Below are 57,671 nucleotides of genomic sequence, written 5' to 3' on the forward strand. Positions count from 1 at the left end.
AGCCTGCTCGGGGCCGTCGCCGAGACCCACCTGATCGGCTACGGCACCGGGGCTCAGCGCAGCGCCGAGATCCTCGCCGAGGTGGCCCAGGCGCTGCGCACCCGGCTGCCCGGGCCGGACGTCACCGCCGAGCAGCTGCGCAACCGCAGCTGGTGGCGGGGCCCGGAACTCTACGTGCTGGTCGACGACTACGACCTGGTGGCCACCGGGAGCGGGAACCCGTTGTCGGTGCTCCAGGAGTTCCTGCCCCAGGCCCGGGACATCGGGCTGCACGTGGTGCTGGCCCGGCGTTCGGGTGGTGCCGGCCGGGCGATGTACGAACCGGTGACCACGGCCCTGCGGGAGATCGGCTCGGCCGGGGTCCTGCTCTCCGGCCAGCGGGACGAGGGGGCGCTGCTGGGCGGCACCCTGCGCCCGGCGCCGCAACCGCCCGGCCGAGGTTGGCTGGTCGATCGGGAAAGGGGGGCGCAGCTGGTGCAACTCGCCTGGCTGCCGCCGCCGGAATGACGGGCTGCGAACGTTGCACGGCATTCGCGTGATGAAAACCCTATGGGTGTCAAGAGAGCACCTCGGTAGAGTCGGACGAGCTCGACAGGGCCTGAGCGATCAGGCGTGCAATTGGGGAGGAATCGCCATGGCCGAGAGAGTTGAGGTCGACCTGACTTCGCTGTCCACCTTCGCCGAGTCGGTGGGCGGACTGGCCGACGAACATCAGGAGACGCCGGCGACCCAGGCGGCGAACCTGGGTACCCGGAACACGGTGATGGCCGGTTCGACAGTGGGGTTCTCGGAGGCGAGCAGCTTCACTGCCCAGCATGCGAAGGTCGCGGCGTCGGCCGCGACCTTCCTCCAGGAGATGGTGGCCGGGCTGGCCACGCTCAGCCAGGGGGCCTCGGTGGTGGCCTACAACTACGCCAGCACCGACGAGAAGAACGCGATCGCCCAGCGGCAGCTCGAGGTGCTGGACTCCGAGGGGCGACCGAGCTACGAAGCGCTGGCCGTGCCGGTGCACGGGAAGGCCGAGATCCCGGCGTCCGGGGTGAACAAGGTCTTCGCGCCGCCGGCCGAGACCGAGGAGGCTGCCCCGAAGAGCAGCGGGGACTCGATGACCGAGGCGAGCGAGCAGAACGAGCAGCGGCGTCCGCCCACCGCCGAGGAACGGCTGATCGAGAAGGACCGCCAGATGTCCGGCGGCTACACGACGTGGCACTCGCAGATCGGTTCCGAGAACATGACCATGGTGGGTGGCAGGGACTCGACCGGCAAGGAGATCGACGTCACGATCTCGGGTGACGACAAGCGCGGCCTCTACAAGTTCGAGGCGCCGTACACCCACGTCGAAGGTTCCTGAGGGGGAACCGGCCATGGCCTCGCAGGACTCCGAGTTCAAGCCGGACGGGCAGTCCGGGTACTACAGCGACGAGGCCGGGTCCCCGGACGTGCTCGGCCAGTGCACGAACTGGTCCGGCTACACGATCGAGATGATGATGCAGACCGTGCTGCGCCTGCACGACGGCACCTATCGCGACGCGGCCAACGACTGGAGCAAGATCGCGGACGACCTGACCAACCTGCAGCAGCGGCTCCGGGCTGCCGGTGACACCATGCGGGACGGCTGGGACCCGACGGTCAACAAGGCCGCGGCCAACTTTCTCGAACAGGTCGAGGCCGGCACCTGGTCACACGGTGACTGGAGCGCCCAGGCCCGGACCAACAGCACCCACCTGAACGACATGGCCGAGCAGGTGGTCAGCACCAAACAGGCGATGATCGACAACTACGACCAGTTCCTGGTCGTCTACGAAGATGCCCAGCTGCAGATGACCAAAGCGTCGCAGATGCACAGCGGCGACGGCTTTTTCGCCGAAGCGGGCAGATTCTTCACCGACTACGACGCGAGGATGGCCAAGGCCAAGCAGGAAGCCGACGGGATCCGCGAGCTGTACACCCAGAAGGCCGCGGCCCTGATGACCACCCTGGGCGGCAGCTTCCTGGTCAACGGCTTCAACCTGGGGGAGGGGCGGGTCTACCAGGGCCCGACCACGGTCTCCGGCCGGTCCGGTCCGGTCGCGCCGGCCCCCTCGGGCGCCGGGCTGGCGAATCTGCCGGCCGGTGCGGCGCCTCGCAATACCGGAGGGGTCGGCAATGGGGTTCCGCGCTCAGTGCCCACCGGCACGCCGCGCAACCCCCTCCCGACCGATCCGCGCGGTCGGCCGATCCCCAAGGCCACAGACAAGACTCCTGCCACCAAGAACCTTGGTGCGCCGGTCGACCCGACCAAGTCGCTCACCACGCCGCCGGCGGCCAATCCGGCCGCAGGCCCCGCAGTCGGCCCGACGGGTACACCCCGGAACGTGGGAGATCTCCTTTCGAACGGCCCGGGTGCCAATGGCGTCAACGCTCTGGCGGCAGACCCTTCCGGCGCACCGATTCCGCTGGCCGGTACCCCGCGGCAACTGCCGAACGCGGTTCCGGCGGCTGCTGTTCCGGCGCGAACACCGGCGTCTTCGCTCGGAACTCCAGCTGCTTTCAACCCCGCCGGTCCGGGAGCTGGAACCGGCCTGATCCGGCCGGGCGGAACCCCGGCAGTGCCTCCGGGTGGGCTCGGCAGCGGCACCCCGGCCCGGAATTCTCCCCGCAACTCGTTGCTGGGCAGGATGAATCCCAACGGTCCCGGTGCCGGGGCGCCGCCCGGAGGCAGCCCTCGGGGTGTCGGTCCAGGGATGCCGGGCAACCGTGGCCTTGGCGCCGGTGGTCCGCGTGGTCCGGGCGGTCGTGGCGGCAGCCCCGGTATGCCGGGCGCTCCGGGCAATCGGGCTGGGGCACCGGGCAGCCGTGGCAATGCTCTGGGCGCGCCAGGCAGTCGGGGCGGCGGTCCGGGCGGTCCTGGAGGTCCGGGCAGTCGTGGCACCGGCCCGGGTGGACGTGGTGGCGTGGGTACACCGGGCAACCGGGGTGGCGGTCCCGGTTCCGGCGGCCGGGGGATCAGCACGAAGGGTCGCGGAAACGGTTTTGGCCGAGGCGGTTCGGGTCCTGGTGGTGGCGGCGCTCCGAGAACCAATCGGCGCACCACGAACGACGAGGACGAGCAGTACGAGACGAAGAACTACCGGGGCGAGAGCGAGGAGTACCTCGGCGACCTGCCCCAGGCTCCGCAGAAGCTGAGCGGGCATCTCTCTTCGTCCCCGACCTCGGCGCAAGGGCTGGCCGGGGCACTGGCAGGGCGGTTCCGGCGTAAGCAGCGGGCCCCGGAAACCGATCTTTCCGGCCGCCGGGCCCGGATCGAGGCCGCAGCCGAGGCCGAGGCCGAACTGCTGTTCGTCCCGACCGAACGCCGTCCGGACCTGACCGGCCGCAACTCCGTTCCCGAGGGCGGATACTCGGCCCTGGGGATCGACGAGCTGTTGCGTGGCGGGCAGTCCGCCGCCGAGATCAGTGCTCCCGAGCAGCAACGGCGGGTCACCGACGAGCAACACCCGCAGGGCGAGTACTGGCAGGTCGAGGTGCCGGACAAGATCGTCGCCGAGCCGGAGCCCGAGTCCACCGACCGGCGAGGACGGGTGCTGGGCCCGGCCTCCTGAGGAACCGCCCATCCGGACCCGAAGCAGAACGGAAGCAAGCACTCACATGGCACGGACGATCCAGGTAGCCCCCGGGCAGCGGGGCGCCTACACCACGATCGGTGACGCACTGGCCGACGCCTCCGACGACACCGTCGTCGAGGTGGCCGAAGGCACCTATCGGGAGGCGCTCTACCTCAGCGGCAAGAGCGTGGTCATCCGCCCGCTGCCCGGGACCGGCCCGGTCGTGATCGACTCGGCCGGGGTGCCGCACCCGGCCCTCAGCTGCCGGGACGGGGGCGTGCAGCTCGAGGGGCTGACCCTGCGTTCCGAGGAGGCGGCCGCCCTGTTGGCCGAGCGTTCCGAGATCCGGGTCGAGCGCTGCACCCTGAGCTCCACCAACGCGGCCGGGATCAGCGTCAACGGTGGCCGGCTCGAGGCCCGCAAGTGCACCGTCGAGAACTCGCTCTACGGGCTGCTGATCGAGGACGCGGACGGTTCGGTCACCGACTGCACGATCTCCGACATCGCCGAGGACGGGGTGCTCGCCCGGATCGGCACGGCCGCGGTGTTCCGGGCCACCACGGTCAGCCGTTGCGGCAACCGCGGCTTCTACGTGTACCAGTTCGCCCGGCCGGTGATCGAGGGCTGCGAGGTGTCCGGCACCGGGGGTGCCGGGATCGCGGTGGCCTATCGCAGCGAGCCCACCCTGCGTCGCTGCAAACTGCACGACCTCACCGGCCCCGGAATCACTTTCGCCCGCGGCACGGCCGGTCTCGTCGAGGAGTGCGAGATCCGCAACACCGGCACTCCGGGCCTGGAGATCGAGGAGGGCGCCGAGCCGGTGGTCCGGGAACGGGCCGAGGGCCTGGCCGGGGCCGGTGACGTGCTGGACGACCTGAGCCGGGACGACGAGGGCATCGAGAAGCTGCTCGCCGAACTCGACGCGATGGTCGGCCTGACCGAGGTGAAGGCCGAGGTCCGCGGTCTGATCGACGAGCTCCAGGTGAACGAGTGGCGGCGCAGCGCAGGACTTTCCGTCGCCACCGGGAGCAACAACTTGATCTTCACCGGCGCCCCGGGTACCGGTAAGACCACCGTGGCACGGATTTACGGCAAGCTGCTCGGTGCGCTCGGCGTGCTGCCCGGGGGCGGCTTCCGGGAGGTCAGCCGGCGCGACCTGGTGGGCCAGTACCTCGGGCACACCGCGGAGAAGACCGCCTCGGTGTTCGACGAGGCCAAGGGCGGCGTGCTGTTCATCGACGAGGCGTACACCCTGTCCCGCTCGGCCGGCAGCAACGACTTCGGCCAGGAGTCGATCGACACGCTGGTCAAGCTGATGGAGGACCACCGCCACGAGAGCGCGGTGATCGTCGCCGGGTACACCAAGGAGATGAGCGAGTTCCTGGACGCCAACCCCGGTCTGGCGTCCCGGTTCTCGAAGTCGGTCGAGTTCGTCAACTACGCGCCGGACGACCTGCTGCTGATCATGGAACGGATGACTGCGGCCGGGGACTACCGGCTGGCCCCCGGCATCGCCCCGCCACTGCACCGCTACTTCGCCGCCCTGTCTGCCGACCCGAACTTCGGTAACGCCCGCGAGGCCCGGAAGTTGTTCGAGGGCATGCGCAAGACCCAGGCCCAGCGGCTGCGCCGGCTGCCCGGCCGGCCCACCCTGGACGACCTGCGCACCCTGAACGAGCAGGACCTGTACGACGTGATCGGCCCGGTAACCGAATGAACGGCCCCGCCCAGCACCCGGCCCAGGCCCGCCCGGCTCCGGCCGCCCCGGCCACCGGGGTCGAGGTCAGCGGCGCCCCGGAACCGGCCGTGGTGGCCCGCGGTGCCACCGACGCGCAGAGCCGGGCCTCGGCCGAGCGGGTCGGCCGGGCCGTGGCCGAGCAACTCATCGCGACCAGCCGCCGGGGCACGAGTTCGGCCACCGTGCCCGACCAGCCACCGTCCGATCCGGAGGATTCCAGCTCGCTGCCGGAGCGCTCGCGAACAGCCGGCGCGTCGTGGAAGGCCCCGCACCTGCGGGTCGGCTGGCACACCACCACGCCGACGCTGCTGGCCGGCCTGACTCGTCCCACCGTGCCCACCGGCGTGCTGCTGGGACACGGGAGCGAGGGCAGTGAGGTCCGGGCCGCGCTGTTCCGCCGCACTCCGGTGCGGATGGTGCTGGTCGGCGATTCCAGTTTGGCCCGCCTTCTGCTGCTGCGCGGTGCGGTGTCCGGGGCCCGGCCGGTGGTGCTCGCCACCGATCCCGAGGGCTGGGAGAACTTCCACCTGCAGCTCACCGACCTGGGCGTCGAGATGGCGGTCTTCCCTGCCGACGCGGCCTTCTGGCTGGGCGGTTCCAGTGCTGAGCCGCTCTTCGTGCTCCGGACGGTCGCCGACTCGCCGGCGACCGATGCGCTCCCGACTCCGCTCGGCACCACCAGCCCGATCACGACCGGTCCGATCTCCACCGGCCCGGTTGCGGTGGAGCAAGCCCGACCTGAAGATTCGGCCGCTGAAGCCAACTGGTCGGGCGGCTGGTGGCGCTGCGACGCGGTGCTGGCGTCCGAGGTCGGCCCGGACGCGCTGACCGCCCTGCGCCGAGGTGACCTGGTTCTCGCCTCCCGGCTGGACCAGGCCTCGGCCGAGCGGTTGTGCAGTTCCCGGACGGTCAGCGGCCTGAACCTCGAGGCTCTGGTCACGCTGGGCGAGAACGAAGTGATGGCGATCGCCGACGGCCGGGCCCGCAAGCTGCAGCTGCACCTGTCCGCCCGCGAATCGTCCCTGCTCAGCCAGGCCGACGCCGAGTTGGACCCGAGAGACTCGACCGTTCCGGAGGATCTGCGGGACTCGACGAACCTGCGAGACCTGGCCGACCTGGCTGGTCAGGGTCACCAGGCCAGACCAGACAGTCAGGCGGGTCAGGCGGGTCAGGCGGCGCCGCGCGGCAAGGTAATGGGAGACGTCCGGGCCGACTGGGGAGCGCAAGCCGGCGAGGTGCCCTCAGGCATTTGGGACAACCAGGAGACGCCGGACGTCCGGGTCAGCCACCCGGGTCAGACACTCCGAACCAACCAGACACTCCGAATCGACCAGAGGCACCCGAGCGAGCCAACACCCCCGGCCGGGTTGGCTACTGGAGGTCTGCCGGTCGGCCGAGGCGACGAGGATCGACGGGTAGACGCGAGTCTCCAGGCAGAGCCGGTTCACCAGGCTGAACCGGTGGGCTCGGCCGAGCCGCCGCCGGCCGGGCCGACCGATCAGGAAAGGCCGGTCGGCCGAGGCGAAGAGAGCGTTCGGGGGGACCGGGCGCTCCGGTCCGAACTGACGCCCCCGGCTGGGTTGGCCACTGGGGGTCTGCCGGTCGGCCGAGGCGATCAGACCGTGCGGGTGAACCGGAGACTTCAGACCGAACAACCGGCTCCCCGAGTCGAGCCGGTGCGTTCGGACGCGTCGACGCCGCCGGCTGGATCTGCCGCTCGGGCCCTGCCGGTCGGTCGTGGTGACGAGGTCGGTCGTGGTGACGAGACTGTCCGGGTGGACCGCGGGCTCCGGTCCGAACCGGTTGGCTCGGCCGAACCGACGCCCCCGTCCGGGCCGACGACCGGGGAGCTGCCGGTTGCCCGAGGTGACGAGACCGTCTGGGGGGACCGGGCGTTTCGGTCCGAACGGACGCCGCCGGTTGAGTCGGCCACCGGAGGTCTGCCGGTCGGCCGAGGTGATCAGACCGTGCGGGTGGACCGGGCGCTTCAGGCCGGACAACCGGCTCGCCGGGTCGAGCCGGTGCGTTCGGACGCGCCGACGCCGCCGGCCGGGCTTGCGACCGGAGGCCTGCCGGTTGGCCGAGGTGACGAGACCGTGCGGGTGGACCGGGCGCTCCAAGCCGAAATGTCTCGCCGGGCCTTCCGGGCCCGCCGCGCCGATCGGGCCAGACCGGCCGACCAGGTGGACCCGGGTGAGCGGACCCAACCGGCCGACCATGCCGACCAGGCAACCCACACCGACCGGACAATCCACGCCGACCAGGCAACCCAAGCAATCCAAGCCGACCAGGCAATCCATGCCGACCGGGCAATCCACGCCGACCAGGAAACCCAAGCTGACCAGGAAACCCAAGCAATCCAAGCCGACCGGGTAACCCAAGCCGACCAGGCAACCCAGGCCGACCAGGAAACCCAGGGCACCCGGCCCGGCCCGCCCGCAGCCACCGACGCCGGCGACCAGCAGCCCTCCGCCCCGGCCCCGAAGACCCGCCGCCGGCACTGAGCCGTAATGCTGGTGAGGAGCACCTCCACCAGCGGATACCCTTGAGGTCGTGACTCCCGACGAACTTTCCGCCGCGATCCGGGCGTGCCTGGAGGCCGCCGTCGCTGCCGGTGATCTCACCGTCAGCGTTCCCGCCGAGATCCGGGTCGAGCGACCGAAGCAGCGCGAGCACGGCGACTGGGCCACCAACATCGCCCTGCAGCTGGCCAAACCGGCCGGTAAGCCGCCGCGCGCGGTCGCCGAGCTGCTGGCGGCGCGCCTGGTCGAGCTGCCGGGGATCAAGAGCGTGGACATCGCGGGTCCCGGCTTCCTCAACATCGTGCTGGACGCCGCCTCGGCCGCCGAGCTGGTGCGCACCATCGTCGAGGCCGGTCCCGCCTTCGGGCGCAACCAGCAGCTCGCGGGCACCACGCTGAACCTGGAGTTCGTCTCGGCGAACCCGACCGGCCCGCTGCACATCGGGCACACCCGGTGGGCCGCCCTGGGCGACGCGCTGGCCCGGGTCCTGATCGCCAGCGGCGCGCAGGTCACCCGTGAGTTCTACGTGAACGACGCGGGCGCCCAGATGGACCGGTTCGGCGGCTCGATCCTGGCCCGGATCAAGGGCACCGAGATCCCCGAGGGCGGCTACCACGGCGAGTACGTGGCCGAACTGGCCGCCAAGGTGCGCGAGCAGCGTCCCGACATCGACGACCTGCCCCTCGAAGAGGCCCAGATCCTGGCCCGGGAGCTCGGCTACGCCATCCAGCTGGCCGAGAACCGGCAGACGCTGGACGATTTCGGCGTCGAGTTCGACGTCTGGTTCTCCGAGCGCACGCTGCACGAGTCCGGCTCGGTGGACGCCGCGGTGGACCGGCTGCGCGAGCAGGGCCACGTGGAGGACCGGGACGGAGCGGTCTGGCTGCGCACCACCGACTTCGGCGACGACAAGGACCGGGTGCTGGTCAAGGCCGACGGCGAGAAGACGTACTTCGCCGCCGACGCCGCCTACTGGCTCTCGGTGCGCGACCGCGGCTTCCCGAAGAAGATCTACATGCTCGGCGCCGACCACCACGGCTACGTGCAGCGGCTCAAGGCGATCGTGGCCTGCGCCGGCGACGACCCGGCCGAGTCGGTCGAGGTGCTGATCGGCCAGCTGGTCAGTGTGGGCGGCGCCCGCCTGAGCAAGCGGGCCGGCAACATCATCGAGCTGAAGGACCTGGTCGAGTGGCTGGGCCGGGACGCGGTGCGCTACTCGCTGGCCCGCTACCCGGCCGACTCGCCGCTCGCCCTGGACGGCGAGGTGCTGCAGAAGAAGACGAACGACAACCCGGTCTTCTACGTGCAGTACGCCCACGCCCGGCTCTGCTCGCTGGCCAACCAGGCCCGCGAGCACGGGGTGGAGCGCACCGCCTTCGAGCCCGCGCTGCTGGACCACGTCACCGAGAACGAGCTGATCGCCGCCCTGGCGCAGTTCCCGGCGATCGTGGCGCAGGCCGCCGAGCTGCGCGAACCGCACCGGGTGGCACGGCATCTCGAGGTGGTGGCCGGGGCCTTCCACAAGTGGTACGACAACTGCCGGGTCACCCCGCGCGGCGAGGACCCGGTGGAGGACCTGCACCGCACCCGGCTCTGGCTGGCCGAGGCCAGCCGGCTGGTGCTGGCCAACGGTCTGGAACTGCTCGGCGTGAGTGCGCCCGAGCGAATGTGAGGAACTGAGAATGGGTGCGCACGAGGCGGGCGAGCTGCACAGCCCGGGATACGGCCACGTGGCCACGGTTCCGGGCTGGCTGCGGCCGCCGGACGACGTCAACGACCTGCTGCCCGGGCTCTGGGCGCAGACCGTGCACCGGGCCGGCGACGGCGTGCTGCAGATCGGCGGGGTGTCGGTGAACGACCTCGCGGCCGAGTTCGGCACGCCGGCCTTCGTTCTCGACGAGGCCGACTTCCGCAGCCGGGCCACGGCTTTCCGCGACGCGTTCGCCTCGGCCTTCGCCGGGGTGGGCGGCGCCGACGTGTACTACGCCGGAAAGGCGTTCCTGTGCACCGAGGTCGCCCGCTGGATCGCCGAGGACGGGCTGTTCCTGGACACCTGCTCCGGTGGTGAGCTGGCGGTCGCGCTGCGCGCCGGGGTGCCGCCGGAGCGGATCGCCCTGCACGGCAACAACAAGCTCGAGAGCGAGATCGACCGGGCGGTCGCGGCCGGCATCGGCCGGATCGTGATCGACTCGATGATCGAGATCGAGCGGGTCGCCGCGGCGGCCGAGCGGCACGGCAAGGTGCAGCCGGTGTTCATCCGGGTCACCGTCGGGGTCGAGGCCCACACCCACGAGTACGTCTCCACCGCCCACGAGGACCAGAAGTTCGGCCTGTCGCTGGCCGGTGGCGACGCGGCCCAGGCGATCGCCCAGGTCCTGGCCAAGCCCTCGCTGAAGCTGCTCGGCCTGCACAGCCACATCGGCTCGCAGATCTTCGACACCCAGGGTTTCGAGGTCTCCGCTCGCCGGCTGCTCGGCCTGCACGCCTCGGTGAAGCGCGATCACGGCGTGGAGCTGCCGGAGATCGACCTCGGCGGCGGCTACGGCATCGCCTACACCAGCCAGCACGATCCGCTGGAGGCCAAGCTCATCGCCGACCAGCTGGCCGAGATCGTGGTGCGCGAGTGCCGCGGTCTGGAGATTGCCGTACCCCGGGTCTCGGTGGAGCCCGGCCGGGCGATCGCCGGGCCCAGCACGTTCACGCTGTACCAGATCGGCACTCTGAAAGACGTGTCGATGGACGGTGGCGGCGTGCGTAGGTACGTGTCGGTGGACGGCGGGATGAGCGACAACATCCGCACCGCGCTGTACGACGCGGACTACTCCTGCACGCTGGCCTCCCGGGTGTCGGACGCCCCGGCGGCGCTCAGCCGGGTGGTGGGTAAGCACTGCGAGAGCGGGGACATCGTGGTGCGCGACGAGTTCCTGCCGGGCGATCTTGTCCCTGGTGATCTGCTTGCGGTCCCCGGCACCGGGGCGTACTGCCGCAGCATGGCCAGCCAGTACAACCACGTTCCGCGGCCGCCGGTGGTAGCTGTGCGCGACGGTAAGGCCCGGGTGATCGTCCGCCGCGAGACCGAGGACGACATCCTGGCGCTGGACGTCTTCTAGAAGCACCAGAACCACCAATTGAAGACGGGGTGCGCGCCTTTGGTGCGCACCCCGTCTTCAATTGTGGTCGCGGAAGTCTGAATAATGACGAAGGTGACGCGACCGTCCGCCGGGGTACCCAGGGCCATGCGCCGTCTCGGCACCGACCTGGCCACCTGGCGGCGGATCCGCAAGCTCAGCGTGGAGGAGCTTTCGCAGCGCTCCGGGGTCGGCATCGCCACCATCACCCGGCTGGAAGCCGGACAGGGAGCGCCGCTGGAACACGTCTTCGCCGTGGCCTCCGCGCTGGGCGTCGCCGAGGTACTGGCCACGGCCCTTACCCCGCGCAATGTGCTCGCCCGCGCGACTCCACCAGCGCCCCCGCAAGCCTGATGGGTGTGGCGTAGTTCAACCGCGACCACTGGGCGGTCCGGACGGACCTTCCTAAGCTGAGGGCATGAGTGCTGCGCCGCCGCAACTGCCACCGGACCTGCCCCTGGCCGGGCAGTTCGACCCGGCCGACCGGGCCGAATGGCTCCGGCTGGTGGCATCTGCCCTGGTCAAGGCCGGGAGAATGGGCGCCGGGGACGATCCCGCCGAAGCCGTGGCCAAGCTGACCAGCACCACGTACGACGGCATCGGGATCCGCCCGCTCTACTCCTCGGACGACGCGGTGGCCGAGGAGTCGATCGGGCTGCCCGGCTCGGCGCCGTTCGTCCGCGGCACTCGCACGGCGGCGCAGAGCTGGGATGTCCGGCAGCGTCACCTCGATCCGGACCCGGCCGTCACCCACGAGGCGGTGATGACCGATCTGGAGAACGGCGCTACCTCGCTCTGGCTCACGATCGGCCCGGGCGCTCTGCCGCTGAGCGGCTTGAGCCAGGTGCTCGACGGCGTGCTGCTCGATCTGGCGCCGGTGGTGCTGGACGCCGGTGCAGACACCGAAGCCGCGGCCGCGCGGTTCCTGGACCTGGCCGGCGACAAGAACGCCGGAAATCTGGGTGCGGATCCGCTCGGCCTGTGGGCGCGGCTTGGTCCCAGCCATACCCCGGACCTCGAACTCCTGGCCAGACTGGCCGAGAAGACGGCGAACACCGCGCTGCGGGTAGCTACGGTTGACGCCACGATCTACCACGACGCCGGAGCTTCGGACGCGCAAGAACTCGGCGCCTCCCTGGCTACCGGCGTGGCCTACCTCAGAGCGCTGACCGATGCCGGGCTGAGCACCGCCGATGCCTTCGCCCAGCTGGAGTTCCGCTACGCAGCGACTGCCGACCAGTTCCTCACCATCGCCAAACTTCGTGCCGCTCGCCGACTCTGGGCCCGGGTGGCGGAGGTCTGCGGGCACAGCACGGACCTGGGGCAGAAACAGCACGTGGTGACGTCGTCGGCGATGATGACCCAGCGCGACCCCTGGGTGAACCTGCTGCGCACCACGCTGGCGGCCTTCGGCGCCGGGGTGGGCGGGGCCGACGCGATCACCGTCCAACCGTTCGATGCAGCGATCGGCCTACCGGACGGGTTCTCCCGCCGGATCGCCCGCAACACCTCATCGCTGCTGGTCATGGAGGCCCACCTGGCCCGGGTGATCGATCCGGCCGGGGGCTCCTGGTACGTCGAGCAGATCACCGATGAGCTGGCCCGGGCCGCTTGGCAGCAGTTCACCGCGATCGAGGCGGAGGGCGGGATGGCGGCCGCGCTGGAGAGTGGCCGCTTCGCCGGGCAGATCGACGAGGTCTGGCAGCGCCGGGCCAAGCGTCTGGCCAGCCGCAAGGACCCGCTCACCGGCGCCAGCGAGTTCCCTAACCTCACCGAGACCGCACCCGTCCGTAAGCCTTTACCGCCCCGGCCCAGCGGCGGGCTGCCGGTCCACCGCTATGCCGAGGAGTACGAGGCGCTACGCAACGCAGCCGAGAAACAGGCAGAGAAGCCGAAGGTTTTTCTTGCCACCCTTGGCCCGGTATCGGTGCACACCGCCCGGGCCACGTTCGCCGCCAACCTGTTTCAGGCCGGTGGTATCGAAACACCGAACGGGCCAGTGGAAGACTTCCGTGCCAGCGGGGCCACGGTTGTCTGCCTGGCCTCCAGTGACAAGCTCTACGCGGAAAAGGCCGAAAGCGCGGCAGCTGAGCTGAAAGCGCTAGGTGCGCAGCATGTTCTGCTGGCTGGAAAAGGCGACTACGCCGGGGTGGACGACTACGTGTTCGTGGGGGTGGACGCCCTGGCAGTGCTGCGGGACCTTCACCGCCGGATCGGTATCGAGGGCTGAATCGTGAGCATTCCCAACTTCGCCGATGTGCCGCTGGGCGAGCCGAAGGCGCCGGCCGGGCCGGCGCAGCCGGAGTCTCCGGAGCCCTGGCGGACGCCGGAGGGGATCGACGTCAAACCCCTCTACACCGGTGCTGACCTGCAAGGTCTGGACTTCCTGAACACCTACCCGGGGATCGCGCCGTACCTGCGGGGGCCGTACCCGGCTATGTACGTGACCCAGCCGTGGACCGTCCGGCAGTACGCCGGGTTCTCCACCGCGGCCGAGTCCAACGCCTTCTACCGGCGGAATCTGGCGGCCGGGCAGAAGGGCCTGAGCGTGGCCTTCGACCTGCCCACGCACCGCGGTTACGACTCCGACAACCCTCGGGTGCCGGGCGATGTCGGGATGGCCGGGGTGGCGATCGACTCGATCCTGGACATGCGGCAGCTGTTCGACGGCATCCCGCTGGACAAGATGTCGGTCTCGATGACGATGAACGGCGCCGTGCTGCCGGTGCTGGCGCTGTACGTGGTGGCCGCCGAGGAGCAGGGGGTGCGGCCGGAACAGCTGGCCGGCACCATCCAGAACGACATCCTCAAAGAGTTCATGGTGCGTAACACCTACATCTACCCGCCCGCCCCGTCGATGCGGATCATCAGCGACATCTTCGCCTTCACCTCGGCGAAAATGCCCAAATTCAATTCTATTTCGATCTCGGGCTACCATATCCAGGAAGCTGGGGCCACAGCTGATCTGGAACTGGCGTACACGCTGGCGGACGGGGTGGAGTACCTGCGGGCGGGAACCGCGGCCGGGCTGGACATCGACGTCTTCGCGCCGCGGCTGTCATTCTTCTGGGCCATCGGCATGAACTTCTTCATGGAGGTGGCCAAGCTCCGGGCGGCCCGGCTGTTGTGGGCCCGGCTGGTGCGTGAGTTCGGGCCGCAGAACCCGAAATCCCTGAGCCTGAGAACGCATTCGCAGACCAGTGGCTGGTCGCTGACGGCTCAGGACGTGTTCAACAACGTGATCCGTACCTGCGTGGAAGCGATGGCGGCGACCCAGGGACACACCCAGTCGCTGCACACCAACGCGCTGGACGAGGCGCTGGCCCTGCCCAGCGACTTCTCGGCCCGGATCGCGCGGAACACGCAGCTCCTGCTGCAGCAGGAGTCCGGCACCACGCGGGTGGCCGATCCATGGGGCGGCAGCGCGTATGTGGAGCGGCTGACCTACGACCTGGCGCGTAAGGCCTGGCAGCACATCGAGGAGGTGGAGAAGGCCGGCGGGATGGCCAAGGCGATCGACGAGGGCCTGCCGAAGCTGCGGATCGAGGAGGCGGCGGCCCGGACCCAGGCGCGGATCGACTCGGGGCGGCAGCCGGTGATCGGGGTGAACACCTTCCGGCCGCAGACCGAGGAGCCCCTGGACGTGCTGAAGGTGGACAACGCCCAGGTGCGGGCCGGGCAGATCGAAAAGCTGAGAAGACTGAGGGAAGAGCGGGATTCCGAGCGCACCGAGCAGGCCCTGGAGCACCTGACCACCGCGGCCGGGCGGGGCGAGGGAAATCTGCTGGACCTGGCGATCAGGGCGGCCCGGGCCCAGGCCACGGTGGGGGAGATCTCCGACGCCCTGGAGAAGGTCTTCGGGCGGCACACCGGTCAGATCCGTACCATCTCCGGGGTGTACCGCAACGAGTCCCAGGGCGCGGGCAACGTGGAGGCGGTTCGTACCGCCACCGCGGCCTTCGAAGGCGAAGAGGGCCGCCGGCCTCGCATCCTGGTCGCCAAGATGGGCCAGGACGGCCATGACCGGGGCCAGAAGGTGATCGCCTCGGCCTTCGCCGACCTGGGCTTCGACGTGGACGTGGGCCCGCTGTTCCAGACCCCGCAGGAGGTGGCGCTGCAGGCGATCGAGGCCGATGTGCACGTGGTCGGGGTGTCCTCGCTGGCCGCCGGGCACCTCACCCTGGTCCCGGCGCTGCGCGAGGAGCTGAAAACCCTGGGCCGCGAAGACATCCTGATCGTCTGCGGCGGCGTGATCCCACCCGGCGACCACGATCAGCTCCGCTCGGACGGCGCCGCCGCCATCTTCGGGCCGGGCACGGTGATCGCCGATGCAGCCCTGGAGCTTCTCAGCACCTTGTCCGAGCGCCTGGGACACCTAAGCTGAGCGTCATGGCTGAGACCTGCACGCATCTGGACACCATCCACGACGTCACGCCCAGCGCCGCGGGCTGCGAGGACTGCCTGAAGGTCAACGGAACCTGGGTGCACCTGCGGCTGTGTCGCGAGTGCGGGCACATGGGCTGCTGCGACTCCTCCCCGGCCAAGCACGCCACCGCGCACTTCCACGAGAAGAACCACCCGATCGTCCAGTCCGCCGAGCCGGGGGAGAGCTGGCTCTGGTGCTACCCCGACGAAGTGGCCTTCGAGCTCGGATGACCCAACCCCACCCGACCACCCAACCCGACCAGGCCACCCAGCCCGACCAGGCTGATCGAGCCAGGCCCACGCGTCCGCCATTTGATCTTGACCAGGCCACCGAGCAGATCCGCGCCGGCTCCCGGGCCTGGATCGCCCGGGCGATCACCCTGGTCGAATCCACCCGCCCGGACCACCGCCGCCTGGCCCAGGAACTGCTGGCCCAGCTCGCCCACACCGCCCCGAGCACCGTCCGGCTGGGCGTCAGCGGAGTACCGGGCGCAGGCAAGTCCACCTTCATCAACGCCCTCGGCGGCCGCCTGATCGACGCCGGGCACGCCGTGGCCGTCCTGGCCGTGGACCCCTCCTCCACCCGCACCGGCGGCAGCATCCTCGGCGACAAGACCCGGATGACCAGGCTCGCCGCCGATCCCAGGGCCTTCGTCCGGCCCTCCCCGAGCGCGGGCACCCTGGGCGGCGTGGCCAAGGCGACCCGCGAGGCGATGGTCGTGCTGGAGGCGGCCGGCTACGACGTGGTCATCGTCGAGACCGTCGGCGTGGGCCAGTCCGAGACCGCGGTGGCCGAGATGGTGGACACGTTCCTCCTGCTCACCCTGGCCCGCTCCGGCGATCAGCTGCAGGGCATCAAGAAGGGCGTGCTCGAGCTGGCCGACGTGATCGCGGTGAACAAGGCCGACGGCAAGCACGAGACCGAGGCCTGGAAGGCCGCCCGCGAGCTCAGCGGCGCCCTGCACCTGCTCGGCGCCTCGACCGGAGTGCTCACCTGCTCCGCACAGGAGGGCACCGGCCTGGACGAGGTCTGGGCCCAGGTCCTCCGGCATCGCCAGGGGCTGGACCTCACGGCCAAGCGCCGCGAACAGCTGATCGGCTGGACCTGGTCGATGGTCCGCGACACCCTGCTTGACCAGCTGCGCGAGTCCCCGGCCGTGCGCGAGCTCACCCCGGCTGTCGAGGCCCAGGTCCGCGCGGGTGAACTCACCCCCGCCTCCGCCGCCGAGCAGATCCTGCAGGCCCTGCGCCGGACCTGAGCTCTCAACCTGGTCACAGCCGGTACCTGTGAGAATGCAGGCATGAGTACCGAGCACGGCTGGCGGTTCGACGCCGCCGCAGCCCCGCACCGGCTGCTGCCTTCCGTGCGCGCGCGTTCCACCGTGGCCGCGGTGGTGGTGGTCGCGCTGGCCCTCGGCCTGGCCGGCGGCCTGATCTTCTACGTGCTGCAGCACAGCCTGATCAGCGGGCTGAACCAGGCCGCCGACGCCCGGGTCACCGAGGTGGCCGGCCGGCTGGAGCTGGTCGGCGAGGGCCGGCTGGACGAGGAGCTGAAGAAGGCCCAGAACCAGCGCGACAACCAGTGGGTCCAGGTGCTCAAGGGCGACGACCTGGTCTCCAGCTCCAGCTGGAGCGAGGGCCAGCACCCGATCACCGGACTGCGCCCGCAGATCGGCGAGACCATCCGCGAGGAGGCCGGGGTCTTCAAGATCTTCGACACCGAACGGCCGTTCCTGGTGGTCACCCGGGGCGTGGAGTACGGCGGCGAGACCGACACCATCATCGTGGCCACCTTCCTGGACTGGCAGCGGCGCACCGTGGTCATCGTGATGGCCCTGCTGGCAGCCGCTTTCCCGGTGCTGCTGACCGCGGTCGGGGTGCTGATCTGGGTGCTGCTGGGCCGTTCCCTGCGCCCGGTCGAGCAGATCCGCTCGCAGGTGGCCCGGATCGACGAGCGCGACCTGGACGAGCGGGTGCCGATCCCGCCCACCCGCGACGAGATCGCCCGGCTGGCGATCACCATGAACGAGATGCTCGACCGGCTGCAGAAGGCGCAGACCGCGCAGCGGCAGTTCGTCTCCGACGCCAGTCACGAGCTGCGCAGCCCGCTGGCCACGCTCTCGGCCACCCTCGAGGTGGTCGACGCGGACCTGCGGGCCTGGCCCGAGCTGCGCCCGGTGCTGCAGAACGAGACCGAGCGGATGGGCGTGCTGGTGCAGAACCTGCTGCTGCTGGCCCGCGCCGACGACCAGGGCCTGAAGATCGTCTCGGTCGAGGTGGACCTGGACGACCTGGTGCTGGAGGAGGCCCGCCGGCTGCGCACCTCGAGCGCGCTGGAGGTGCCGGTCTCGATCACCCCGGTCCGGATCCTCGGCGACCCGTACAAACTCGGGCAGGTGCTGCGCAATCTCACCGAGAACGCGGCCCGCTACGCGCAGAGCAAGGTGGCGCTGAGCCTGTCGGTCTCGGAGTCCGGCACGACCGCGCTGATCATGGTGGACGACGACGGCACCGGCATCGCCCCGGCCGACCGGGACCGGGTGTTCGAGAGGTTCGTGCGGCTGGACGACAGCCGCGACCGGGCCAGCGGGGGAGCCGGGCTGGGGCTGCCGATCGTGCGCGAGGTGGTCCGGGGGCACAACGGTGAGATCGCGCTCGGGGTCTCACCCTACGGCGGGGCCCGGTTCCAGGTGCAGTTGCCGATCACGATCGAGGCCGGGGACCTGGAGCCGTTGCCGGGCGAGACCGGCGAGCTCCCGCTGGCCGAGATCACGGCCGGGTCCACGGAACCGAAGAACTGAACCGGCACCCACCGGTGGGCGCCGAACATCGGTGCCCACGGCGTCCTCAATTGAAGGACGAAGGTGGGCGCCTGGGTGCAAAGGCTCGCGAACGTCTCAAATCATGGACGTCGAGGGCACCTTGGCCGGTCGGGTTCAGCCACCGGTGGTGGAGAGCCGGTAACCCATACCCCGCACCGTCTCGATCGCCCGGCGCTCGAACGGCGCGTCGATCTTGCGGCGCAGGTAGCGGATGTAGACCTCGACCACGTTCGGGTCCCCGTCGAAGGCCGGGTCCCAGACCCCCTCCAGGATCTCGCCCTTCGTGACGACGTCGCCCTTGTGCCGCATCAGGAACTCCAGCAGGCCGTACTCGCGCGGGGTGAGCGAGATCTCCTGCCCGGCCCGCTCGACCCGCCGCCGGACCGGGTCGAGAGTCAGGTCGCCGCAGGCCAGAACCACCGGGCGCTCGGGGGCGCCGCGCCGGATCAGCGCCCGCAGCCGGGCCACCAGCACGATGAAACTGAAGGGTTTTGTGAGGTAGTCGTCGGCGCCGAGGTCGAATGCGTCGGTCTGGTCGTAATCGCCGTCTTTCGCGGTGAGCATCAGCACCGGCGTCCAGATTTCCCGGCGGCGCAGCTCGGTGAGTACCTGGTAGCCGTTGCCGCGCGGCAGCATGATGTCCAGAACGATGGCATCGAAACGCTTTTCGGTGGCCGCCCAGAGCGCGTCCTGGCCGTTGTGGGCGACCTCGACGACGAATCCCTCGTCGGTCAGGCCGCGGCGAATTGTCTCAGCCAGTGGACGCTCGTCGTCGACGATCAGTACCCGCACGGTCCTCCTCGGTCAGACCTGCAAAGATACTTGCCAGGACGGGGTCCGGGCGGGTGAACTCAGCAGGTTCTCAGACCCGGGACCGGGTCCCCATTCTCACATGTCGAGACAACACACACTAATCAGGGGAGTCAGGGTGGATCCGCTCAAGGTCGCGCTGCTGGGTTGCGGGTCGGTGGGGACGCAGGTCGCCCGCCTCCTGAGCACGCACGCGGAAGAACTCGCCCAGCGGGTCGGCGCGCCGCTTGAGCTGACCGGCATCGCGGTGCGCACGCTGGAGGCCGACCGCGGCCCGGACATCGACCCGAGCCTGCTCACCACCGACGCGCCCGAGCTGGTCAAGCGGGCCGACCTGGTGATCGAGCTGATCGGCGGGATCGAGCCGGCCCGCACGCTGATCCTGCAGGCCCTGGCCGGCGGCGCCTCGGTGGTCACCGGCAACAAGGCGCTCCTGGCCGAGCACGGCCCGCAGCTGTACGAGGCCGCCGAGCGCGGCGGCGTGGAGCTGTACTACGAGGCCGCGGTGGCCGGGGCGATCCCGCTGCTGCGCCCGATCCGCGAGTCGCTGGCCGGCGACCGGGTCCGGCGGGTGCTGGGCATCGTCAACGGCACCACCAACTACGTGCTCGACAAGATGGACACGGCCGGCCTGGACTTCTCCGCCGCGGTGGCGCAGGCGCAGTCCCTGGGCTACGCCGAGGCCGACCCGACCGCCGACGTCGAGGGCTACGACGCCGCCGCCAAGGCCGCCATCCTGGCCTCGCTGGCCTTCCACACCCGGGTGCACGCCGCCGACGTGCACCGCGAGGGCATCACCCAGGTCTCGGCCGGCGACGTGGCCTCGGCCAAGCAGATCGGCGCGGTGGTCAAGCTGCTGGCGATCTGCGAGCGCACCGTGGCCGCCGACGGCGCCGAGGGCGTCTCGGTCCGGGTGCACCCGGCGATGATCCCGGCCTCGCACCCGCTGGCCAGTGTGCGCGGGGCGTTCAACGCCGTGTTCGTCGAGGCCGAGGCGGCCGGTGAGCTGATGTTCTACGGCCAGGGGGCCGGTGGCCTGCCTACTGCCAGTGCCGTTCTGGGCGACCTGGTCTCGGCCGCGCGCAACCGGGTCGGCGGCAGCCGCGGGCCGGGCGAGTCCACCTACGCGCAGTTGCCGTTGCGCCCGATGGGCGAGGTGATCACCCGCTACCACATCAGCCTGGACGTGGCCGATCGTCCCGGGGTCCTCGCCTCGGTCGCCAAAGTCATTGCCGAGCACGGGGTCTCGATCGAGACCGTGCGGCAGCAGCAGATCGAGTCCGAGGTCGGCGAGGGGCGCGCCTCGCTGGTCGTGGTCACCCACGCGGCGACCGAAGCAGCACTGGAAGCAACCGTCTCGGCGCTGGCCGGGCTGGAGATCGTGACGGCCGTGGTCGGCGTCATGCGAGTCGAGGGTGAAGACTGATGGCACATCTGTGGCGCGGCGTCGTCGAGGAGTACCGGGACCGGCTGCCGATGCTGGGCGACGCCCCGGCGGTGACCCTCGGCGAGGGCGGCACCCCGCTGGTGCGGGCCCGGGCGCTGTCCGAGCACACCGGCTGTGAGGTCTGGCTGAAGTGCGAGGGGGTCAACCCCACCGGCTCGTTCAAGGACCGGGGGATGACCGCGGCGATGACCGCCGCGGCGGCGGCCGGGGCCAAGGTCGTGATCTGCGCCTCCACCGGTAACACCTCGGCGTCGGCGGCCGCCTATGCGACGGCGGCCGGGATGAAGTGCGCGGTGCTGGTGCCGGACGGCAAGATCGCGATGGGCAAGCTGGCCCAGGCGATTGCCCACGGCGCCGAGCTGCTGCAGGTCGACGGCAACTTCGACGACTGCCTGACGGTGGCCCGCAAGCTCGCCGACGCCTACCCGGTGGAGCTGGTGAACTCGGTCAACCCGGCCCGGATCGAGGGCCAGAAGACCGCCGCGTTCGAGGTCGTCGACGTGCTCGGCGACGCGCCCGACATCCACTGCCTGCCGGTCGGCAACGCCGGAAACATCACCGCCTACTGGCGCGGCTACCGCGAGTACGAGGCGGACGGGCCGGCCTCGAAGACCCCGAAGATGTGGGGCTTCCAGGCGGCCGGCGCCGCGCCGATCGTGCTCGGCCACCCGGTCGACCACCCCGAGACGGTGGCCACCGCGATCCGGATCGGCAACCCGGCCTCCTGGTCGCAGGCGATCGAGGCCCGGGACTCCTCGGGCGGGCGGATCGACGCGGTCGACGACCCGGCGATCCTGGCCGCGCACCGCTGGCTGTCGGCCCGCGAAGGGGTCTTCGTGGAGCCCGGCTCGGCCGCGTCGGTGGCCGGTCTGCTGCAGACCCACGCCGCCGGTGAGCTGGCCCCCGGGCAGACGGTGGTCTGCACGGTCACCGGGCACGGCCTGAAAGACCCGCAGTGGGCGCTGAAGAACGCCGACGGCGAGGACGTGCAGCCCACCCGGATCCAGGTGGACGTGGTCAGCATCGCCTCGGCCCTCGGGCTCGCCTGATGGCGGTCGATCACGCGCCGGCGGTGGGCAAGGGCCTGCGCGCCGGGCGCCGGGCCACCGTCCGGGTACCGGCCACCAGCGCCAACCTGGGCCCCGGGTTCGACACCCTGGGCCTGGCCCTGACCATCCACGACGTGGTCACCCTGAGCCTGGCGCCGACCGGCCTCGAGGTCTCGGTCGAGGGTCAGGGGGCGGCCGGCGTGCCGCTCACCGAGGAGCACCTGGTGGTGCGCGCGGTGCGGGCCGGGTTCGACCACGTCGGGGTGCCGCAGCCGGGCATCCGCCTGCACTGCGTCAACGGCATCCCGCACGGCCGGGGGCTGGGTTCCTCGGCCGCCGCGGTGGTGGCCGGCCTGGTCGCCGCCCGTGGGTGCCTGCAGGAGCCGGAGGCTCTGGACGACGCCACGGTGCTGGCCCTGGCCACCTCGCTGGAGGGGCACCCGGACAACGCCGCGGCTGCCCTGCTCGGCGGTTGCACGATCTCGTGGCACACCCACAGCGGGGTGCCCCGGGCCGAGCGGATCGACGTGCGTGCCGACCTGGACCCGGTGGTCTGCGTGCCGGCCGGTGAGCTGTCCACCAGCACCGCCCGCGCCATGCTGCCCGCGCTGGTGCCCCACCCGGACGCCTCGTTCAACGCCGGCCGCTCGGCGCTGCTGGTGCACGCCCTGACCCGGCGGCCCGACCTGCTCCTGGAGGCCACCGAGGACCGGCTGCACCAGGCGCAGCGCGCGCCCGCCATGCCGGAGACCGCGGAGCTGGTGCACAAGGTGCGCGAACTCGGGGCCGCCGCCGTGGTTTCCGGGGCCGGTCCGAGCGTGCTGGTGCTGGGCGGGCGTGGCGAGGGCCGCAAGGCTGTGGACGCGGTGCTCAGCGGCCCTACCGGAAATCGCTGGAACATTGAGCAGCCGGGAATTGATACAGTAGGGTCGCTTCTCGCTACAGAAGGTGAATAGTCCGGCCGACTAAGCAGCGGGAAGGCCGAGCCGGTAGCATCTGATCGTCCGCGTGACCGATCAATCACGGCTTTCGGACGGGATCGGTTGGCTTCGGCTGATTCCGGTTCTTCGTTCTGGGCCCCGCCGGTGTTACAGTACGTGTGCAGCCGCTGAGATGCCGGTTCCATCGGGCGCACGCGCTGTACTCCGCCGCTTTTTCCAGTCTCCATGCCTGTGTGCCGGGAGCGCGGCGTACCACCACTCGGATTCTCCGGGTGCAAACCCGCTGGTCGTGACGCGTATCGCGGCCGAGGAGGGGGAAGACCTTTCGTGACAGATACCACCGAGATGTCGGCACCTGTCGATCTCTCTACGCTCCGCCTGCCGCAGCTTCAGGCAGTTGCCTCGCAGCTGGGCATCAACGGCACCGCCCGGATGCGTAAGGCCGAGCTGCTCGCTGCGATCCGCAGCCACCAGGGCGAGGGCGCCGTGGTCACTCCGACCGCCACCCGTACGTCCCGCCGCTCCGCGTCCTCGCCGGCCGGAGCGCCGACCCGCAGCCGCCGGACCTCTGCCGCCGCGGCTGCTGCCGCCGCCGAGGCCCCGGCTGCCGAGGCACCTGCGCAGGACGCCCTGATCGAGGCCCCGGCCACCACGTCCAACGGCACGTCGGGCCGCCGGAGCCGGGCTGCTGCGGCAGCGGCTGCGGTCGCCGCCGAGCCCGAGGTCAAGGCCGCCGAGCCCGCCGCCGAACCGGCTGCGGCAGCGGCCGAGCCCGCCGCCGAGGCACCGGCCGAGCGTCCCACCCGGGGCCGCGGCCGGGGCCGGACCGAGCGTTCCGACCGGGGGGAGCGCGGCGAGCGCACCGAGGGTCGTTCGGACAACCGGAACGACAACCGTTCCGACGGCCGCAGCGACAACCGGTCCGACGGCCGGGACGGCGCCAAGGACGGCAACCGCGACAACCAGGGCCGTAACTCCGCCCGTCGCAACAACGAGGACGCCCGTCGCGACGACGATGACGACGACGACCCGCGCGGCCGTCGCCGGGGCCGTCGCTTCCGCGACCGCAAGCGCGGGCGCGGCCGGGACGGCGAGCCCGGTGGCGTGGACGAGCCGGAGGTCAACGAGGACGACGTGGTCGTTCCCGTGGCCGGCATCCTGGACGTCCTCGACTCCTACGCCTTCCTGCGCACTTCCGGCTACCTGCCCGGCCCGAACGACGTCTACGTCTCGCTCGGCCAGGTCAAGAAGTACGGTCTGCGCAAGGGTGACGCGATCACCGGCGCCGTGCGCCAGCCCCGCGAGGGCGAGCAGGCCAACCAGCGGCAGAAGTTCAACGCCATGGTCCGGCTCGACACGGTGAACGGCGGCGCGCCCGAAGAGGCCCGCAACCGCTCGGAATTCAACAAGCTCACGCCGCTCTACCCGCAGGAGCGCCTGCGGCTGGAGACCGAGCCGAACATCATCTCCACCCGGATCATCGACCTGGTGGCGCCGATCGGCAAGGGCCAGCGTGGTCTGATCGTCTCCCCGCCGAAGGCCGGAAAGACGCTGATCCTGCAGGCGATCGCCAACGCGATCACCCGCAACAACCCCGAGTGCCACCTGATGGTCGTGCTGATCGACGAGCGGCCCGAAGAGGTCACCGACATGCAGCGCACGGTCAAGGGTGAGGTCATCGCCTCCACCTTCGACCGGCCGGCCGACGACCACACCGCCGTCGCCGAGCTGTCGATCGAGCGGGCCAAGCGCCTGGTCGAGCTCGGCCACGACGTGGTCGTGCTGCTGGACTCGATCACCCGGCTGGGCCGCGCCTACAACCTGGCCGCCCCGGCCTCGGGCCGGATCCTCTCCGGTGGTGTCGACTCCAGCGCGCTGTACCCGCCGAAGCGGTTCTTCGGCGCCGCCCGGAACATCGAGAACGGCGGCTCGCTGACCATCCTGGCCACCGCCCTGGTCGAGACCGGCTCGAAGATGGACGAAGTGATCTTCGAGGAGTTCAAGGGCACCGGCAACATGGAGGTCCGGCTCTCGCGCCAGCTGGCCGACAAGCGGATCTTCCCGGCGGTCGACGTCAACGCCTCCAGCACCCGCCGGGAAGAGATCCTGATGGGCAAGGAAGAGCTCGGCGTGATCTACCGCCTGCGCCGGGTGATGGGTGCCCTGGAGCCCCAGCAGGCCATCGAGCTGCTGCTCGACCGGGCCAAGAAGAGCTCCAGCAACGCCGAGTTCCTGATGCAGGTGCAGAAGACCTCGCCCTCGGGCGAATGATCCGAACGTGGCCGGCCCGGGGAATGACCCCGGGCCGGCCACGGTTATGGAGCAGGCCTGCTGTTCTGGCAGACTTGCTCAAGGCTCCGGTTCACGAGCGGCGCACCCGTGCCGCACGACCCGGCGGCATAACTGAGGAGAGACAGTTGAAGAACGACATCCACCCGAAGTACGTGGCCACCACGGTCAAGTGCGCCTGCGGTGAGACCTTCGAGACCCGCAGCACCGCCACCAGTGGTGCGATCTCCACCGAGACCTGCAGCGCCTGCCACCCGTTCTACACCGGCAAGCAGCGCATCCTGGACACCGGTGGCCGGGTTGCTCGCTTCCAGCAGCGGTACGGCAAGAAGAAGTAGCCTCGCCGACGCCGGTCGTGGCCCCTGTGGGGCGGCGACCGGCGTTGTCGTTTGTCGGCGGGTTTTCGAACTGGGGACGTTGTGGAGCCCCGGGTGGGCACCCGGGCCTGGAGAACGTCCCCCATTTTTACTGTTCAGAAGAAGGCGAAGATGACCCAGCTCACCCCGGACGAGTCCGCGAAGTTGGCGGTGGAGCCGCTGCTCGCCGAGTACGAGGAGCTGGAGCGTCAGCTCGCCGACCCCTCCATCCACGCCGACGCCGGTCTGGCCCGCAAGCTCGGGCGCCGCTACGCCGAGCTGGGTGCGGTGCACGCCGGGCACGAGGAGTGGCGTGGTGCCCTGGACGATCTGGAGGCCGCTCGCGAACTGGCCGCCGAGGACAGCGCGTTCGCCGAGGAGATCCCCGCCCTGGAGGCCGCGCTCGAGGAGTCCCGCGAGCGTCTGCACCGCCTGCTCATCCCGCGTGACCCGGACGACAGCCGCGACGTGATCCTGGAGATCAAGGCCGGCGAGGGCGGCGAGGAGTCCGCCCTGTTCGCCGGCGACCTGCTGCGGATGTACCTGCGCCACGCCGAGCGCAACGGCTGGCGCACCGAGGTGATCGACTCCAACGAGAGCGATCTGGGTGGATACAAGGACATCTCGGTCGCGGTGAAGTTCAAGGGCAACCCGGGCCCGGGCGAAGGGGTGTACGCCCGGCTGAAGTACGAGGGCGGCGTGCACCGGGTGCAGCGTGTCCCGGTCACCGAGTCGCAGGGCCGGATCCACACCTCGGCCGCGGGCGTGCTGGTGCTGCCCGAACCGGACGAGGCGGTCGAGATCGAGATCGACCCGAACGAGCTGCGGATCGACGTCTACCGCTCCTCCGGCCCGGGTGGCCAGAGCGTCAACACCACCGACTCGGCGGTGCGGATCACCCACATCCCGACCGGGGTGGTGGCCTCCTGCCAGAACGAGAAGTCGCAGCTGCAGAACAAGGAACAGGCGATGCGGATCCTGCGCGCCCGGCTGCACGCGATCCAGGTGGAGGCCGCGGCGGCGGAGGTCTCGCAGGCCCGGCGCTCGCAGGTGCGCACGGTCGACCGCTCCGAGCGGATCCGCACCTACAACTACCCGGAGAACCGGATCGCCGACCACCGCACCGGTTACAAGGCCTACAACCTGGACCAGGTGCTCGACGGCGACCTCGGCCCGGTGATCCAGTCGTGTCTGGACGCCGACGAGAGTGCCCAGCTGGCCGCGCTGCAGAACTCGTGAGCATCGAGCTGAAAAGCGTTCTCGCGGGTGCGGTCACGTTGCTGTCCGAGGCGGGGGTGCCTTCACCCTCGGCCGACGCGAACATCCTGGTGGCGCACGTTCTCGGGGTGGAACGGCGGGAGCTGTCCCGGCGGGTGATCCTGGGCTACCAGCTCTCGGCCGACGAGTCCTCGCGCCTGGCTGGGCTTCTCGACCAGCGCTCGAAACGGGTTCCGCTGCAGCACCTGACCGGTTCGGCCGGGTTCCGGCGGCTCGATCTGCTGGTCGGGCCAGGGGTTTTCATTCCCCGGGTGGAGACCGAATGGGTGGCCGGGGTGGCGATCGAGGCCGCTTCGGTGCTGCGGGATCCGCTGGTGGTGGATCTGTGCACCGGCTCCGGGGCGATTGCGCTGGCGCTGGCCGACGAGCTGCCCGCGGCCCGGGTGGTCGCGGTCGAGCTGGACCCGCCGGCGGTGCAGTGGGCGCAGCGCAACATCGAGGCGCTGGGCTCACGGGTCGAGCTGCGCCCGGGTGATGCGGTGCGCTGCCACGAGCACCTGCTGGCCGATCTGGCCGGGGCGGTCGACGTGGTGGTGGCCAATCCGCCCTACATCCCGCCGGACGCCGAGCCGACCGAGCCCGAGGTCCGCGATCACGATCCGGTACTGGCGCTGTACGGCGGCGGGGACGACGGCCTGGCCATCCCGCGCGGGGTGGTCGAGGCGGCCGCGGGGCTGCTGCGCCCCGGCGGGCTGCTGGTGATGGAACACGCCGACGTCCAGGGAGCTGGTGGGCGGGCGCTGACCTCGCCGCCGGAGTGGATCGATGTGCACACCCAGCGTGACCTGACCGGCCGCGACCGTGCGCTGCTGGCCCGACGGGCAGGCTGAGCGGACTCGACACTGAGCGGGCCGGTGCCCCGGGTGCAGCCGGGGCACCGGAGTCGGCTCAGCCGCGGATCGTGTACCACTTGCTCTCGGCGTACGACAGGTTGCTGCGGACGATCTCGCGCACCTCGGCCTTGGCGCTGCTCTTGGCGGTGAAGCTGAAGCTGGTCCGGTCGCCCTTGCCCCCGGTCGCCTTGACCACCTTGGCGGAGGCCTGGTCGGAGAAGCGGATCCGCAGCTGGGCCTGACGCTTGTCGGCGGCGGTGTCCTCCAGCACGCCGGAGACGTGCAGCTTGCCTCCGGAGACCCACCACTGCCCAGCAGCCTGGGCCCCGGCCAGCCCGTTGCTCTTCCAGGCGTGCTTCTTGACTGCGGCCGGCTTGACCTCGGCCGCCTGAGCGGTGGCGGGTACGGCCAGGACGGCCACGGAGGCCAGGGCGGCAGCAGCAAAGATCTTCTTCATGCGTTTCTCCAGGGATTGTGAAGCGGTGGACCTGCCGCCCGGTACGGCCGGGCGAGGGGGTCCGATCGGCAGTGCGGGCGGAACCGTGTCTTGTGGAACGGTTTTCGCGTCCGGCTGCGGAACAAGTAACGCATGGGTAACGAATGTCGGCAACGTGACGTGATTAACCAATCGCGCTAAGCACGCAATCCGGCAGGGGTGCACTGGTCGACACGCTCCGACCTGGCGTAAAGCGACCGGGCGGGTGCTCAGCGTGGCCGAGGTCGGTCTGGAGTGGCGGCTGGGGCGGGCAGCGCCCGCCGAATGCGCGCTCCGGCCTCAGGTAGTGCCACACTCGGGGGGTGAGTGTGCGTTTCGACTGCGCCCTGGAGGTCCAGCGTTCGCGCGGGATCACCAAAGCTGCCGACGGCGTCGCCGAAGGTGATCTCGTCGTTCTGCCGACCGACACCGTCTACGGAATAGGCTGCGACGCCTTCGACGCCGAGGCCGTCTCCGCCCTGCTGGCGGCCAAGGGCCGGGGTAGAGCCATGCCGCCCCCGGTGCTGGTGCCGCACGTGCGCACCCTGGACGGCATCGCCGCCGGGATCACCGCCGACATCCGGGCGCTGGCCGAGGCGTTCTGGCCGGGCGCGCTGACCATCATCACCCGCTCGATGCCCACCCTGCGGTGGGACCTGGGCGAGACCAACGGCACCGTGGCGCTGCGGATGCCGCTGCACCCGGTGGCCCTGGAGCTGCTGGAGCGCACCGGGCCGATGGCCGTCTCCAGCGCCAACCTGACCGGCCGCGCCGCCGCCCTGACCTGCCAGCAGGCGCAGGACATGCTGGGCGACTCGGTGGCGGTCTACCTGGACGGCGGCCCGGCCGAGCTGGGCGTCGCCTCCACCATCATCGACTGCACCTCGCCGGTGCCCCGGGTGCTGCGGCAGGGGGCGATCGAGCTGGCCGACCTGCGCTCGGTGGTACCCGCCACGCTCGGTCTGGACGAGGTCGCCCCGGAGTCCGAGGAGCCCGCTCAGTGAGGGGTTACCTCTTCGTCCTGCTGATCGCCACCACGGTCACCTACCTGACCACCCCGGCGGTGCGCCGGATCGCCCGGCGGATCGGCGCGGTGACCGCGCTGCGGGAGCGGGACGTGCACACCGTGCCGATCCCGCGCCTGGGTGGGGCGGCGATCTACTTCGGCATTGCGGTGGCCATGCTCACCGCCTCCCAGGTGCCGTTCTTCCACGCCGTGTTCACCGGCCGCACCGCCTACGTGGTGCTGCTCTCGGCCGGGGCGGTCTGCCTGCTGGGCGTGTTCGACGACCTGTGGGAGCTGGACGCGGTCACCAAGGCGGCCGGGCAGATGCTGGCCGCGGGAATCATGGCCTGGCAGGGCATCCAGCTGGTCTCGCTGCCGATCTTCGGCACCGTGATCCCGTCGCGGATGCTGCTGATCTTCGTCACCGTGGTGGCGATCATGGTCACCATCAACGCGGTGAACTTCGTCGACGGCCTGGACGGCCTGGCCGCGGGCATGGTGGCGATCGCCGGCACCGCGTTCTTCATCTACTCCTACGCGCTGGCGGTGAACTCGTCACCGGGTGACTACGCCTCGCTGGCCTCGGTGATCACCGCCGCCCTGGTCGGCTCCTGCCTGGGCTTCCTGCCGCACAACTTCAACCCGGCGCGGATCTTCATGGGCGACAGCGGCTCGATGCTGCTGGGCCTGCTGATGGCCACCTCCACGGTGGCGATCACCGGCACGGTGGACCCCTCGCAGCTGGAGGACAGCCGGCTGGTCCCGGCCTTCATGCCGCTGCTGCTGCCGCTGGCCGTGCTCGCGCTGCCGCTGATCGACCTGCTGCTGGCCATCCTGCGGCGCACCCGGGCGGGCAAGATGCCTTGGCAGCCGGACAAATTGCACCTTCATCACCGGATGCTCAGCCTCGGTCACAGCCACGCCGGGGCGGTGCTGATCCTGTACTTCTGGACGGCGACGGTGGGCTTCGGCGTTGCCCTTTTCGCCCTTCTTCCGGCCGGAACCGCGCTTCTGCTGGGCGGTGCGGCGGTGATCTGCGCGCTGATCCTGACCGTCGGCCCGCGGCGCTGGCGGCAGATGGCGGTCACCGCGGTGCCCGGGGCCGGGACACGCACGGCAACCGTGGTGATCCCGCCCGAGCCCGGCCTGCCCCGCCCGCCCGAGGACCCGGAATCCGGGGGAGTGGCTGGGACGGCGGGGAAACCGGGCGAGCGTCAGGTTCGTTCAGCCCAGGCACCCGCGGACGAGCGGGACGACCAGGCGGACACGCACCGTAGCGGCGCCGGGGTGAACTCAGGAATGAACGGATCATGAACATGTCCCAGGCCGAATCCGGTCCGCAGAAGGTCTCCCGGGCCCCGGAACCGGTGCTCACGCTGTGGCTTGCAGCACTCGTCCCAGCTCTTGTGCTGGGCGGCCTGACCAGTGCAGGGGCCTTCGTGGTGGGCCGCGACGAAGGGATCTCGGCGCTGGCCGGATCCGGCCTGGCCCTGCTCGCCCTGACCTTCACCACGATGCTGCACTTCCAGATCCGGATGACCGAGCCGTGGCTGGGCATGGGCCTCGCGTTCATGACGTACTCGCTGGTCATCGGCCTGATGTGGGCCGCCTTCCTGGTTTTCGACGAGACCGACTGGCTGGTCGGCCCGGCCGCCGCGGCCGGTCTGGCGGCCGGTCTGCTGGGCTGGATCGCAGGTCATATGCGCGGAGCGCTCAAGCTTCGCGAGCCGCTGTACGACGACAGGGTTGAACGCGACTGACCCGATCGGGTGCTGCCCGTTGCACCCCCGAGACAAGGCCATTCGCCCCTTGCTGGGGGGTGGCGGCAGAACCGCCCTACATGACTGATAGTGTCAAGCCAGATGGATGACGAGTAGACCCTGCTGAGGGCACCCGCCATGACTGCGGTGTGCCCCGTGAAGGTCTCCGCCGGCTACGAGCTGCAACGCCCGAGCCCGTCTTCCCCCTGAACCTGTAACACCCTGAGCCTGAAGCAACCCTGACTGACCCTGCCGCCAAGCCTCCTCAAGGCTGAATGGCTGAACCCCGCAACGAAGCATTGAGTCTTGGAGGAGCGACCGTGAATTACCTGGCCGCCGGTGGTGGAGGAGAAGAGGGCTTCCACGCTCCCGGCATCGCCGAGTTCTGGCAGCCGCTCGTCGGGAACGGGGCCTTCGCCCTGACACGTTCGATGGTTGTCTTCGCTGCGGTCGCCATCATCCTGACGGTCGTCCTGCTGCGGGTGACCAAGAAGCTGGAACTGGTCCCGAGCAAGGGGCAGTTCCTGGTCGAGAGCGGCTACAGCCTGGTCCGCAACGGCCTGGCCCGCGACATCATCGGCGCGGACAAGTTCAAGCCGTTCCTGCCGCTGATGTTCGCGCTGTTCACGGTTGTCCTGATCAACAACCTGATGGGCATCATGCCCTTCATCAACTTCCCGACCTTCAGCCGGATCGGCTACGCGATCGTCCTGACCGCGATCGTCTACTTCACCTACCACGGTGTCGGTATCGCGCGGCTGGGCCTGTTCGGCTGGCTGAAGAGCTTCTGCCCGCCCGGGCTGCCCGCCTGGGTGGTGCCGATCGTCTGGATCATCGAGTTCCTGACCTACGTGGTCAACCGCCCGCTGACCATGGCGCTGCGACTCTTCGGCAACATGTTCGCCGGTCACCTGATGATCATGGTGTTCGTCTTCGGCGGTGAGTACCTGCTGTTCAGCACCGAGGGCTTCCTGCCCGTGACCGGTGTGCTCGCCTATGTGTTCTCTCTGGCGATCTTCCTCTTCGAGGTGATCGTCCAGTGCCTCCAGGCGTACGTCTTCGTGCTCCTGGCCTGCGTTTACATCGCCGGTGCCGTCGCCGACGAGCACTGATCTTCCGCCGGTGCCCGTCGCACGACGCGCACTGACAACAGCCTGACCCCTTCAGGCACCAACCCGAAAGGCAGGAAACTGCAATGGTCGAAGGCAACATCGCATTCCTGGGCTACGGCATCGCCGCGATCGGCCCCGGCATCGGCGTGGGTCTGATCTTCGCCGCTTACATCAACGGTGTGGCGCGTCAGCCGGAGTCCCGCAGCGTGCTGCAGACCATCGCCTTCACCGGCTTCGCCCTGACCGAGGCGCTGGCCCTGCTGGGTCTGGTCTTCGCGTTCCTCTTCCGCTGATCGCCCTTCCATCACGGCCTGACCGGGAAGGAGGGTGACTGTGAACACGCTATTGCTCATCGCTGCGGCTGAGACCGAAGAGCCCCAGGCGACCGGCTGGGGCAGCAAGCTGCCGATCATTCCGCACCCGTCGGAAGTCATTACCAGCCTCGTCTTCTTCGCGATCGTCTTCTACGTCATGTGGAAGTACGTCGTGCCCCGCCTCGAGGCGGTCTACGCCGAGCGTACGGCCGAGATCGAGGGCGGCATCGAGAAGGCGGCCCAGGCTCAGGCCGAGGCCGCTGCGGCTCTGGACGAGTACCAGGCCCAGCTGTCCGAGGCTCGCGCCGAGGCCGGCCGGATCCGTGAAGAGGCGCGCGCCCAGGGCGCGCAGATCATCGCGGAGATGCGGGAGCAGGCCCAGGCCGAGGCTGCCCGGATCGTCTCCTCCGCTCAGGCCCAGGTGGCCGCCGAGCTGCAGCAGGCGAACGTGCAGCTGCGTTCCGAGGTCGGTTCCATGGCCACGGAGCTCGCCTCGCGGATCGTCGGTGAGTCCCTGCAGGACTCGGCCCGGCAGTCCCGGGTGATCGACCGCTTCCTGGACGAGCTGGAGCAGGCCGACACCGCCCCCGTCACGGGCCGGGTCTCCTGATGGCGGCGCAGGTGCGGATGCAGGGTCCGAGCCGGGCGGCTCTGGCCGCCGGGCAGGACCGGCTGGAGATGCTGCTCAACTCCGTCGGCACCGACGCGGCCCGGTTCGCGGAGGACCTGTTCGGGGTCACCGACCTGGTGGCCTCCAACGCCGCCCTGCGCCGGGCCCTGACCGAGTCGTCCCGGACCCCCGAGGCCCGGGCCGCTCTGGCGGCTCAGCTGCTCACCGGTAAGGTCTCCGGCCCTTCGCTGGACCTGGTCTCCGGCCTGGTCCGGTCGCAGTGGGCGGTCTCGACCGACCTCACCGAGGCGCTCGAGGGCCTGGCGGTCAACGCCGCGCTGTTCGGCGCCGAGCGGGCCGAGCGGCTCGACCGGGTCGAGGACGAACTGTTCCGGTTCGGCCGCACGGTGGCGGGCGACGTCTCGCTGCGGGACGCGTTCGCGCTCCGCACGCCGGGCTCCGACCGCAAGCGGCAGCTGGTCCACCAGCTGCTCAGCACCAAGGTGGCGCCCGAGACCCTGCGCCTGGCGATCCAGGCGGCGGTCTCCCCGCGGGGCCGCCGGGTGGAGCAGGTGCTGGAGAAGTTCCTGGAGGCAGCCGCCGCCCGACGCCGCCAGCTGGTGGCCGAGGTGGTTGCGGCCTCACCGCTCACCGAGGGCCAGCGGGCCCGGCTCAGCACCGCGCTGCGCCGGCTCTACGGCCGGGACATCCGCGTCAACCTGGACATCGACCCCTCGGTCGTGGGCGGGTTGCGGATCATGGTGGCCGGTGAACTGATCGACAACACGGTCCTGAGCCGGCTGAACACCGCCAAGCGGACCATCGCAGGCTGACCGCGGCGGCCGCAGCTCCTGCGGCCGCCCGCGGCGCGCGATGATGAATCCGCGACGCAAGCATTGGTAAGTAGCAAGAAAAGTTGAAGACCCACGGCCCGGCTCACGCCGGACAACGACGAGAGAGCAGGGGATCCAGATGGCGGAGCTGACGATCCGTCCGGACGAGATCCGGGACGCGCTGGACGCTTTCGTAAAGTCCTACGACCCGAGTGCGGCTTCCCGTGAGGAAGTCGGCATCATCTCCGAGGCTGCCGACGGCATCGCCCGGGTCGAGGGCCTTCCGAGCGTCATGGCGAACGAGCTGCTGCAGTTCGAGGACGGCACCCTCGGCCTGGCGCAGAACCTGGACGTGAACGAGATCGGCGTCGTCGTTCTCGGTGAGTTCAGCGGCCTGGAAGAGGGCCAGGAGGTCAAGCGGACCGGAGAGGTGCTCTCCGTGCCCGTCGGTGACGCCTTCCTCGGTCGCGTGGTCGACCCGCTGGGCGCCCCGATCGACGGCCTGGGCGAGATCGCCTCCGAAGGCCGCCGCGCGCTGGAGCTCCAGGCCCCGGGCGTGATGCAGCGTAAGTCGGTGCACGAGCCGATGCAGACCGGGATCAAGGCGATCGACTCGCTGACCCCGATCGGCCGCGGCCAGCGCCAGCTGATCATCGGCGACCGCCAGACCGGCAAGACCGCGATCGCGATCGACACGATCATCAACCAGAAGTCGAACTGGGAGTCCGGCGACCCGGACAAGCAGGTCCGCTGCATCTACGTGGCGATCGGCCAGAAGGGCTCGACCATCGCGTCGATCCGCGGCTCGCTCGAAGAGGCCGGCGCGCTGGAGTACACCACCATCGTCGCCGCCCCGGCGTCCGACCCGGCCGGCTTCAAGTACCTGGCCCCGTACACCGGCTCGGCCATCGGCCAGCACTGGATGTACGCCGGCAAGCACGTCCTGATCGTCTTCGACGACCTGAGCAAGCAGGCCGAGGCCTACCGCTCGGTGTCGCTGCTGCTGCGCCGCCCGCCGGGCCGCGAGGCCTACCCGGGTGACGTCTTCTACCTGCACTCCCGTCTGCTGGAGCGCTGCGCGAAGCTGTCCGACGAGCTGGGCCACGGCTCGATGACCGGTCTGCCGATCGTCGAGACCAAGGCCAACGACGTCTCGGCCTACATCCCGACCAACGTCATCTCGATCACCGACGGCCAGCTGTTCCTGCAGTCGGACCTGTTCAACGCCAACCAGCGCCCGGCGGTCGACGTCGGTATCTCGGTCTCCCGGGTCGGTGGCTCGGCGATGACCAAGGCGATGAAGGCGGTCACCGGTTCGCTGAAGGTCGAGCTGGCGCAGTACCGCGCGCTCGAGGCGTTCGCGCTGTTCGCCTCCGACCTGGACGCCGCCTCCAAGCAGCAGCTGGCCCGCGGTCAGCGTCTGATGGAGCTGTTCAAGCAGCCGCAGTACTCGCCGTACGCGACCGAGGAGCAGGTCGTCTCGATCTGGCTGGGCACCACCGGTCAGCTCGACAAGGTCGCCGTCGAGGACGTGCGCCGCTTCGAGCAGGAGTTCATCGACCACCTGCGCCGCAACACCGACGTGCTGTCCTCGATCGCCGAGACGCTGAAGTTCAGCGACGACACCTCGGCCAGCCTGGAGAAGGAGGTCGAGTCCTTCCACCAGTTCTTCCAGGCCGGTGAGGACGGCGGCATCCAGGTCGGCACCGAGGAGAACGAGGCGACCGAACTCGAGGACATCTCGCAGGAGCAGATCGTCCGCCAGAAGCGCTGATCGCGCTGTCGGACGACGCCCAACGGCGCGGATCATAAGGAGAGCTGAGCGAGATGGCAGGGCAGCAGAGGGTCTACCGGGCCCGGATCAAGTCGACCCGGTCCCTGGAGAAGATCTTCCGGGCGATGGAACTCATCGCCTCGTCCCGGATCTCGAAGGCGCGGCAGGCCGTGGCTTCGTCGACTCCGTACGCGCGGGCGATCTCCCGCGCAGTCTCGGCGGTCGCGACCTACTCCGACGTGGATCACATCCTCACGACGGAGAAGGAGACCGTGCGCCGCGCAGCGGTGCTGGTGGTCACGGCCGACCGGGGTATGGCCGGTGCCTACTCCTCGAACGCGATCCGCGCCGGCGAGCAGCTGCGCGAGCGGCTGACCGAGGAGGGCAAGGAGGTCGCCACCTACGTCACCGGACGTAAGGGCGTGGCCTTCCTGCGCTTCCGCAAGCGCGAGGCCGCCGCGGAGTGGACCGGTTTCTCGGACGCCCCGCGGTACGAGGACGCCGAGACCATCGGTGACACCCTGGTCGAGGCGTTCCTGAAGGAGTACGAGGACGGCGGGGTCGACGAGATCCACATCGTCTACACCCGCTTCGTCAGCATGGTGACGCAGCAGCCGGAGATCGTCCGGCTGCTGCCGCTGGAGGTCGTCGAGGGCACCGAGCCCCCGGCCGCCGACGAGCTGCTGCCGCTGTACTCCTTCGAGCCGAACCCGGCGGAGGTGCTCGACGCGCTCCTGCCGAAGTACGTGAACAGCCGGATCTTCAACGCGCTGCTGCAGGCCTCGGCCAGCGAGCTGGCCTCCCGCCAGCGCGCGATGAAGTCCGCCTCGGACAACGCCAAGGAACTGATCCGGACCTACACGCGACTGGCCAACCAGGCGCGTCAGGCCGAGATCACCCAGGAGATCAGCGAGATCGTCGGCGGCGCCAGCGCGCTGGCCAGCTAACCAGCTGCTGACCCTAAGCCCGAGCCACGAGCCATGACAGAGAGAAGAGCGAAATGACCGCCACCGTCACCGAAACCGGTGCGACCAGCGGCCAGGCCGGCGTCGGCCGGGTGGCCCGGGTCATCGGCCCCGTCGTCGACATCGAGTTCCCGCAGGGCGCACTGCCCGAGATGTACAACGCTCTGTACATCGACTACCCGCTGAACGGCGAGGACATCCGCCTGTGGCTGGAGGTCGCCCAGTTCATCGGCGACAACCTGGTCCGGGCGATCGCCCTGAAGCCGACCGACGGCCTGGTCCGCGGCATGTCGGTCTCCGACAGCGGCAACCCGATCAGCGTCCCGGTCGGTGACGTCACCAAGGGTCGCGTGTTCAACGCGATCGGCGACGTGCTGAACCTCGAGGGCGACGAGAAGCTCGAGATCACCGAGCGCTGGCCGATCCACCGCAAGGCCCCGGCCTTCGACCAGCTCGAGTCCAAGACCGAGATGTTCCAGACCGGCATCAAGGTCATCGACCTGCTCACCCCGTACGTGCAGGGTGGAAAGATCGGCCTGTTCGGTGGTGCCGGCGTCGGCAAGACCGTGCTGATCCAGGAGATGATCGCCCGGGTCGCCAAGGACCACGGTGGTGTGTCGGTGTTCGCCGGGGTCGGCGAGCGCACCCGTGAGGGCAACGACCTGATCGTCGAGATGGAGGAGGCCGGCGTTCTCCCGCAGACCGCCCTGGTCTTCGGCCAGATGGACGAGCCGCCGGGCACCCGTCTGCGGGTCGCCCTCTCGGCGCTGACGATGGCGGAGTACTTCCGCGACGTTCAGAACCAGGACGTGCTGCTCTTCATCGACAACATCTTCCGGTTCACCCAGGCCGGTTCCGAGGTCTCGACCCTGCTGGGCCGCATGCCCTCGGCCGTGGGTTACCAGCCGAACCTGGCCGACGAGATGGGCCTCCTGCAGGAGCGCATCACCTCGACCCGGGGTCACTCGATCACCTCGATGCAGGCGATCTACGTGCCGGCCGACGACTACACCGACCCGGCCCCGGCGACCACGTTCGCCCACCTGGACGCCACCACGGAGCTTTCCCGTGAGATCGCGTCCATGGGTATCTACCCGGCCGTGGACCCGCTGACCTCGACGTCGCGGATCCTCGACCCGCGGTACATCTCCACGGACCACTACAACACGGCCGTGCGGGTCAAGCAGATCCTCCAGCGCAACAAGGAACTGCAGGACATCATCGCGATCCTGGGTGTCGACGAACTGTCCGAAGAGGACAAGATCATCGTCAACCGGGCCCGCCGGATCTCCCGCTTCCTGTCGCAGAACACCTACGTCGCCAAGCAGTTCACCGGCATCGAGGGTTCCACCGTCCCGATCGACGAGACGGTGGACGCGTTCACCCGGATCGCCGACGGCGAGTTCGACCACGTCGCCGAGCAGGCCTTCTTCATGTGCGGTGGCCTGGACGACGTCGAGCGCAAGTGGGCCGAGATCCAGAAGAACACCGGCGCCTGATCAAGGCGATCGGGTACGGGGGACGGCCGCAAATGGCCGTCCCCCGTACCCAGGCTCGCGAGAGCCGATATTGTGTCGACAGCGCTCGTACCCGTCTCCCGGCGGGCCGCGAGTTGAAGAACACGGAGGAACCGTCGTGCCGCTCCAGGTAGAACTGGTGAGTGCCGAGGCGAAGGTCTGGACGGGCACGGCCCGGATGGTGATCGCCCGCACCAGCGAAGGCGAGATCGGTGTGCTCACCGGTCACGAGCCGACGCTGGCGCTGCTCGCCCCCGGTCAGGTCACGATCCGCGGCGAAGCCGGCGAGACGGTGGTCGCTCAGGTCGAGGACGGTGGGTTCCTGTCCATCGACCACGACCGGGTGACCGTGGTCGCCGACACCGCGGCCCTCGTCACCGACTCGGCCCGCTGAGCCCGGCCCGGCCGTAGTTGGAAGACCTGGTAGTCCCGCTCGAGATTCTCGGCGCGCTCCTTGTCCTCTTCGGCCTGGTCCTTGCTCTGTTCATTCTCCGCCGTTACCTGCTGGCCCGTAACGGCGCCACGTTCGACTGCTCGCTGAGACGCGAGCGCCCTCGCCGCGCGAGCGCCTGGATCCTGGGCGTCGCGCGGTACGGGGAAGACCGGCTGGAATGGTTCCGGATCTTCACCGTCAATCCCCGGCCGACCCGGGTGCTGATCCGTTCGCAGCTCGATCTGCTGGAATGGAAACAGCCCAGCGAGCAGGACGTGCACTCGATCCTGCCGGGCGCCGTGATCGTGCGATGTACTTATGGCCGGGAGAACCCGGAGATCCTCGAGATGGCCATGACGAGATCGGACTACACCGGGTTCGCCACTTGGCTGGAAGCGACGCCTCCCGGTATGCAACCGTTCATCGCCTGACTTCCACCGGCTGTTCGTGCATCGCTCTCGTCGTGCTGCGACCCGGCCGCCCACGCACTCGACCCACCTGATCCGGCGTGGACGACCCGGCCTGCCATTCGTGGTCCACCCGGCGCCTCATCCGGCTCTCACCAGGATGTTCCCTCTCGGCGCCCGGCTCACTGGCTGAGTTGCAGGCTGCGCCTCCTCGGCTTCTAGCGGCCTCTCCTCGCCCTTAGTGATACCCCGTGCGCGGTTCTTGAAACCTGTTCTGTCCCATTTCTTCCGCGCCAGTGATGCTTCGGCGGTCAACTATCTCCCGCCGATCGCCATTACTGCAGGAAAAGCCTGCCTCAGCCGTTCGTCGGCCGGGAAGAAAGCGTCCAGTCGTACCCCACCCGCACGTCGCCCGAGCCGGTGTTCGCCTCGATCCGGTGGGTCTGGCTACCGGTCGGCACCTCGATCTCACGGTCACCGCTGCCGGTCGTGCCGCTGACGTCGTAGCTGGTGCCGTCGTTCGGCAGCAGGATCCGCACGTCGCCGGAGCCGGTCCGGGCGTTCACCGAGGTGGGTGCCGCGCCGAAGGAGACCCGGACATCGCCGGAACCGGTCTTCAGGTTCACCTGCGAGGTGGCCTGGGTGAACTCGGCCTTCACGTCACCCGATCCGGTGTTCATCTCGGCCCGGGCGGAGTCGAGCTGAGTGCCGTGGACGTTGCCGCTGCCGGCCCTGGCCTGGATGTCGCCGCCGATCGTGCCCAGCCGGATGTCGCCGGAACCGGTGTGCGCCTTCGTGCCGCCGTTCATGCCGGTGACCGTGACGTCGCCGGAGCCGGTGTCCAGATCAGCCTTCACGTCGGCGGGCAGCACCACCTCGAAGGCGACCGAGCAGTTGTGGATCAGGAAGCTCCCGGAGCAGGCGCCGTCCAGGGTGAGCGTGCCGTCCTTCACCCGGTGCGACCAGCTGGGATCGCTCAGCGCCGCGGTGGTCCGCACCTCGATCTGCACCGGCCCACCGGCCGGGCCGTCGCGCAGCACCACGTCACCGGAAGGAACCTTCACCTTCAGGCTGCTGACCGGAGAGTCCACCACCACCGCCTCGGTCTGCACCCGGGTGGCGAACTGGGTGATCACTGCCAGCGTGCCCACGCCCACCAGGCTCACGCCGAGCACGATGCTCGCCACCCGGACCGGGCCGATCCACGGGCTGCGTCGCTGGGGCTGCGCGGCCGCCGCAGCGGCCTGGGCCTCGGGGGAACCAGGTTCGTACGTCATCGTGGGCATCCTTAGGCCTCCTGGCCGAGCCAGCGGAGGACGGCCAGGACCCGACGGTGGTCCTGGGCGGCCGGGGGAAGATCGAGCTTGCCGAAGATGCTGGAGACGTGCTTCTCCACCGCACCCTCGCCGATCACCAGGTTCGCGGCGATCGCGGTGTTCGAGCGGCCCTCGGCCATCAGGCCGAGCACCTCGCGTTCGCGCGGGGTCAGCCGGGCCAGCGGGTCCTTACGGGTGGCCCGGCTGAACAACTGGGCCACCACCTCCGGGTCCAGCGCGGTACCGCCCTCGGCCACCCGGCGCAGCGCCTCGGCGAAGTCGCTGACGTCGGCCACCCGGTCCTTCAGCAAGTACCCGATGCCGCGCGAGCGTGCCGCGAAAAGCTCGGTGGCGTAGTTCTCCTCCACGTACTGGCTGAGCACCACCACCGCGATCTGCGGGTACTGGTGCCGCACCACCAGCGCGGCCCGCACCCCCTCGTCGGTGAAGGTCGGCGGCATCCGCACGTCCACGATCACCAGGTCGGGCCGGTGCGCCTCGACCGCCTTGAGGAAGGAGTCGCCGTCGGGGCAGGCCTCGGCCACCTCGAAGCCGGTCTCCGAGAGCAGCCGCAGCAGGCCCTCGCGCAGCAGCACCGAATCCTCGGCCAGCACAACCCGGATCGTCATGACGAGCTCCTGACCGTCAGGGGGAGATGAATGGTCAGCACGGTGGGACCACCGGCCGGTGAAGACAGGTGTACCGCACCGTCGATCGCGGCGACCCGGTCGGCCAGCCCGCGCAGTCCGGTACCACCACCCTCGCCGCCGGGCTGAGCGCCGCCCACACCGTCGTCCTCGATCTCGATCCGCAACCACTCACCGACCGCGCTGACCAGCACCCGGGCCTGCTTCGCGTGCGCATGCTTGGCCACGTTGGTCAGGCCCTCGCTGACGCAGAAGTAGGCGATCGCCTCGACCGTCGGATCCGGCCGGGTGGGCAGCGCGGTCTGCACGCTGACCGGCACCGGAGCACCGGCGGCGAGCGCGGAGAGCGCGGCGTCGAGCCCTCGGTTGGTCAGGATCGGCGGGTGGATTCCCCGTGCCACCTGGCGCATCTCGACCACCGCTTCCTTGGCCGCGCTGTGCGCCTTGTCCATCAGGTCGCGGGCCCCTTCCGGGTCGCGGTTCAGCCGATCGCGAGCCAGCCCCAGATCCATCGCGATCGCGACCAGCCGCTGCTGCGGGCCGTCGTGCAGGTCGCGCTCGATCCGCTGGCGCTCGGCCTCCACCGAGTCCACCGCCGCCGCCCGGGTGCGGGTCAGGGTCTGCACCCGCTGGTTCAGCTGCCGAACCTGCTCGGCGCTGGTGGCCCGGGTCAGCAGCAGCCGGGCCAGCAACAGGTTCAGCGCGAGCAGGCCGGTGGCGGTCAGCGGGGTGATCAGCATGCCCACCGCACCGATGAAGAAGACCAGCATCAGCCACCAGATCCCCGAGGTGGTTCCGCCCCAGGGCCAGTACATCTCGGCGTCCGGCAGGATCCACACGTACGCCGGGGCCAGGACCAGCGCCAGCGTCACCGAGGCGAACACCACCACCACGGTGCCGGTGATCAGACCCCAGAAACCCTGGATCGCCACCCAGGCCATCGAGCGCCACTGCGTCCCGCCGAGCAGCCAGCGCCGCCAGAAGGACGGCTGCTGCTGGGCGTTTGCGAAGCCCATCCACTCCAGCGGCTCGCCGCTCATCGACTCCAGCCGCAGCAGGTCCAGCCGGGCCGCGGCCAGCGCGGCCAGCAGCACCCCGAGCAGGATCGGCAGGCCGATCCCGAACACCGGCAGCAGGCAGATCGCCAGGACCAGGAAGATGCTCAGCAGCAGGTAGGGGACGGCCAGCACGATGTCCAGGGCGAGGTGGCAGATCGCGGGCCAGCCCCGCAGCCACCAGACGACGACCTGCTGGGCACCGGATGCGGTGGGCAGACCCCACAGCCACCACTTCTCACCCAGGTCGAACCCGGGGGCGACATCGGTTGTCTTGATCACTCCAACAAAGTAGGGCGCCGGAGCGGGCACAGGGGATACCGCGACCACCCCGAAGGGGGTGGGGATAACCCCACCATCGATCGAGGGGAGCACCCCAATGATCTTCGCCCCGGAGGTCGCGACGCTGGTGCACCATGACGACAACGACGAACTCGGAACGTCCACGTCTGGTCCCGCCCGCTGAGCCACCCCGCCGCCGGCGCAGATCGATGGCCTCCTGGTGCGCGGATCATCGCTGGAGCACCCTGCTCGCTGCTGTCCTGGTGCTGGCCGCGGGGGTGGTGCTGCTCGGGGGCGGGCTGCAGACCACCACCGGCGCCGAACAGCTGGTGGGCGATTCCCGCAAGGCCTCGGAGCTGCTGGAGGGAGCGGACTTCGGGGACAAGCCGGTGGAGCACATCGTGATCAGCGCGCGGAGGGGAACGCTGAGCACGGAGCAGACCGCCACGATCGGCGAGCAGATCGACCAGGCGTACTCCAGGGTGGCGGGGGTCGCCACCGTGGGGGAGCCGCTGGTCTCGTCGGACGGCAGGACGCTGCTGGCCACGATCGAGCTGGACGTGCCCAAGGACGACGACGCCCGGATCGACGCCACGGCCGAGGCGCTGCTGCCGATCACCGACCGCTTCGCCGCCGGCCACCCGGACCTGGAGGTCGGCCAGACCGGTCAGGGCTCGCTGAACGTGGGGGTCGGCGAGCAGATCGAGAGCGACCTGAAGCTGGCCGAGATGGTCAGCCTGCCGGTGACTCTGGCGATCCTGCTGCTGGCCTTCGGCTCGGTGGTGGCGGCCTTCGTGCCGGTGCTGCTGGGGGTGGCCGCGGTCGGTACCGCGCTCGGGGTCACCGCGCTGATCTCGCAGTCCTACCCGGTGGACCAGAACACCCAGAGCCTGGTCCTGCTGATCGGCCTGGCGGTCGGGGTGGACTACGCGCTTTTCGTGATCCGCCGGGCCCGGCAGGAGCGGGCTCACGGGCTCCCGGTGCGCGAGACGATCCGGGTGGCCGGGGCAACGGCCGGCCGGGCGGTGATCATCTCCGGGATCACGGTGGTCGTCTCGATGGCCGGGATGCTGGTCGCCGGTGGGCTTTACACGTCGCTGGCGATCGGCGCGATGATCGTGGTGGCGGTCGCCGTGATCGCCTCGGCCACGGTGCTTCCGGCGATCCAGTCGCTGCTCGGAGACAAGATCGACCGGCTGCGGCTGCCTTTCGTCGGACGCCGGGTGGGGCGCGAGGCCAGTGTGAACGGCCCGTGGGGACGGCTCGCGGGTGCGGTCACCCGTCGTCCATTGATCTGGGCCCTCGCCGCCACTGCGCTCCTGGTGGCGCTGGCCGTCCCGGCCGCCTCGATGCGCACCTCGCTGCCCGGGGTCGAGTCGTTGCCGCAGGACCTTCCGCAGGTGCGAGCCACGATGACGATGACCGAGGCCTTCCCGCAGGAGGGTTCCACCATCGCGCTGGTGGTAGGGGCCCCGGCTTCCGAGGCCCCGCAGGTGCGTTCAGTGCTTGAGGACGCTTGGCCGGCCGCCCAGGGCACCGGCTGGGTTGCGGGGGAGTCGGCTGAAGTGCAGACCTCCACCGACGGAACAGTTTCCGTGATGCACCTGCCGATCGCCTACGAGGCTTCGGACGAGCGGGCCGGGGATGCGGTGGAAGCCGTTCGGGATCAGGTGGTTCCGTTGGTGGAGCGCGAACTTCCCGGCGCTGCGGTGCATCTGGGCGGAGCGGCCGAGGGGACCGAGCTGAGCAGCTGGATGGACAGCCGGCTGCTGCCGGTGGTCGGGTTCGTGCTGGCGCTGACCTTCGTGGTGATGGTGCTGTCGTTCGGCTCGCCCTCGCTGGCCCTGGCCACCGTGCTGCTCAACCTGCTCTCGGTCGGCGCCGGCTACGGCGTGATGACGCTGATCTTCCAGAACACCTGGGCCGAGGGCCTGCTCGGCTTCACCTCGATCGGCACCATCGCCTCCTGGCTGCCGTTGCTGATGTTCGTGATCCTGTTCGGCCTCTCGATGGACTACCACGTCTTCGTGGTCTCCCGGGTGCGCGAGGCCTGGCGGGCCGGTCACCACCCGAAGGACGCGGTGCGCCTGGGGGTCGCCCGCAGCGCCGGCACGGTGACCAGCGCGGCCGCGGTGATGGTGGCGGTGTTCGCGATCTTCGCCACGATGTCGGTGCTGGAGATGAAGCAACTCGGGGTCGGCCTGGCCACCGCCGTGTTCATCGACGCCACGGTGGTGCGCGGCATCCTGCTGCCGGCCGTGCTGGCGGTGCTGGGGGAGCGGGCCCATCGCAAGCCGCGGTGGGTTCCGGCGTTGCACGACTGAAAGGCAACCGAACAGTGGACGATTCGTGCCCGGCCCGGGCGCGAATCGTCCTTTTGCTCGGGTTGTCTCAGCCGGCCAGCGCGGCCGCCCGGACCGAGGAACTCCAGGTCACCCGGGCCACCCGCAGCAGCCGTAGCTCTCGGGCCCGCACTCCGGTGAGCACCAGTTGCCGTTCGCCCTGCCGAACCCGGCGGGCGGTGCCGACCAGCACGCCCAGCCCCGCCCCGTCCCAGATCTCCAGCTGGTTCATCTCGATCACCAGCTCACCTTGACCGCCGTCGACCGCCGCGTGCAGCCCGGACCTCGCGGCCGGGGCCGAGCGCGCATCGAGCCGGCCCTTCAGCCGCAGCCGCATGCCAGGGTTCACCACGTCGACGGTCAGCCGGGGTCCCGGCGATCCAGTCATCGAATACTCATCCCCTGCGTTCGTCAGTCCTCACCCGGTAACAGGCTGACGACTTACTGTGACATGGAATGCAGGGAGTGAACAGTAGCGACCCGCCGTGCTTTTACCACGCGGCTTCTTCGGGGCAACTCGGCGGCGCCCGCAGATGGTGGTGGCCCTGACTCGGCCCGAACGTGGACACTGGGTTCCATGTTGTACGGCGACGGCAGCTCGTACCTGGTCTCGATCCTGGTGGTGCTGGCCGGTTTCGGGGTGATGCTGCTGTTCCTGCGCTGGACCTTCAGCCCGGGCAAGTCGGTGGTGGCCCGTCGGCCCCGGCGCGGCGGGGAGAACGACTACGGGCTTTTCGTGCCGGTCGCCTCGCCCGCCACCATGATCGAGGGCGAGCAGTTGCGGCTGCGGCTGGCCGAGAACCAGATCCGCGGCAAGCTGGTGCAGACCAACGACGGGCCCCGGCTGATGGTGTTCGAGAAGGACGTCAAGATCGCCCGCACCATCCTGGCCGCGCCGCCGGCCCCACCTGCTTCCCGGGACCTCTAGGGACTTAGGACGCCGCGGAGGCCTCGGTGACCTCGAACCGGCGCACATCCGCGCCGAGCGTGCGCAGGGCGTGGTCGAAGCGGTCGTAGCCCCGGTCCACGTGCCCGGCCTCGTAGACGATGGTCTCGCCGTCGGCCACCAGGCCGGCCAGCACGAGCGCCGCGCCCGCCCGGATGTCACTGGCCTCGACCGGAGCGCCGGAGAGCCGGGGTACGCCGCGGACGAACGCGTGGTGCCCGTCCATCCGCACGTGGGCGCCCAGCCGGGCGATCTCCTGGACGAACCGGAACCGGGCCTCGAACAGGTTCTCGGTGATCATCGCGGCGCCGTCGGACAGCGCGCACAGGGTGACCATGAACGGCTGCAGGTCGGTCGGGAACCCGGGGTAGGGCAGCGTGGCCACGTCGACCGCCTTCGGCCGCTCGGGCCCCTTGACCCGGAAACCGTCGGCCAGGGTGATCACCTCGGCCCCCGCGTCCACCAATTTGTCGATCACCAGCTCCAGGTGACCCGGCTCGCCGTTGTGCACGATCACGTCGCCGCCGGTGATCGCCGCGGCGAACGCCCAGGTGCCGGCCACGATCCGGTCCGGCACCACCCGGTGCTCGACCGGCGAGAGGCTGTCGGTGCCGATGATCTCCAGGGTGGAGCTGGCCACCCCGTCGATCTTGGCACCCATCCGGCGCAGCATCCGGCACAGGTCCACCACCTCGGGCTCGCGGGCCACGTTGTCCAGCACCGTGCGCCCGTTCGCCAGCACCGCGGCCATCAGCAGGTTCTCGGTGGCCCCGACGCTGGGGAAGTCCAGCCGGATCTCCGCGCCGCGCAGCCCGCCCGGGGCGTGCGCCACCAGGAAGCCGTGCTGCACCTCGATCTGCGCGCCCAGCGTCTCCAGGCCGGACACGTGCATGTCCAGACCGCGCGAGCCGATCGCGTCCCCACCGGGCAGCGCCACCTGGGCCGCGCCACACCGCGCCAGCAGCGGGCCGAGCACGCTGATCGAGGCCCGCATCGCCCGCACCAGGTCGTAGTCGGCCTTGTGCCCGGGCATCGCCGGGGTGGTGATCGAGAGCATGCCGCTGCCGTCGACGTAGTCCACCCCGCAGCCCAGCCGGGTGAGCAGCTTGACCATGATCCGGACGTCGAGGATGTCCGGCACGTCGGACAGCGTCGTCGTGCCCTCGGTCAGCAAGGCCGCCGACATCAGCTTTAGCACGCTGTTCTTCGCGCCTGCCACCCGCACGCCGCCCTGCAGCGGTGCGCCACCCATGATCCGGAAAGCTTCCACGAAAACGCATCGTATGACCGATCGGGCCGGCGCGGCCGACATCCGGGCAGGGGTCAGTGCCCGGGCGTCTCGGTGCAGCGCGAGTACGCACAGGTAGAAGCCCTATCGTTCGCCCGGCGGACGCTGTTACCGGCCTTGCTGATGCCGCCGCGGGCGCGGGCCGGGCCGCGGGTGCGGCTTTAGGCTGGGCGGATGGTGAACCTGACGCGGATCTACACCCGGACCGGTGACGACGGCACGACTGCTCTGGGTGACTTCACTCGCACCTCGAAGAACGACCCGCGGCTGATCGCCTACGCCGACTGCGACGAGGCCAACAGCGCGATCGGGGTGGTCCTGGCGGCCGGCGGTGAGCTCGATCCGAAGATCACGCAACTGCTGCGCCGGGTGCAGAACGACCTGTTCGACGTCGGCTCCGACCTGTGTGTGCCGCTCACCCAGGACTCGGCGGATCGCGGCCGGGTGAGCGCGGACTACGTGGAGCGTCTGGAGGCGGCCTGCGACGAGTTCAACGCGGACCTGCCGGCCCTGCGCTCGTTCATCCTGCCCGGCGGTTCGCCGGCCTCGGCCTACCTGCATGTGGCCCGCACGGTGACCCGGCGGGCCGAGCGGGCGGTCTGGGCGGCGCTCGAGGCACACGGCAGCGCGGCCGACGGCGGGGTCAACCCGCTCACCGCCAAGTACCTGAACCGGCTCAGCGACCTGCTCTTCATCCTCGGCCGGGTGGCGAACCAGGACGCCGGTGGCGACGTGCTCTGGGTGCCCGGCGGGGAACGCTGAGTACTTTCGTTCTCGCCAAAAGAGGGACGGCGCCGAACCCCTCACAGTCCGGCGCCGTCCTCCCCGACCCGCGGTCTCAGACCAAGCCAACCGTCTTGGGCTTGAAACCGGGGAAGATGTCGGCCGTGGAGTCCACACCGACACGTTTCTTCAGGACCTCGGACACGATCGAGCGGTAATCCGTGGTGCCCGCCAGGTCGCCGTCGACCAGCTTCGATGCGCCCAGGCCGGGCCAGCGGCCGTGCACGCCCTGCTTCAGGCCGCCGCCCAGCGCCAGCACCACGTTGCCGTGGCCGTGGTCCAGCCCGCCCGAGCCGTTCTCCTCCAGCCGGCGGCCGAACTCGCTGAGGGTCAGCAGGGTGGTGCGCTTGAGGCCGTCGGCGCCCAGCTCGGCCGCGAAAGCCGCCAGGGCCTTGGCCATCTCGCCGAGCTGGTTGCTCATCCAGCCGCCGTCGGACTTGCCCAGGTTCACGTGCATGTCCCAGTTGCCGAAGTCGACGGTGGCCACCCGCAGGCCCATGTCGGCCTTGATCAGCCGGGCCACGTCGTGCAGGGCGTTGCCCAGGCCGGTCTCCGGGTAGCCCAGATCCTTGGCCGACCGGCCCTCGCCCTTTTGCAACTTGCCCATCTTGCCCACGGCCCCGAGCGCGTTCGTCATCGGCGCCCGGAGCTCCGGGGCGGCTCCGGCGTGCAGCGTCTTCAGGGCCGAGCGCCAGCGCGAGAGCGGCACCAGGTCCTCGCCGACCGAGAGCTTCACCCCGGCGATCGAGTTCATCGCGAACTTCATGTTCGGCCCGATCATCGAGTCGGGCATCGAGCCGGAGCCGACCTGGGTACCGGTGAACGCCCCCGGGTTGCCCAGACTGCCCAGCGTGCGGTCGATCCAGCCGGTGCGCAGGCTGGAATCAGGTGCGGCGCGCTCCATCTCGGCCATCGCCTCGAAGTGCGAACGGGTCGGGTCGGCCTGGCCCACCGCGTGCACCGCGGCCATGGTGCCGTTGTCGAACAGCTTGAACACCGGCTTCAGGGCCGGGTGCAGGCCGAACATCGAGTCCAGCTTCTTGGCCTGGCCGGCCGCCACCGCGATCCCCGGGCGGGCCTTGGCGTAGGCCGGGTCGCCGAGCGGGACCACGGCCGAGAGCCCGTCGAAGCCGCCGCGCAGCGAGAGCACCACCAGCGTGCCGGTGCCGGCCGGGGCACCGAACGCCAGAGTGGCCCCGGACAGCGTGGTGGCGGTGGCCAGACCGCCGACGGCCGCCATCCGGAACAGGTTCCGGCGCGAGACTCCGCGGTTCTCCGGGCAGCCGCAGTCGAGCATCTGCTCCGGCGTCTGCGGGGTCGCAATCGTCATCAGTCGAAAACCGTTCTGCTCAGACGGAGAGATGGGCGGGGGCGGACAGGAAGAGCGTGGCGGTCAGCGCGATGCTCTCGTGCTGCTCCCACGAGTCGGCGTTGAACGTCTTGGGCAGCTTGGTGCCGTTCAGCAGGGTGACCGCGGCCGAGCGCTCGCGCTCGGTGGGGCCACGGCCGAACACCTTCTTGCCCACCGCGGTGATCACCCCGGCCCGGGTGGTGGGCTTCTTGGCCAGCAGCTTCTCCGGCCCGGGCAGCTGCATCTTGGTCGGCCACCAGCCGTGCACCATCGCGGTGGTGGAGTTGAACACCTGCAGCGCCCCGGCCGGGGACTGCCAGGCCGAGGCCCGGTCGGCGTAGCCGTTCGGCATCGACCAGCCCAGCGGGCCGTGCCCGGCGTCCTTGACGATGTAGTACATGTCGGTCAGGGCCTTGGCGTTCGAGCCGTTCTTCACCCCGAGGACCCGGGCACTGGCCACCACCTGCTCCATCGGGCGGCGGATCTTCTCCCCGCTCGAGGCGGCGAACTCCGGCGAGGTGAACAGCGCCCGCAGCACCGGCCCGATCGCCGTGCCGTGCTTCGTGTACACCTTGGCCAGGCTGTCGATCAGCGACTTCGGCGGGCTGTCGGAGACGAAGTGGGTGGCCAGCTTGGTGGCGATGTTGCGGGCCGTCTTCGGGTGCCGGGCCAGGTGGCGCAGGTACTTGCGCTGGGCCACCGGGCCCTTGGCGGCGTCGGCGTTGGCGATACTGAACCCGAACGCCTTGATCCGGCCGGTGTGGTGGCGCTGCGGCTCGTACTTGCGCTTGCCGTCCCAGAACGTCCAGCCGGTCAGCAGCAGGGCCGAGCGCTGGATGTCCTTCTCGGTGTAGCCGCCGTTCACCCCGACCGTGTGCAGCTCCAGCACCTCACGGGCGTAGTTCTCGTTCGGCGCCTCCTTGCTGGAGTTGGTGCCGTCCAGGAAGGTCAGCATCGCCGGGTGGAAGGCGCTGGCCAGCAGCAGATCCTCGAACGTGCCCAGGGCGTGCTTGCGGATCACGTCGATCTGGTAGCGGTGCCGGGTGTCCCAGACGTCGCCGCCGGGGCAGGCGATGTTGAGGTGGTTGGACCAGAAGTCCACCATCACCTCGAACAGCTCACGGCTGGAGAACAGCGCCCGGCCCAGGTGGTGGGTGCAGACGTCCATCATCAGGTCCCACGAGCCGACCTCGAGACCGGCCCGGGCCTGGGCGATGCTCCACTTCAGATCCGGGAACTGGGCGTCCACGGCCTGCCCCTTGGGGTCCTTGATCTTGGCCGGGCGCAGCTGGCGCTCCAGCCAGGCGGAGGCGCCCAGCCGCTCGATCGAACGGTCGCTCGCGGCGGTGCGCCCGTAGGTGGCCCGGCCGATCAGCAGATCCGGATCGACCTTGATCTTCTTCTTCGCCGCGGCCACCGAGCCGGTACCGGCAGCACCCGCCGCGGCCCGGGAGGTTCCCCGCCCCGCGGCCGCCCCGACCCCACTCGCATCGGCGGCCGCCCCCGCGCCACTCGCTTCGGCGGCCGACAACGCCTCGCCGGCCATCGACGAGCCGCCCGCCGCAACGCTTCCCGACCCACCGGCCGCAGCGTTCTGCGCCGGTAACACAGGCGAGCTGCTGCCCCCTCGCATCAGCAGATAGCCCGTGCCACCGGCCGCTGCCACTGCGGTTGCCCCGCTGACCAGCATGCTGCGCCGGGAAACCCCAGAAGCAGCAAGCGGTTTACGGACGAGTGGCCTGCGCTCGCGCCGCGGCCGGGCCAGCGGTGCGGGGGAACCCACGGACGAGTTCGCGGAGACCACACGGCCACCCTGGCCGCCGGTGTTCTCACCGGCCAGCGGAAAGCCCTCTGTCATCCGTCTATTCCTCCTGCAACCGCGCCCGGAGGCGGGGATCGTCTGAAGTCGCAGGGAACTTACAGTTTTTCTCCGGGCCCCGGCAACCAATGTTCCGGTGGCCGGCCGTGACCCGTTGTGCGAGAGAAAAGTGCTGGTGAGGGCCACATCCCAGGCTGAGTAAAACGAGCGTCAAGAAGCACTCAACGGCGGCCGCGAAGCTTTCCTCAACCCTTCCCCGGCCTTAAATGGCCTTAATGGAGGTAGGTATTTACCCCGAGAGTCGAGTGCAGTAGTGAGACGCAAAACTTAATTCGCCAGATCCCGGAAGCCTCACCGTTCACAAGGCCGATCCGATCAAGCATGACGCAGCGCGGCGGCTGCCTCACGGTCAGCTCCAGGCGGGGCAGACGCCCGATACGGCGATCGGCGCCCGCGCGCCTGTGGCCGAGTCGCTGGATCTGGTGGAACTGTTGCTCCTGGTCGCACTGCTGTATCTGGCCGCATCGAGCCTCGATCGCTGCAGCCCCTTCATGGCCCGCGCTCGCCCGCAGTTCCGTCCGAAGGGATGCGAGATGTGTAAACCTGGGCCACCTGGTACCGCGTGTACACATCGTCCAGTGCGATGGCCACGAACGTTCACCGGGTGACCGGTTGCACGGGCCGGATCCGGTACCGGGTGAACTTGGTGTTGCCTCAGCGCTCTTTGTTCACCCACTGCTGGACTGAGTGGCCCGGCGTAGAACCGGTCAAGTTTCGTGGTCGCCGTACTGGCCAGCGGGCCTCGGCGCCCAGTCCGCTGGTCAGGCCGAGCCCGGCGCTCTCGACTCCTCCGCTGAAGTCGCCACAACCGCCCGGCCTCGTAAAAACTGGGCCACAGCAACATCGTCCGTAAGCTCGGCGGCCCGTAGGTAGCACGCGGAAGCATCCAGCCCGGCCCGCATCATCTGATCCGCCCGCGCAGCCCAGTAAGGCTGAAATGCCTCCACTCCGTCGGACGGCAGCGCTGCCAGGCCGGTTTCGGGACCGTGCAACCTTCCTGCCACCACGGCTGCTGCGACGGCGGCGCCCAAGCTCGGCCCGACCACGAGAAGCGCTGTGTAGAGCGTGTTCAGCGCAGCCCAATCGGTCTCACCAGTGCGGCGCCGATCAGCGTGCACGGCCTGGATCGCGGCCTCCAGCTGAAACCGGCCAGGGGGACCGGAAGGTTGGGCTTTGCGCAGGTAGGCCTCGCCGTCCGCGATCAGCCGGGGGCTCCACTCGTCCGGATCTTGTTCTTCCAGCGGCACAAAGCCGTCTGTGCGAGACCACGCCAGCGCAAACGTCGTCAATGAAGCCAGCCCCCACGCCTCGGAATCGTTCTCCAGGAGGCCAGCGAGCGTCACCGCCAGGTATTGAGCCTCCCCGGCCAGCGAATCCGGGCCCTGGCGCAAGCTGATCGCCGCGCAGCCGTAAACCGCTTCCAGGACCGGAAACAGTCTCTCCGGCATCGCTCTCCGGTCGGGGATCGCGAAGGGGATGCGGGCGTCCTTAATTCGGCGCTTGGCTCGGACCAGTCGCTGTGCCATCGTGCCCGGCGCCACGGCGAACGCGCGGGCGATCTCTGCGGCCTCGAAACCCAAGACGGCCTGGAGCATCAGCGGGGTACGGACGGCCGGGTCGATGGCTGGGTGGGCGCAGACGAAAAGTAGTTCCAGGCGCCGCTCGCCGATCGCCAGGGGGTCGTGATCCGCCAGGGGATCGTAAGAGCCCGGGGGAGTGTCAGCGCCCGGCGACTCACGAGAGTCCAGGGGGTCGTGGGCGGCGGCGGTCTCGTCAAGTTGGGCGGCCGTCCGGGTGGCGGCCGCCTTCCAGACGTCGCGTTGCCGGTTACGGGCTACGGTAAGCAGCCAGCCCTCGGGGTTTTCAGGTACCCCCTGCGAAGGCCAATGGCGTAGCGCCGCTTCGAATGAGCCGCTCAGAGCGTCTTCCGCCAGGGCGATATCTTCGCTGGACGCAGCCAGTACAGCAATCAGACGTCCGTACGAAGCGCGGGCAGCATGTTCGGCCGCCGCCCGCGCCTCTGCGGAACTCACGTGTTCGGCTGCCAGACCCCCGCAACGGTGTGCGTTGCCCCAGGCCGGATTTCGATCGCACCCCACTGCGCCTGCGGCGACTGCCGGGCCCAGGCGATGGCCGCATCCAGGTCCGCCACGTCGATCACAAACGTCCCGGCGAGCTGTTCTTTGGTGTCAGCGAACGGACCGTCCTGTACCTGCAGGGCACCGTCGCGTACCCGGATCGTGGTGCTGGACGCCGTTGACTGCAGTACCTCGGCCGAGATCAGCACCCCGGCGGCCTGCAGCGTGGCGGCGTAGCTGCGCATCGCACGCCTACCCTCTTCGAGCACCTCGGGCGGGAGCACCTGGCCGGCCTCTTCGGAGTAGTGCATCAGGAGCGTGTAGCGCATGACGTTCGTTCCTTCCCGGGCGCCGATGGACTGTCGTGGTGATGACGAGCGAGCCCAACGCCGATCGACAGCCCCGGAAAGAAATTCTTACGCCAGCGCGGCGACCTCGGCCAGCACATCGTCCGCGCAGCCCCAGGAAAGTGTTACCCCGCTGCCACCGTGGCCGTAGCAGTGAACCGTCGTACCCTCAGCCGCGCGTACGGTCTCCAGGCGGACGGCCGGGCGGGCCGGGCGCAGACCTACCCGGTGGGCGAGCACGGTAGCGCGCCCCAACGCGGGCACGAGTTCCTTGGCCCGCTGCAGAATTTGCTCCGCGAGCACCTGGTCCGGCGTGGTGTCGAAGTTGTTGTCCTGCGCAGTGCCACCGACCACTACGTGCTGGCGGTGCGGCAGTACGTAGGTGAGCACGTCCGGGTCGGCATCATTGGCCCACCACTCGTTGATTCCCGGGTTGGACATCCGCAGCACCTGACCCCGGACCGGAAACACGGTCGGGTCGGCGGCGAGCGCACGGCTGGCGAGGCCCGTGCAGTTGACGATCAGCCCCCGGGTGGGCAGCGCGGTCAGGGGGAGCCGGGTCAGCGTGCCGCCGGCTGCCTGCAGGCGGGCCACCAGGTACGGCAGGTAGACCGACATGTCGACCATGGGCACGGTGAGGTGCCAGCCGTTGCGGTGCTGGGGGTGAGGATGATTGACGTGGGTCAGATCGACGGGCAGTCCATCGGCGAAAGTGGGCCGTTCATCGGTTCCGACGATGTACCCCGGGCGCAGCACTACCCCCGTCGCGCTGTCCCCAGCGAGCTCAGCAAGAGCGCGGTAGGTAGCGTGCCCCCAGCGTTCCACCTGGTCTCGCGGCTCGGCCAAGAACGGTTGCCACAGTCCACCGGCCACCGCTGACGTGGTCTCCAGCGGCATCTCCCGCGCGAGCACGTCGACGCTGTGCCCCGCCTCAGCCAGCCGGACCGCGCAGGACAACCCGATAACACCCGCGCCGATGACGCTAACCCGTGCAGCCATAAGAGGGATGGTGCCGTGAGTAGGTGGTCACGGGCTACTGGACGTCCACCATCCGGGTCTATCCGGCGAAGGGGGTAAGGAGCGAAGGTGCCCTCCCGCGCATTCTCAGGGGTACCAACTGCTTGAGGACGTCGGTGCCCACCAAAACCCGCGGCTCAAGACGCGAGGTGCCCACCGACGTCCACCATTGGACGCTTCTCAGCTCGCCTCGAGGTCAGCCCCTACGGCCTGGTTCACCGAGGTGAAGCCGTCGGCCCGCAGGCGCTCCGCGATCCGCTGCTGCACCTGACGCGGCCAGAACAGCCCGCCGTAGATGAACCCGGTGTACGCCTGCACCAGCGACGCCCCGGCCCGGATCCGCTCGTACGCGTCGTCGCCGGTGGTGATCCCGCCGGCCGCGATCAGCACCATGTCCGCGCCGACCCGGGCCCGCAACCGCCGCAGGACCTCCAGGGAGCGCTGGGCCACCGGCGGGCCGGACAGCCCACCCGCGCCGATCGCCTCCACCTCGGCCGCGTCGGTGCGCAGGCCGGTCCGGGAGATCGTGGTGTTGGTCGCGATGATCCCGTCCAGGCCCAGCTCGACGGCCAGGTCGGCGACCGCGTCCACGTCCTCGTCGGACAGGTCCGGGGCGATCTTCACCAGCAGCGGGACCCGGCGGGTGCCGCTGCCGCGACCGGCCGGGCCGGATGCATCGAGAGTGCGCCGAACCTCGCTCAGCAGCGGGCGCAGCGAGGCCACCGCCTGCAGGTCGCGCAGCCCGGGAGTGTTCGGCGAGCTGACGTTGACCACCAGGTAGTCGGCCACCGGGCCGAGCCGGGCGGCGCTGGCCACGTAGTCCTCGATCGCGTCGGCCGGGCCGACCACCTTGGTCTTGCCGATGTTCGCGCCGACCACCGCGCTGCCGGTCCGGGCCTTCAGCCGGACCGCGGCCGAGGTCGAGCCGTGGTTGTTGAAGCCCATCCGGTTGATCAGGGCCTGGTCCTCGGTCAGCCGGAACATCCGCGGCTTGGGGTTGCCCGGTTGCGGCCGCCCGGTCACCGTGCCGATCTCGACGAACCCGAAGCCCATCGCGGCCAGCGCGTCCGGGGCCAGGGCGTCCTTGTCGAAGCCCGCGGCCAGGCCGAGCGGGCCCGGTACGTCCAGGCCGAGCGCGCGGGTGCGCAGCACCGGATCCTTCGGGGCGAGCAGCCGGGCCAGCTGGGTGCGCAGCGCGGGAACCCGCTCCACCAGGCGGATCGCGGCGAACGCGGCGTGGTGGGCGGTCTCGGCCGGTACGTGGACCAGCAGGTGCTTGTAGACGAGTCGGTACAGCATCAGAAAAGTCGGTGCTCCACGTCGTCCAGGCCGCGCATCTCGTCGTAGTCGAGGATCACGCAGCGGATTCCGCGGTCCTCGGCCAGGACCCGGGCCTGGGGTTTGATCTCCTGGGCCGCGTAGATCCCGGCGACCGGGGACAGCAGCGGGTCCCGGTTCATCAGCTCCAGGTAGCGGGTGAGCTGCTCGACCCCGTCGATCTCGCCGCGGCGCTTGATCTCGACCGCCACCGAGCCCCCCTTGGCGTCCTTGACCAGCAGGTCCACCGGGCCGATGGCGGTCATGTACTCGCGCCGGACCAGTTGCCAGCCCTCGCCCAGCCGGTTCACCTGCTCGGCCAGCAGCTTCTGCAGGTGCGCCTCGACCCCGTCCTTGACCAGGCCCGGGTCGACGCCCAGCTCGTGGCTGCTGTCGTGCAGCACCTCGTGCAGGCTGACGATCAGCCGGTCGTCGGTCTTGCCGGCCTGAACCGTCCAGACCTCGATCACCCCGACCTCGGCGGCCGCCTCGTCCGGCGCCGCGACCGTCAGCTTGGCGGGCGGGCTCATCCAGTTCAGAGGCTTGTAGGAGCCTCCGTCGGAATGCACCAGAACGCTGCCGTCGGCCTTGACCATCAGGAGACGGGTGGCGAGCGGGAGGTGGGCGGTCAACCGCCCGGCGTAGTCAACTGAACAACGAGCGATAACCAGACGCACGATGGGCGAGCCTAGCCGTAACCGCGACCGGCCGTAGGCAACCGGTTCGTCCCACACGCATGCGACCCGTCACGTCCGCTCCGGCAGATTCACCAGCCACTGCGCAGAAGGACACGCCGCTCCCGCATGGTGGACGGTACTGCGCATTGCGCGGTACCTTCCCAAGTGCGGCAGCGGCCTCAGGTGGATGAGGCGGCGGCCTGAGCCGGAGGTCGGGAGAGAGATGGATACGACGCAGTTACTCAAGGGAGTGCTGGACGTCGCGGTGCTGGCGGTGGTCTCGCAGGAAGACGGGTACGGCTACGACGTGGTGCGGCGGTTGAGGGGGGCCGGCCTGGAGGGGGTCGGCGACGCCTCGGTCTACGGCACCTTGCGGCGGCTGTACGCGGGCGGGTCGCTCACCTCCTACGTGGTGCCCTCGGACGAGGGTCCGCACCGCAAGTACTACGGCATCACCCCGCGTGGCCGGGAGGAGCTCGGCGCGCAGCGGATCACCTGGGCCGGGTTCGCCGACACCATGACCGCGCTGCTGGCCGAGTCGGAAAAACCGGCGCACCAGGCAAAACCGGTAGAGCCGGTTCCGGGCGAGCCGCAGGACCCGGAACGAGAGCAGACCAGTAACACCGTGCCGCTGACCGAGCGGCGCCGCGTGGCTTCGGAGGGAACGCGATGAGCACGCTGATCGAGGCACCCGGCCCGGTGCAGTACGTGGCCGCAGTCCGCCAGGAACTGGGTGATCTGGGCCCGGACGAGGTCGAGGAGCTCACCGGCGGGCTGGAGGCCGACCTGGTCGACGCTCTGGCCGACAGCCGGGCCACGCTGGTGGAGATGTTCGGGCGCCCGGAGGTGTACGCCGCCGAGCTTCGGGCCGCGGCCGGGCTTCCCCCACGCGCCGAACCCCGCAAGCGCTCGTTCCGGCCCACGAACCGGATCCGCAGCCAGGCCGAGCGGTTCGAACGCTGGCTGGACAACCAGTCTTTCGGCCCGGACGTGCGGGCCTTCGCGGTCACCGTCCGGCCGGTGTGGTGGGTTTTCCGGGCGCTGGTGATCTCCCAGCTGATCCTGGCGCAGCTGACCGACGGCGTGGGCTGGATGCCCTACGGATTCACCCAGTGGCTGCTGTTCGTGATCCTGGCCGTGATCAGCATCGAGGCCGGCCGGCGCAACCTCGCCGAACGGGACGCGCTGCGCCGCCGGCTGATCAGGGCGGCGGACGTCATCGCCGGGATCGCGCTGATCCTGGCCTTCTTCACGCTGCTGGTCGGCTCCCAGCCGGGTCCCCCCGCGGCCGCCGAATTCGTCGGAGGAGACGCGGACTCCGAAGTCATGGCTCAGTCCGACGGCATCTACAACGGCAGCCAACCGGTCCGGAACATCTTCCCGTACGACTCCGAGGGCAACCCGCTCGAGGGTGTGCAGCTCTTCGACGAGCAGGGCCGGCCGCTCCAGCCGGTCGAGCGGGAGTTCAGCGACAACGCCGAGAACGGCTGGAACTACGTCGAACTGGTTCCGGCGCAGACCGCTCAGGGGCAGGAACGGTTCAACGTCTACCCGCTGCAGGAAAGGATCTCCGGCTACGACGAGAACGGCGAGGAGCTCCCGTCCACGATCCGCGCGCCCAGAGCGCCGGACCGGATGCAGTTCCCGGTGACCGTGCCCACTCCGGCCGAGGCAACCGCAATCACGCCCTCCGCCGAGCCCTCTCAGATGCCCAGCCAGGAGCCCACTCAGGGACCCAGCCAAGGGCCCAGCCAGGAGCCGACCGCAGAAGCCACGCCGGGCAGCGAGACCCCGGAACCGACCGACCAGGGGGAATGACGGTGCAAACGCTCCAGACCAGCAGCCGGGTGGGCGATTACGTCGAGGCGGTACGGGCCGAACTCGACGATCTGCCGGCCGAGACGATCGGTGAGCTCAC

Annotated in this window: 51 protein-coding genes and 1 pseudogene (2 of these 52 cut by a window edge); 38 read left to right on the plus strand and 14 right to left on the minus strand. The window is 70.0% G+C overall.

Annotated features, from left to right (window positions below):
• The 13 genes from eccCa to LR394_RS03830 form a co-directional block, all read left to right on the plus strand.
• Window positions 1–507: the final stretch of a type VII secretion protein EccCa gene (eccCa, locus tag LR394_RS03770; RefSeq protein WP_231438927.1), read on the plus strand. 3,444 nt of this gene lie to the left of the window's left edge; 507 of the gene's 3,951 nt are visible here — the last part of the coding sequence; its start codon lies off the left edge, out of view; it ends in the stop codon at window positions 505–507.
• A gap of 127 nt (window positions 508–634) precedes the next feature.
• A complete protein-coding gene (locus LR394_RS03775) occupies window positions 635–1,351 on the plus strand; it encodes a hypothetical protein (protein ID WP_231438928.1) in 717 nt (238 codons plus the stop codon).
• A 13-nt stretch (window positions 1,352–1,364) separates the two neighbouring features.
• Window positions 1,365–3,581, plus strand: coding sequence for a WXG100 family type VII secretion target (locus LR394_RS03780; protein ID WP_231438929.1), 2,217 nt, complete (start codon window positions 1,365–1,367; stop codon window positions 3,579–3,581).
• 46 nt (window positions 3,582–3,627) lie between these two features.
• Window positions 3,628–5,301 carry a right-handed parallel beta-helix repeat-containing protein gene (locus tag LR394_RS03785; RefSeq protein WP_231438930.1) on the plus strand — a complete coding sequence of 558 codons (1,674 nt, stop codon included), beginning with the start codon at window positions 3,628–3,630 and terminating at the stop codon, window positions 5,299–5,301.
• Window positions 5,298–7,826, plus strand: a complete 2,529-nt coding sequence (locus tag LR394_RS03790) for a hypothetical protein (protein ID WP_231438931.1) — start codon at window positions 5,298–5,300, stop codon at window positions 7,824–7,826. The genes LR394_RS03785 and LR394_RS03790 overlap by 4 nt, the downstream gene beginning before the upstream one ends.
• A 49-nt stretch (window positions 7,827–7,875) precedes the next feature.
• Complete coding sequence (gene argS, locus LR394_RS03795; RefSeq protein WP_231438932.1) at window positions 7,876–9,516, plus strand: arginine--tRNA ligase; 1,641 nt, start codon at window positions 7,876–7,878, stop codon at window positions 9,514–9,516.
• 10 nt (window positions 9,517–9,526) lie between these two features.
• Window positions 9,527–10,954, plus strand: coding sequence for a diaminopimelate decarboxylase (gene lysA, locus LR394_RS03800; RefSeq protein ID WP_231438933.1), 1,428 nt, complete (start codon window positions 9,527–9,529; stop codon window positions 10,952–10,954).
• A gap of 93 nt (window positions 10,955–11,047) precedes the next feature.
• A complete protein-coding gene (locus tag LR394_RS03805; protein WP_231438934.1) occupies window positions 11,048–11,326 on the plus strand; it encodes a helix-turn-helix domain-containing protein in 279 nt (92 codons plus the stop codon).
• 64 nt (window positions 11,327–11,390) lie between these two features.
• Window positions 11,391–13,202, plus strand: a complete 1,812-nt coding sequence (locus LR394_RS03810; protein WP_231438935.1) for a methylmalonyl-CoA mutase subunit beta — start codon at window positions 11,391–11,393, stop codon at window positions 13,200–13,202.
• Window positions 13,203–13,229: 27 nt separating this feature from the next.
• On the plus strand, window positions 13,230–15,356 hold the full coding sequence (scpA, locus tag LR394_RS03815) for a methylmalonyl-CoA mutase (RefSeq protein WP_407936978.1): 2,127 nt from the start codon (window positions 13,230–13,232) through the stop codon (window positions 15,354–15,356).
• A 5-nt stretch (window positions 15,357–15,361) separates the two neighbouring features.
• Window positions 15,362–15,628: a UBP-type zinc finger domain-containing protein gene (locus tag LR394_RS03820; protein WP_231438937.1), complete on the plus strand. Its 267-nt coding sequence runs from the start codon at window positions 15,362–15,364 to the stop codon at window positions 15,626–15,628.
• Entirely contained in the window at window positions 15,625–16,656 is a 1,032-nt protein-coding gene (meaB, locus tag LR394_RS03825) for a methylmalonyl Co-A mutase-associated GTPase MeaB (RefSeq protein WP_231438938.1), read from the plus strand. Before LR394_RS03820 ends, meaB begins: the two co-directional genes overlap by 4 nt.
• 42 nt (window positions 16,657–16,698) lie before the next feature.
• Window positions 16,699–18,198, plus strand: a complete 1,500-nt coding sequence (locus LR394_RS03830) for a sensor histidine kinase (protein WP_231438939.1) — start codon at window positions 16,699–16,701, stop codon at window positions 18,196–18,198.
• A gap of 135 nt (window positions 18,199–18,333) precedes the next feature.
• On the opposite strand, the gene LR394_RS03835 is transcribed toward LR394_RS03830, so the two are convergent.
• Window positions 18,334–19,011, minus strand: coding sequence for a response regulator transcription factor (locus LR394_RS03835; RefSeq protein WP_231438940.1), 678 nt, complete (start codon window positions 19,009–19,011; stop codon window positions 18,334–18,336).
• 100 nt (window positions 19,012–19,111) lie between these two features.
• Here LR394_RS03835 and LR394_RS03840 point away from each other — a divergent pair, with 100 nt between their 5' ends.
• From LR394_RS03840 to prmC, 7 genes are all read left to right on the plus strand, one after another.
• The gene (locus LR394_RS03840) at window positions 19,112–20,455 is read left to right on the plus strand and encodes a homoserine dehydrogenase (protein WP_269328642.1); all 1,344 of its coding nucleotides are present in this window, start codon (window positions 19,112–19,114) and stop codon (window positions 20,453–20,455) included.
• A complete protein-coding gene (gene thrC / locus LR394_RS03845) occupies window positions 20,455–21,525 on the plus strand; it encodes a threonine synthase (protein WP_231438942.1) in 1,071 nt (356 codons plus the stop codon). The genes LR394_RS03840 and thrC overlap by 1 nt, the downstream gene beginning before the upstream one ends.
• Window positions 21,525–22,481, plus strand: a complete 957-nt coding sequence (gene thrB, locus LR394_RS03850) for a homoserine kinase (protein WP_231438943.1) — start codon at window positions 21,525–21,527, stop codon at window positions 22,479–22,481. Before thrC ends, thrB begins: the two co-directional genes overlap by 1 nt.
• Before the next feature lie 330 nt (window positions 22,482–22,811).
• The gene (rho, locus tag LR394_RS03855) at window positions 22,812–24,737 is read left to right on the plus strand and encodes a transcription termination factor Rho (RefSeq protein ID WP_269328677.1); all 1,926 of its coding nucleotides are present in this window, start codon (window positions 22,812–22,814) and stop codon (window positions 24,735–24,737) included.
• Between the two features lie 146 nt (window positions 24,738–24,883).
• Entirely contained in the window at window positions 24,884–25,093 is a 210-nt protein-coding gene (rpmE, locus tag LR394_RS03860; protein ID WP_231438945.1) for a 50S ribosomal protein L31, read from the plus strand.
• Window positions 25,094–25,243: 150 nt separating this feature from the next.
• A complete protein-coding gene (gene prfA / locus LR394_RS03865) occupies window positions 25,244–26,350 on the plus strand; it encodes a peptide chain release factor 1 (protein WP_231438946.1) in 1,107 nt (368 codons plus the stop codon).
• Window positions 26,347–27,219, plus strand: coding sequence for a peptide chain release factor N(5)-glutamine methyltransferase (prmC, locus tag LR394_RS03870; RefSeq protein WP_231438947.1), 873 nt, complete (start codon window positions 26,347–26,349; stop codon window positions 27,217–27,219). The genes prfA and prmC overlap by 4 nt, the downstream gene beginning before the upstream one ends.
• Before the next feature lie 58 nt (window positions 27,220–27,277).
• Here the strand turns inward: prmC and LR394_RS03875 are convergent, their stop codons facing one another.
• A complete protein-coding gene (locus tag LR394_RS03875; protein ID WP_231438948.1) occupies window positions 27,278–27,679 on the minus strand; it encodes a ligand-gated ion channel in 402 nt (133 codons plus the stop codon).
• A gap of 341 nt (window positions 27,680–28,020) precedes the next feature.
• On the opposite strand from LR394_RS03875, the gene LR394_RS03880 reads away from it, so the two are divergent.
• The 12 genes from LR394_RS03880 (at window position 28,021) to LR394_RS03935 (ending at window position 38,452) form a co-directional block, all read left to right on the plus strand.
• Entirely contained in the window at window positions 28,021–28,701 is a 681-nt protein-coding gene (locus LR394_RS03880) for an L-threonylcarbamoyladenylate synthase (RefSeq protein WP_231438949.1), read from the plus strand.
• Window positions 28,698–30,017: a glycosyltransferase family 4 protein gene (locus LR394_RS03885; protein WP_231438950.1), complete on the plus strand. Its 1,320-nt coding sequence runs from the start codon at window positions 28,698–28,700 to the stop codon at window positions 30,015–30,017. The genes LR394_RS03880 and LR394_RS03885 overlap by 4 nt, the downstream gene beginning before the upstream one ends.
• Window positions 30,014–30,463, plus strand: coding sequence for a hypothetical protein (locus LR394_RS03890; RefSeq protein WP_231438951.1), 450 nt, complete (start codon window positions 30,014–30,016; stop codon window positions 30,461–30,463). The genes LR394_RS03885 and LR394_RS03890 overlap by 4 nt, the downstream gene beginning before the upstream one ends.
• Before the next feature lie 320 nt (window positions 30,464–30,783).
• A complete protein-coding gene (atpB, locus tag LR394_RS03895; protein ID WP_231438952.1) occupies window positions 30,784–31,575 on the plus strand; it encodes a F0F1 ATP synthase subunit A in 792 nt (263 codons plus the stop codon).
• An 83-nt stretch (window positions 31,576–31,658) separates the two neighbouring features.
• A complete protein-coding gene (gene atpE, locus LR394_RS03900; protein ID WP_231438953.1) occupies window positions 31,659–31,868 on the plus strand; it encodes an ATP synthase F0 subunit C in 210 nt (69 codons plus the stop codon).
• A gap of 40 nt (window positions 31,869–31,908) precedes the next feature.
• Entirely contained in the window at window positions 31,909–32,499 is a 591-nt protein-coding gene (locus LR394_RS03905) for a F0F1 ATP synthase subunit B (protein ID WP_231438954.1), read from the plus strand.
• Window positions 32,499–33,332, plus strand: coding sequence for a F0F1 ATP synthase subunit delta (locus LR394_RS03910; protein ID WP_231438955.1), 834 nt, complete (start codon window positions 32,499–32,501; stop codon window positions 33,330–33,332). The genes LR394_RS03905 and LR394_RS03910 overlap by 1 nt, the downstream gene beginning before the upstream one ends.
• A gap of 139 nt (window positions 33,333–33,471) precedes the next feature.
• Window positions 33,472–35,106 carry a F0F1 ATP synthase subunit alpha gene (gene atpA, locus LR394_RS03915; protein ID WP_231438956.1) on the plus strand — a complete coding sequence of 545 codons (1,635 nt, stop codon included), beginning with the start codon at window positions 33,472–33,474 and terminating at the stop codon, window positions 35,104–35,106.
• Window positions 35,107–35,159: 53 nt separating this feature from the next.
• Window positions 35,160–36,053, plus strand: a complete 894-nt coding sequence (locus tag LR394_RS03920; RefSeq protein WP_231438957.1) for a F0F1 ATP synthase subunit gamma — start codon at window positions 35,160–35,162, stop codon at window positions 36,051–36,053.
• Between the two features lie 53 nt (window positions 36,054–36,106).
• A complete protein-coding gene (gene atpD / locus LR394_RS03925; protein ID WP_231438958.1) occupies window positions 36,107–37,570 on the plus strand; it encodes a F0F1 ATP synthase subunit beta in 1,464 nt (487 codons plus the stop codon).
• Between the two features lie 136 nt (window positions 37,571–37,706).
• On the plus strand, window positions 37,707–37,982 hold the full coding sequence (locus tag LR394_RS03930; protein WP_231438959.1) for a F0F1 ATP synthase subunit epsilon: 276 nt from the start codon (window positions 37,707–37,709) through the stop codon (window positions 37,980–37,982).
• Between the two features lie 17 nt (window positions 37,983–37,999).
• The gene (locus tag LR394_RS03935) at window positions 38,000–38,452 is read left to right on the plus strand and encodes a DUF2550 domain-containing protein (RefSeq protein ID WP_231438960.1); all 453 of its coding nucleotides are present in this window, start codon (window positions 38,000–38,002) and stop codon (window positions 38,450–38,452) included.
• Between the two features lie 332 nt (window positions 38,453–38,784).
• On the opposite strand, the gene LR394_RS03940 is transcribed toward LR394_RS03935, so the two are convergent.
• The 3 genes from LR394_RS03940 to LR394_RS03950 are packed head-to-tail and all read right to left on the minus strand — an operon-like array spanning window position 38,785 to window position 41,728.
• A complete protein-coding gene (locus LR394_RS03940) occupies window positions 38,785–39,705 on the minus strand; it encodes a DUF4097 family beta strand repeat-containing protein (protein WP_231438961.1) in 921 nt (306 codons plus the stop codon).
• Between the two features lie 11 nt (window positions 39,706–39,716).
• Entirely contained in the window at window positions 39,717–40,367 is a 651-nt protein-coding gene (locus LR394_RS03945; RefSeq protein ID WP_331283044.1) for a response regulator transcription factor, read from the minus strand.
• A gap of 2 nt (window positions 40,368–40,369) precedes the next feature.
• Window positions 40,370–41,728: a sensor histidine kinase gene (locus LR394_RS03950; RefSeq protein WP_231438963.1), complete on the minus strand. Its 1,359-nt coding sequence runs from the start codon at window positions 41,726–41,728 to the stop codon at window positions 40,370–40,372.
• Window positions 41,729–41,862: 134 nt separating this feature from the next.
• Here LR394_RS03950 and LR394_RS03955 point away from each other — a divergent pair, with 134 nt between their 5' ends.
• Window positions 41,863–44,052 carry an MMPL family transporter gene (locus LR394_RS03955; protein ID WP_231438964.1) on the plus strand — a complete coding sequence of 730 codons (2,190 nt, stop codon included), beginning with the start codon at window positions 41,863–41,865 and terminating at the stop codon, window positions 44,050–44,052.
• Between the two features lie 67 nt (window positions 44,053–44,119).
• Here LR394_RS03955 and LR394_RS03960 read toward each other — a convergent pair whose 3' ends face one another.
• Window positions 44,120–44,458: an STAS domain-containing protein gene (locus LR394_RS03960; protein ID WP_231438965.1), complete on the minus strand. Its 339-nt coding sequence runs from the start codon at window positions 44,456–44,458 to the stop codon at window positions 44,120–44,122.
• Between the two features lie 189 nt (window positions 44,459–44,647).
• Between LR394_RS03960 and LR394_RS03965 the strand changes: the two genes are divergently transcribed.
• A complete protein-coding gene (locus LR394_RS03965; protein ID WP_231438966.1) occupies window positions 44,648–44,998 on the plus strand; it encodes a hypothetical protein in 351 nt (116 codons plus the stop codon).
• 4 nt (window positions 44,999–45,002) lie between these two features.
• Here the strand turns inward: LR394_RS03965 and murA are convergent, their stop codons facing one another.
• Window positions 45,003–46,286, minus strand: a complete 1,284-nt coding sequence (gene murA / locus LR394_RS03970) for a UDP-N-acetylglucosamine 1-carboxyvinyltransferase (RefSeq protein ID WP_231438967.1) — start codon at window positions 46,284–46,286, stop codon at window positions 45,003–45,005.
• Window positions 46,287–46,478: 192 nt separating this feature from the next.
• On the opposite strand from murA, the gene LR394_RS03975 reads away from it, so the two are divergent.
• The gene (locus LR394_RS03975; protein ID WP_231438968.1) at window positions 46,479–47,066 is read left to right on the plus strand and encodes a cob(I)yrinic acid a,c-diamide adenosyltransferase; all 588 of its coding nucleotides are present in this window, start codon (window positions 46,479–46,481) and stop codon (window positions 47,064–47,066) included.
• 76 nt (window positions 47,067–47,142) lie between these two features.
• On the opposite strand, the gene LR394_RS03980 is transcribed toward LR394_RS03975, so the two are convergent.
• From LR394_RS03980 to nucS, 7 genes are all read right to left on the minus strand, one after another.
• Window positions 47,143–48,417, minus strand: a complete 1,275-nt coding sequence (locus LR394_RS03980; RefSeq protein ID WP_231438969.1) for a DUF1501 domain-containing protein — start codon at window positions 48,415–48,417, stop codon at window positions 47,143–47,145.
• A 19-nt stretch (window positions 48,418–48,436) separates the two neighbouring features.
• Window positions 48,437–50,296, minus strand: coding sequence for a DUF1800 domain-containing protein (locus LR394_RS03985; protein ID WP_231438970.1), 1,860 nt, complete (start codon window positions 50,294–50,296; stop codon window positions 48,437–48,439).
• Window positions 50,297–51,078: 782 nt separating this feature from the next.
• A complete protein-coding gene (locus LR394_RS03990) occupies window positions 51,079–52,350 on the minus strand; it encodes an RNA polymerase sigma factor (protein ID WP_231438971.1) in 1,272 nt (423 codons plus the stop codon).
• Window positions 52,347–52,724 carry a YciI family protein gene (locus LR394_RS03995; RefSeq protein WP_231438972.1) on the minus strand — a complete coding sequence of 126 codons (378 nt, stop codon included), beginning with the start codon at window positions 52,722–52,724 and terminating at the stop codon, window positions 52,347–52,349. Before LR394_RS03995 ends, LR394_RS03990 begins: the two co-directional genes overlap by 4 nt.
• 87 nt (window positions 52,725–52,811) lie before the next feature.
• Window positions 52,812–53,741, minus strand: coding sequence for an FAD-dependent oxidoreductase (locus tag LR394_RS04000; RefSeq protein ID WP_231438973.1), 930 nt, complete (start codon window positions 53,739–53,741; stop codon window positions 52,812–52,814).
• 198 nt (window positions 53,742–53,939) lie between these two features.
• Window positions 53,940–55,055 carry a quinone-dependent dihydroorotate dehydrogenase gene (locus LR394_RS04005; RefSeq protein ID WP_407936979.1) on the minus strand — a complete coding sequence of 372 codons (1,116 nt, stop codon included), beginning with the start codon at window positions 55,053–55,055 and terminating at the stop codon, window positions 53,940–53,942.
• A gap of 2 nt (window positions 55,056–55,057) precedes the next feature.
• Window positions 55,058–55,753, minus strand: a complete 696-nt coding sequence (nucS, locus tag LR394_RS04010) for an endonuclease NucS (protein WP_231438975.1) — start codon at window positions 55,751–55,753, stop codon at window positions 55,058–55,060.
• A gap of 223 nt (window positions 55,754–55,976) precedes the next feature.
• On the opposite strand from nucS, the pseudogene LR394_RS04015 reads away from it, so the two are divergent.
• From LR394_RS04015 to LR394_RS04025, 3 genes and pseudogenes are all read left to right on the plus strand, one after another.
• Window positions 55,977–56,294: pseudogene (locus LR394_RS04015) on the plus strand (PadR family transcriptional regulator); the annotation flags it as partial.
• 128 nt (window positions 56,295–56,422) lie between these two features.
• On the plus strand, window positions 56,423–57,571 hold the full coding sequence (locus LR394_RS04020; RefSeq protein WP_231438977.1) for a hypothetical protein: 1,149 nt from the start codon (window positions 56,423–56,425) through the stop codon (window positions 57,569–57,571).
• 2 nt (window positions 57,572–57,573) lie between these two features.
• A protein-coding gene (locus LR394_RS04025; RefSeq protein WP_231438978.1) for a hypothetical protein crosses the window boundary here: on the plus strand, window positions 57,574–57,671 show its start. Its footprint extends 550 nt past the window's final position; 98 of the gene's 648 nt are visible here — the first part of the coding sequence; the start codon lies at window positions 57,574–57,576; its stop codon lies beyond the right edge, outside the window.

Origin of the sequence: Kineosporia babensis, from assembly GCF_021129305.1 — a bacterium.
Lineage (GTDB): Bacteria > Actinomycetota > Actinomycetes > Actinomycetales > Kineosporiaceae > Kineosporia > Kineosporia babensis.

Bases quoted from the DNA above. Each gene is read 5' to 3' on its own strand.
- prfA (WP_231438946.1), top strand. From the start codon at position 25,244: ATGACCCAGCTCACCCCGGACGAGTCCGCGAAGTTGGCGGTGGAGCCG.
- meaB (WP_231438938.1), top strand. From the start codon at position 15,625: ATGACCCAACCCCACCCGACCACCCAACCCGACCAGGCCACCCAGCCC.
- LR394_RS03965 (WP_231438966.1), top strand. From the start codon at position 44,648: ATGTTGTACGGCGACGGCAGCTCGTACCTGGTCTCGATCCTGGTGGTG.
- LR394_RS03920 (WP_231438957.1), top strand. From the start codon at position 35,160: ATGGCAGGGCAGCAGAGGGTCTACCGGGCCCGGATCAAGTCGACCCGG.
- atpA (WP_231438956.1), top strand. From the start codon at position 33,472: ATGGCGGAGCTGACGATCCGTCCGGACGAGATCCGGGACGCGCTGGAC.
- rho (WP_269328677.1), top strand. From the start codon at position 22,812: ATGTCGGCACCTGTCGATCTCTCTACGCTCCGCCTGCCGCAGCTTCAG.
- LR394_RS03980 (WP_231438969.1), bottom strand. From the start codon at position 48,417: ATGACGATTGCGACCCCGCAGACGCCGGAGCAGATGCTCGACTGCGGC.
- LR394_RS03830 (WP_231438939.1), top strand. From the start codon at position 16,699: ATGAGTACCGAGCACGGCTGGCGGTTCGACGCCGCCGCAGCCCCGCAC.
- LR394_RS03890 (WP_231438951.1), top strand. From the start codon at position 30,014: ATGAACATGTCCCAGGCCGAATCCGGTCCGCAGAAGGTCTCCCGGGCC.
- LR394_RS03955 (WP_231438964.1), top strand. From the start codon at position 41,863: ATGACGACAACGACGAACTCGGAACGTCCACGTCTGGTCCCGCCCGCT.
- LR394_RS03820 (WP_231438937.1), top strand. From the start codon at position 15,362: ATGGCTGAGACCTGCACGCATCTGGACACCATCCACGACGTCACGCCC.
- LR394_RS03775 (WP_231438928.1), top strand. From the start codon at position 635: ATGGCCGAGAGAGTTGAGGTCGACCTGACTTCGCTGTCCACCTTCGCC.
- LR394_RS03810 (WP_231438935.1), top strand. From the start codon at position 11,391: ATGAGTGCTGCGCCGCCGCAACTGCCACCGGACCTGCCCCTGGCCGGG.
- LR394_RS04000 (WP_231438973.1), bottom strand. From the start codon at position 53,741: ATGGCTGCACGGGTTAGCGTCATCGGCGCGGGTGTTATCGGGTTGTCC.
- LR394_RS03960 (WP_231438965.1), bottom strand. From the start codon at position 44,458: ATGACTGGATCGCCGGGACCCCGGCTGACCGTCGACGTGGTGAACCCT.
- lysA (WP_231438933.1), top strand. From the start codon at position 9,527: ATGGGTGCGCACGAGGCGGGCGAGCTGCACAGCCCGGGATACGGCCAC.
- LR394_RS03940 (WP_231438961.1), bottom strand. From the start codon at position 39,705: ATGACGTACGAACCTGGTTCCCCCGAGGCCCAGGCCGCTGCGGCGGCC.
- LR394_RS04020 (WP_231438977.1), top strand. From the start codon at position 56,423: ATGAGCACGCTGATCGAGGCACCCGGCCCGGTGCAGTACGTGGCCGCA.
- LR394_RS03975 (WP_231438968.1), top strand. From the start codon at position 46,479: ATGGTGAACCTGACGCGGATCTACACCCGGACCGGTGACGACGGCACG.
- LR394_RS03780 (WP_231438929.1), top strand. From the start codon at position 1,365: ATGGCCTCGCAGGACTCCGAGTTCAAGCCGGACGGGCAGTCCGGGTAC.
- LR394_RS03875 (WP_231438948.1), bottom strand. From the start codon at position 27,679: ATGAAGAAGATCTTTGCTGCTGCCGCCCTGGCCTCCGTGGCCGTCCTG.
- atpD (WP_231438958.1), top strand. From the start codon at position 36,107: ATGACCGCCACCGTCACCGAAACCGGTGCGACCAGCGGCCAGGCCGGC.
- thrC (WP_231438942.1), top strand. From the start codon at position 20,455: ATGGCACATCTGTGGCGCGGCGTCGTCGAGGAGTACCGGGACCGGCTG.
- LR394_RS03785 (WP_231438930.1), top strand. From the start codon at position 3,628: ATGGCACGGACGATCCAGGTAGCCCCCGGGCAGCGGGGCGCCTACACC.
- LR394_RS03840 (WP_269328642.1), top strand. From the start codon at position 19,112: ATGTCGAGACAACACACACTAATCAGGGGAGTCAGGGTGGATCCGCTC.
- LR394_RS03910 (WP_231438955.1), top strand. From the start codon at position 32,499: ATGGCGGCGCAGGTGCGGATGCAGGGTCCGAGCCGGGCGGCTCTGGCC.
- thrB (WP_231438943.1), top strand. From the start codon at position 21,525: ATGGCGGTCGATCACGCGCCGGCGGTGGGCAAGGGCCTGCGCGCCGGG.
- LR394_RS03985 (WP_231438970.1), bottom strand. From the start codon at position 50,296: ATGACAGAGGGCTTTCCGCTGGCCGGTGAGAACACCGGCGGCCAGGGT.
- atpE (WP_231438953.1), top strand. From the start codon at position 31,659: ATGGTCGAAGGCAACATCGCATTCCTGGGCTACGGCATCGCCGCGATC.
- LR394_RS03995 (WP_231438972.1), bottom strand. From the start codon at position 52,724: ATGCGCTACACGCTCCTGATGCACTACTCCGAAGAGGCCGGCCAGGTG.
- LR394_RS03790 (WP_231438931.1), top strand. From the start codon at position 5,298: ATGAACGGCCCCGCCCAGCACCCGGCCCAGGCCCGCCCGGCTCCGGCC.